The sequence below is a fragment of the Amycolatopsis sp. genome (genome assembly GCF_025464955.1).
GTDB lineage: Bacteria > Actinomycetota > Actinomycetes > Mycobacteriales > Pseudonocardiaceae > Amycolatopsis.
Map to the genome: position 1 here is coordinate 1 of NZ_JAODNM010000057.1, position 57549 is coordinate 57549.

Below are 57549 nucleotides of genomic sequence, written 5' to 3' on the forward strand. Positions count from 1 at the left end.
GGGCGAGGCCGACGAGGATCTTCTCCGCTTGTTCGCGGTCGTGGTCGGACACGGTGGCGGGGATCTTGCCCAGGATCGAGGTGATGGCGTCGATCTGAGCGTTCCCGATCACCCCTTCCCGCGCGGCATCCGCAGTCGCGGGCGCCAGGGGTGGGGTCGAGGTGCCAGTGAAATCACACCCCGGGTGCAGCGCGTCGGACCGTTTGACGCGGGCGAGGGCGTCGGTGGTGGAGACGTGGACGGTGTCGCGGATCAGCGCGGGCAGGGTGCCGTAGCCGGTGGTGTCACGGACTCCGCGGCGCTTGATCTCGGCGAGGATCCGGCCTTGTTCGGCTTCCGCGCGGCGTCGGTTTTCCTCGAGGTTGATGTATTCGGTCACGAGCACGGACCCGTCGACACGCCACCATTCGGTGGGTCTTGTGGAGGTGTCGGTGCTGGTCACGCCTCTATGATACCGCGATTAGAACAAGGGTTCGGGACACTTTGGGGTGGTCTTGGGCTGTCGCGAGACCGCACACTCACTGCGTTTGCGTCACTGTGTGGAACCACGGCAGGGGAATGTGGGTGACGCGCAATGCCTGGAACCTAAGGGTGTCGGTGGTTGGTCGGTTGGCGTGGTGAGTCCAGCTTTACTACAGCAAGGACCCGGGGCGAGTGGTGCACGCGCAAGGGGGTCCGAGGGTCTGTCGCGTCATGTCGGGGTGACTGGCGAGGCTGGTGTCGCGTTGTGACGTGTCGTGAAGGCCACCTTCATGGCGTAAGGCGTACTCAACTAGGCCTTGACGACCTCTCTGCTCTGCCGAGAGTGCCTTCGGGAGTCCCAGCAGTCACATCGCCATCACCGGCGCCATCTGCACGGCGTGACTGGTTTTCAGTTCCGCTACCAGCACCCATTCGCCCCGGTCCTCGCTGCCGTAAACAGGACCTGCCGCACCAGCCGGCCTTCCCAGTTCCAGGAATGTGGGTGGCGCGCGGGCCGGGGTGCTGAGGACGGTCGCGGACGACGGCAAGAGGCCGATCGTGGTGTGGTGCCCGGAGGTGGAGAGCGCAGCGGTTGCCACACGTAGTACGGAACTCTGGTGGCCTTGAGATGGCATGCGCGCCCCGTGCCCGGAACGGCGGAAGGTTCTGCGAGAATCTGCGTTGTGCGTCACACTGGGTGCGTGACCAGCACAGTTTGGCGCCGGACGTTCTCCCTTATGAGTGAATGGGCAAAGGATCTGCCCGTTCACTCACGCCTGGCGATTTATGCTGGGAGACAACGTGATCGAGCATGCGAAACTGGTTGTTGACCACGTGGTAACGTGCTGCGGGGTACTTAGTTAACGAAACTACCCTTCGGGGCTAGGGCTTCAGGGAAAGTAGTGCTCAGGCATGGCGGAGAGGTTCGATTTCTCGCTGGGTACTGTCGAGGCAAGTGTCGTCGGCCGGGCACTTGGCGTCGACATCCGGCAGTTCCCGTTGCGCATTGGCAACGTCACGGTCGACCCGGTGCGGTTCGCCCACGTCGCCGCCAAGGTGTTCGAGGCGCTGGAACTGCAAAGACTGTCCATCGCGGGTGAGCTGCACCCGTCCGTGAGGATGGCGTTCGAGCTGCTGCGGGAGCGCCGGGTTTCGGTTTCGATCAACGGCATCGACGGTCTCGGCGGCGACATAGCGGTCCTCGTGGTCACCGACGGTGCCCAGGCTCTCGGAATCACCCAGGCCCATCGCGAAGACGTACTGCAGTTCGCGCTGTTCGCCGACGAAGACCTGGTCGACGTCCTCTCCGGAGTGTTGCCCGCCGCGGAAGCGGCCACGACGGGCGCGCACACGGTCGAGGACAGGCCGCGGGCCGCCACCGTCTCGGCAATGACAGCGCGGCGGCAGGCCGAGGCCGAGCTGGACGACGAGGAGACCGACGCGTTCGGCAACATCGAACTGCGCGCGGTGGTCCAGGCCAGGCCCCCGTCCGAGCGGTCGAGGTCCGCCCGGGTCCGTGCGGCGAGGCCGCAGTCGGAGGACAGCGCGGAGGTGCTGGAGCGGGTCCTGTCCGGCAGGCGCATGGGCGGCGGCCACGTCATCGCCACCGGCTACGGGCGGCGTGGCGAGATCCTCACCGCGAACCCGCTGAGCTGGCTGGACACCGAGTACGGCCGGTACCTGGTGTGGACCGACACCGACGACTCGGGCACCGTGTCCGCGCGCTACGAGCCGGCCGGCCGGCTCGACGTCGGGCGCGCGATCCTCAACTCTATTTCGAGCATCTACTGAACCAGACAGGCTGAGGCGCGTCTTCCTCAGCGGCGGACCGGCCGAGCAGACCCAGGAGGAACCCCATGAGTGACGAGGCCAAGGCTGCGGCCACACGGGTGGCCGCAAATACGGCGATCGCGGAGGCTCGCGTCGGGTTGAGCGGGGTCAGGCTGAAAGAGATGGCGGTCTCGGGGAGCTTCGCCGTCGACGACTCCACCGGCAATCGCATGATCCAGTCGCTCGAAGGCGTCATAGACAGCCTCACCGCCCGCTGGGCCACGCTCGCGAAGGTCGGGCAGACACCGCCGATGAGCACGACCAGCACCGCGCAGTGGGTGTCCGGGCACATGGTCAACACCGCGACCGACGACCGAGGCCTGCTGACCCAGCTGCAGCAGGCCCGCGACGAGTTCCCGACCTACATCGAAGCGATCAAGCTGGCGAAACAGAACTACCGGGACACCGAGGACACCTCGGAACAGCGGCTCAGGACCATTCACCCGGAAACCTGACCCGCCCCGCCGACTGCCAAGGAGACAGCTCGTGGCCCCCACTCCCGACCCCCATGACCAGTCGCGGGCGGTTTCCGATCCGAGCTCCCCGGACTACGACCCGCACAGCCCGTTCTACGACGTCACCACTGATTCTTCGTCGGCGTACTACGTCGGTCCGCTGACGACTGGCGCGCAGTCCGGTGACCAGATCCGCGCCGAGGCAGCGGCCGAGGTCGAGCAGCAGCTCGCCGGCAAGACCTGGGCGTCGGACGCGGTCCGCCAGTCCACCGAAAACAGCATGACCCAGCAGTTGTACGAGCAGAAGATCGCCGAGGCGCGCAACGGGCTGGACAGCGGTGTCGAACTCCGCTCGCCCGGCACCCCGCCGACGACGGACTGGTCCGGCGCGTCGCATGAGCAGATGGCGGCGGCGATCAGCCAGAACGCGAATTCGGCGACGGTGGCCGAGTCGTCGGAGGAGTGGGTGTCGGTCGGTAACGAGCTGACGCAGCACCAGTCGAACCTCGCCGACGCGATCTCGTCGAGCACGGCGAACTGGCAGGGCGCCGGTGGGGACGCGGCGCGGCAGCACCTGGCGAATGTCGGCAAGTGGCTGGGGCAGACCGCGCAGGGCGCGACGCTCACCGGACGTCAGCAGGAGATCCACTCGCAGACGTTGAACGAGACGCAGGTGTGGATGCAGGCCAACCCGCCGGTGAAGTTCTCCGTGCAGGACGCGAACGCGCAGCTGCAGACGATCAAGGATCCGGTCCAGTACGCGGCGCAGGCCGGAGCGGATCAGCAGGTCTACAAGAACCAGCAGGCCGTTCGCGCGCAGGCCGCCCAGGTGATGACCGGCTTCGACCGTACCGTGGGCTCGGCGATCGCGACCCCCGCGTTCACCGCTCCGCCGAAGCTGCCCGGCTCCGGTGGCAGCAGCCCCACCGGGACACTTTCGCCCCGGCTCAAGGGCACTCCGATGTCACCCGCCGGCACCCTCAAGCCGTTCAGCGTGGGGACGCCCACCGGGACTGGCGGCCCGAACGGCGGGCCGGGTGGCGTTCCCGGCAGCCCGAACGGAACCACCGGGGGCCCTGGTGGCACCGGCGGTCCCGGTGGGATCGACCCCTCCGGCGGTCCGGGCGGCTCGCCCTTCGGCGGTCCGGGTGGCGGCGGTCCGGGTGGCAGTGGCCCGGGTGGTGGCGGTCCGAGTGGCCCCGGGAACATCCCTCCGCTCGACACTGGCCCTGGGTCTTCCGGCAGCCCGTTCGGCGGCCCCGGTGGCACCGGCGGACCTGGCGACGGGACAAAGATCTCCGGCTTCAACCCGCCGACGATCCCCACCGGTACGGGTCCGGGAACGTCTGGCGGGCCGTTCACCATGCCGCCGATCCCCGGCGGCGGTCCGAACACCGGTTCGCCGTATACCGGCAATCCGGGCTTCAACCCGCCGCCGATCCCCAACAGCTTTCCTCCGGGTGGCTCACCTTTCGGCGGCCCTGGCGGAACAGGCACAGGCGGAACAGGCCCCGGTAGCACCGGCAAGATCCCGACCATCGGCAGCACGGGCGGGATCAACGGTTCGAGCATCGGCAGCCGGCTCGGCGGTGGCGGTGGCGGTGCTGGCGGCGGCGGTCTAGGTGGTGGTGGCTCCACCGGCGGCTCTGGCTCAGGTTCCAACCTGAGTGGCGGGAACGCGTCCGGCGCGGCCGCGGCGGAAGGCGAAGGGGCAGGCCGTGGGATGGGCGGTGCCGCGGGTGCCGCTGGTGCGGCCGGCAAGAGCTCTGGCCCCATGGGCGGCGCCGGAGCCGGCGGCAAGGGCGGCAAGGGTGAAGAGGACAAGGAATACAAGTTGGCGGATTACCTCGAGCCGGAGGACGACTCGATCTTCGCGGCCGATGAGGTCGTCGCCCCGCCGGTGATCGGTGACTGGAAGAACAAGGACTGGAAATGACGAGTGGCGGCTCTTTCGAGGTTGTTCCCGAGGACCTGCTCGCGCATGCGAGTCATCTGGCGGGGCTGGTCGACCGGCTGAACACCGCTTCGGCAGCCAGTGTGTCGGCGATGTCCGATTCCGCGTACGGCTTGTTGTGTTCGTTCCTGCCGCCGATCATCAACCCGACCGGCGAGCAGGCAGCCGCCACGGTGAAGGCGGCCGGGGAAGCCCTCAGTACCAGCGCGGACAACGTCCGCAAGGCGGCGACCTCGTACCAGGACAACGAAGACAGCAGCGCGCAACCGTTCTTGCACAGTAGTTCGCAGATGGACGACACCGCCACCGCCACGACGCCGTACAAGCGCAGTGACTCGCCGTCCATGCCACAGCCGAAAAATTTCCGTATCGGTACCACGGTTCAGGAGAAATGACTTATGACGACACCGAGCGGGCTCAGTAGCTTCGCCCGTGACCCGGACGAAGCGCAGCGGCAGATGGACCAGTGGGCACAGGGGTTCGCGGCCAAGGCGGAGCGTTACCAGGCCGCGCAGGCCCAGACCGAGCAGTTGCGGCTGACTGCCACCAGTACCGGCGGCGCGGTCAAGGTCACCGTCGGCGCCGATGGCGGCGTGACGAACCTGGAGTTCACCAACAAGGCCAGGTCGATCCCGCTGGAAGAGCTGTCGTCTCAGATCCTTTCGACCATGCGGCGTGCCCAAGCGGGTATCGCGACGCAGGTCAGCGAAGTGATGACTGAGCAGCTCGGTGACGAGGACCAGGAGACCAGGTCGCTGCTGCTGGACAACCTGCGCACCCGGTTCCCCGAGCAGGACGACGAGGGCACGCCCACCGACGACGCGCCGTTCGCGGCTCCGGAAGCCGGCCCACCGTCGACGCCTCCTCCGCCTCCTGCCGCCCCGCCGACGCCGCCGCCCGCCGCGCGACCTCCGCAGGCACCGCCGCGGCCCCCGAGCCGTCCTGGCGGTCCGGATGAGGACGACGAGAACTCGCCTTGGTGACGTTCTAGTTCGGTTCGGAATTCGGCTCAACCTTTCGGCGGACATGTGGATACTGCCCTGTTTCCTTGAGGACGGCTTATTTTGAGTAATCCGTTGGTTGCGCCGGTGAAGGATTCGACGAAGGCGTACTCCGGTATTTCGTTGGCTGAGTCGGCGGCGAGTCTGGCGCAGGGTATCGAGAGTGGTGACTGGGCGTCGATCGCGATGGGTGCGGTCGGTACTGCGTTGGATGCGTTGACTATTGCGATGGACCCGTTCGGTGCCATTTTGGCTGCTGGTGTCGGGTGGTTGTTGGAGCATGTTGGGCCGTTGAAGGAGGCGCTGAACGCGCTGACGGGTGATGCTGATCAGATTGCGGCGAATTCCGAGACGTGGAAGAACATCGCGACGGAGTTGGGCAGTGTCGGTGATGATTTGAAGTCGATGGTGGCTGCGGATACGTCGTCGTGGGTGGGCGATGCGGGGGATGCGTATCGTGCGCAGTCGGCGGATGCGGTGGCGTTGTTGCAGGCGGCGGCGAAGGGTTGTGAGGGCGCGTCAAGTGGGGTGAAGACTGCTGGTGAGGTGGTCGGCGCGGTTCGGACGTTGGTGCGGGATACGATCGCGCAGCTGGTGGGGCATTTGATCAGTTGGGCGTTGCAGGTGGTGTTCACGTTGGGGATTGGTTTGGCGTGGGTGGTGCCGGAGGTGATTTCGGCGGTTGCGAAGACGGCGTCGGACATCGCGAATGTCACTGGGCGTTTGGTGAAGGCGATGAAGGCGTTGATGCCGTTGTTGAAGAAGGCGGGGACGTTGTTCGAGGACGCTGGTAGGGCGTTGAAGAAGATTAAGCCGGGTGAGGGTGTTCCGGCGGCGAAGCATGGTGATGTGGGCTCGGGGCCGAAGTCGATGGATCCGCCGTCGGGTAAGAAGGGTGATTCGACGTCACCGTCGGGCGCGGGTGGCACGCCACCGCCGCTGAAGTCCGACCCTGCGGCACCGCCCAAGACGGACGGTTCCACGACGGCGTCGGGTGATCACAGTGGTGGGGCCACTCCGCCACCGTTGAAGGTGGACGGCACCCCGCAACCCAAGTCCGACCGTGGCCTCGGCAACGATTCGACGCACAGTTCCGGTGCCACCGAGCCGGAACCGCTACGCGACAGTGCCGTCCCCGGCGAGAACCGCTTCTGTGCCTCCGACCCGGTGGACGTCGTGACCGGTGAGATGGTGCTCGTCCAGCGGGATCTGGACCTGCCAGGGCCGCTCGCGCTGATCCTCGAGCGCACTCATGTGTCCTCGTACCGGGCCGGGCGCGTCTTCGGTATCTCGTGGGCGTCCACTGTGGACCAGCGGCTCGAGGTCGGCGCGCACGTCTGCTATTACGCCCCGGACGGCATGATCCTGGTCTATCCGCTGCCTTCCGCCGGTAGTCCGGTCATGCCGCTGGAAGGGCCGCGGTGGCCGCTCGGCCTGGATGGCGGCGGTTACGTCATCGACGCGGTCGCTGCCGGGCAGAGCCTTCGGTTCGCCGCCGCGTCCGCGGGAAACCCCCGCCGCTTTCCCTTGTCCAGTATCGAAAAGCCCGAGTCCGGGCGGATCGACATCAGCCGCGATGGGGCCGGGGTCCCGACACTGATGCGGCATTCGAGCGGGGTCAGGGTCGCCTTCTCGAGCGAGTCCGGCCGGGTCACCGGCATCCGGATGGTCGGTCTCGCCGGCGCACCTGACGTCGTCGTCATGCGCTACGGCTACGACGACGCCGGCAGGCTCACCGAGATCGTCAATTCCTCGGGCGTCGCGGCGCGGTTCGACTATGACGACTTCGGCCGGATCACCGGTTGGCAGGACCGCAACGGCACCTGGTACCGCTATATCTACGACCGGGATGGCCGTTGCGTCCGCACGGTGGGCGACCGCGGTTTCTACAACGGTGCGTTCGCCTACGACCGCGAGCGGCTGATCACCACCCACACCGATTCACTCGGCCACACCACGGAGTACCACTACACCGAGACCAACCAGCTGCTGCGGGAGGTCGACCCGCTCGGGAACATCACCGAGTTCGAGTGGGACCGCTATGACAGGCTGCTCTCCCGGACGGACCCGCTGGGGCGGATCACCCGCTACGAGTACGACGTCAACGGCGTGCTGACCAGCGTCTTCCGGCCCGACGGGCACGAAGTCCTGATCTCCCAAGGCGCTGAGCCGGCGCTCGCGGTGGACGATGGTGAGCGTTCCTGGCAGCAGGCCTATGACGGCGTGGACCTGCCCGACCCCGCGCGGGCGCAGGTCGGCGTGGCACGCCCGTTGGGCTACCGCGCACTCCGGGGTGGCGACTCCGTCGACACCGGCACGCCCGAGACCGACTTGTTCGGTCGTACGAACAGGTTGACGGACGCGGCCGGCAGGCAGATCGACCTGGGCTGGACAGTCGAAGGACACCGTGCGCTCCGGGTCGGTCCGCTCGGTGGGCGCGAGCACTGGCGCTATGACCACGAGGGCAACGAGATCGAGCACGTCGACCAGCTCAGTCAGCGGCGTGCGGTCGAGTACGGGCCGTTCGGGCTGCCGTTCGCCACAGTGGACCCGACGGGTGCGCGTACGGCGTACGGCTACGACACCGAACTGCGGCTCACCTCGGTGACCAACCCGCAGGGCCAAGTGTGGAGCTATGTCTACGATCCCGCCGGGCGGCTGGTCGAAGAGACCGACTTCGACGGCCGGACCTTGCGCTTCACCTACGACCGCGCCGGTCAGCTCCGGCGCTCGGTCAACGGCGCGGGCGAGGTCACCGAGTACGAGTACGACGCGGTGGGCCAGGTGATCGAGCGCCGAACGGCATCGGGCACCACCACTTACGCCTACGATCCGCTGGGTCGCCTGGAATCGGCGACCGGGCCGGACGGCACTCTGGTCTGTGAACGCGACGAAGACGGGCGCGTGGTCGCCGAGACCGTCAACGGCCGCACGGTCACCTACGCCTATTCGCCGGACGGCAAGCAGAAACGCCGTCGGACGCCGTCCGGAGTGGACAGTGTCTGGACCTATGACGAAGCGGGTGTACCGGACACTCTGGCCACGGCCGGGCACATCCTGCGGCTGCGGCACCGGGACGGTCGCGAGGTCCGGCGCAGCATCGATGACGCGGTGGTGTTCACGCAGACCTTCGACGCCGAACACCGGCTCGCCTCGCAGGTCGTCGCGACCGAGCAGAACCGGGTCGTGCAGCAGCGCCGCTTCGAATACCGCCCGGACGGCCGCCTCACGGCCACGCACGACGCGGTTTCCGGTTCCGTGCGGCTCGTCCTCGACCAGGCCGGGCGGATCACCGAAGTCTCCGGGGCGGACAGGCGGGAGACCTACCGCTACGACGCGATCGGCAACATCGTCGCCGCCGGGCTCGAAACCCGTCAGTACCAAGGGAACAGGCTCGTCGGCAGCGGCGCGTCGTCCTTCGCCTACGACGCACAAGGCAGGTTGGTGCTGCGTAACCACGGCACGGCTGCCTGGCAGTACACCTGGGACGCACACGATCGGCTGACCGGGCTGCGCGCTCCGGACGGCACGCGGTGGCGCTACCGCTATGACCCCGTCGGCCGCCGGATCGCCAAGCAGCGGCTGGTATCCGCGCCCGGCACGGAACCGGTGGTGGCCGAGCAGATCGAGTTCGTCTGGGACGGTCCGCTGCTCATCGAGCAGGTGCACACCGACGAGGTGGGCCGTCGCACGGTGACCACCTGGGACTACCACCCGCTCGACGACCGCCCGCTCACCCAGTCCGACAGTGAGGGCCGGTTCCACTCGATCGTCACTGATCCGATCGGGACACCCACCGAGCTCGTCGACGCCGACGGGACACTGTCCTGGCATCAGCGGTCCGGTCTCTGGGGCCAGTCCGCGACGCCCTCGGGTACGCCGCTGCGTTTCCCCGGGCAGTACGCGGACGCGGAATCCGGTCTGCACTACAACGTCTACCGCTACTACGACCCGTCCACCGGGCGCTACCTCAGCCCGGACCCGTTCGGTCTCGGCCCGGCGCCCAACCCGGTCGCCTATGTCGGCAACCCCTTGCAGGAAGCCGATCCGCTCGGTCTGATGTGTTCGAAGTCGAAGGACTCCGCCAACCCGCCCGACGCCCCCGGCGCGGGAACCGATCCGGCGGCGGTCAAGAAGACTCCGCCGCCCTTGCCTCCGCGAAGCAGCAAGCCGGCGCCCAAGCCGGCCGCGGAAGCGCCGCCGGCCGCCCAACCGAAGCAGCCGCCGCCCGTGCCCCCGCGGAGCAGCAAGCCGGCGCCCAAGCCGAAGCCGGAGGCCGAACCTCCGGCCCCGAAACCGAAGCCGCCCGTTCCGCCGAAGCCCACGCCCAAGCCGGCCGGACCCCCGGTGCCGGACAAGGCGCCGCTGCGTTCCGGAGCGAAGACCTTCGGGAAGGACACCGCTTCCGGGGAGAAGTACGAACTCAGCGCGGACGGCACCAAGGTCAAGATCTATCGGTTCGGTGACAAGGACAAGAGCTACGACTGGGAGTCCAGGAGCAGGCAGGAGCATCAGGGCGACTTCTCCGAGCCGAGCGACATGAACAGCTGGGCGATCAAGCAGTCCTCGTTCGGCAGCGGTTCGGACAATCCGACCAAGAACCCGTTCATCTCGATCGCCACGGACCACGAAACCCTTTCGCACAGCAGTGACCCCTGGGTGCAGAAGATCGTCAAGGAGTCGCCGGACCTGCGGGTGATGGAGGTGCCACCGGAGGCACTGATCCGGCCGCGGCCGACCAAACCCCTTTCCAAAGCCGAAACCGAGTGGATGTTCTATGACGGTGACGGCGCCATGAACAAGTATCACTCGACCTGGCTCCCCAACCCGTACAAGCACTGATCGGGTCGTGAATGCGAGGATTGGGACACTCGACGTCCCATTTCCCGCATTCACCAAGGAACTTCTGGCGTCGCCGGCGAAATCCGGGCCATGATGGTGGCTCAGCTCCCCGCGACCAGAACAGGCGGACCAGTGTCTTCAACTAGTGTTTTCCCCCAGGCGCTGCTTGATTCCTTCGAACAGAGCCCGGACACGCCCGCGTTCGAGCACGGCTCGCGGGTGGTCACGCGGGGCGAGGCGCTGGAGCTGATCGCGCGGTTCACCAGCGGGCTCCGCGCGGCGGGGCTTCGCGCCGGCCAGGGCGTCGCCATCGCCACCGGAGTCACCCCGGAGGGGTTCGCCGTGCAGACGGCCGCGCAGGTGCTCGGCTGTCGCGTGGTCGGTGTCCGTCCGGGGCTGACGCCGGCGCAGCTGGCCGTGATCGTCGGGCGCGACATCGATGCGCTGCTCGTCGACGAGTCGGCCGAGACGCCTGAGCTGCTGACGGCCGCGGAGTCGGTCAAGGTGCTGCGGGTTGGGCCGGAGTTGTTGGGGGAGAACGAGAAACCCGTCGCGCAGGGGCGGCTGGAGGACATCGCGGTGGTGACGTTCACCAGTGGCAGCACCGGAACGCCGAAGGGGGTCGCCCTCGGCTACCAGGCGCTGACCGAGCACTGGGCGTGGCAGCCCGCGCGGTGGCGTGCCCATACGACCGAGCTGGCGTCGGGGTACCGCCGCTATCTGCTGTTCGGCACGCTGACCAGCCTCGTGATCATGGAGCATCTCGGCCTCTGCCTGCTTTCCGGCGGTACCGCGGTGATCCCGGTCGGGCTGCCGGTGTTCCCCCAGGTGATCGAGGAGCTGAAGATCAGCGCGAGCCTGGTCACCGTGCCGCGGCTCTACCAGGTGCTGGACGTGCTGCGGGAGGAGAGCGTCGACGTCAGCTCGTGGCAGGTGCTGGTGGTCGCCGGGTCTCCGGTGGCGCCTCACCGGCTGGCCGAGGCGTTCGAGCGGATCGGTACCGCGGTCCGCCAGGCGTACGGCCAGACCGAGCTCGGCGTCCTCACCTGGCTCTCGGCCGAAGACGTCAGGCAGTGGCCCGAAACGCTGGGTTCGGTCGGTCGGGCCGGTACCGACGTCGAGATCGAGGTGCGTGACGACGCCGGGCAGCCGGTACCCGCGGGGGCAGTCGGCGAGATCTGGGCGCGTACCCCGTACCAGCTGTCCGGGTACTGGCGTGACGAGAAGCAGACCGCGGAGGTGCTGCGTGACGGCTGGATCCGCACACTCGACCTCGGTCACCTCGATGAGCGCGGTTTCCTCTACCTGACGGGCCGGGCCAGGGAGGTCGTCATCGTCAACGCGATCATCCACTACATCGGGCCCATCGAACGGGTCCTCGCGTCGCATCCCGACGTCGACCAGGCGTATGTGGTCGGTGCGCCGGATGAGCACACCGGGGAAGCCTCACACGCCTTCATCGTCCCGATGGACGGTCGTGAAGTGGAGTTCGACGCTCTTCGCGCGATGGTGGTCGGTGAGCTCGGTGCCGCCGCTGTCCCGGCGACGTTCACCGCCATCACCTCGGTGCCCGTCGCTCCCGGCGGCAAGCCCGACAAGCGCGCCTTGCTCAGCCTCCCGTCAGCGGACTGAGATACAACAGGAGAACTTCCAGCTCAGCCGTAACGTGGATCTCGGAGCGTTCGAGCGCACCTCGATGCGGCCGCGGTACCGATGGAGGTGTAGGCAGGTCTAGTGGGAAGTGCAGGGTCGGCGAATTCACGTCGGCCTCGCGCACCCGGGTGTCAGAATGAAGGATGGCCGTGTGGTTCACCGAGACGTTCGTACAGACGGGTCGTGTCCCGTTGCTGTGCTTCTTCGGCGGGATGGTCGCCGCGTTCGGGTTCATTCGGCTTTCGGTCCGCCTCATCCGCGCCCAGGTGCGCTGGTGGCCGGGCAACATCACGCCCGGTGGCCTGCACATCCACCACGTCGTGTTCGGGGTCGTGTTCATGATGATGGGCGGGGTCGCCGGCCTGTCCACGCCTGATGGCGAGACGACCTGGCGATCGGTGGCGGCCGGGCTGTTCGGTATCGGTTCGGCGCTGGTACTCGACGAGTTTTCGCTGATCCTGCACCTCAAGGACGTGTACTGGTCGGAGAAGGGTCGGCTGTCGGTCGACGCGGTGTTCGTCGCGATCGCACTGACCGCGATGCTGCTGCTCGGCTTCCGGCCGAGCCTGGTCGACGACATTGTCGCGCCAGGGCCGTCGACAGGCGGTCCGTATGTTCCGCTCGTCTTCACCGCGGACTTGGCGCTCGCCGTCGTCACCCTGCTCAAGGGCAAGATCTGGACCGGGCTGATCGGCGTCTTCCTGCCGGTCCTGCTCATCCTGGGCGCGGTCCGCCTCGCGCGTCCGCAGTCACCCTGGTCGCGCTGGCGCTATCTCGAGAGCTCCCGGAAGCTCGCGAAGGCCCGCTGGCGTGAGCGGCGGCTGCGTGTCCCGATCATCCGCGGCAAGATCTGGCTCCAGGAACTCATCGCCGGCCGCCACGAGCGTGCTCGTGACTGATTCGTCCCGCGCTCGGCGGGTGGCAGGAAATTAACGACAACCTGCAGAACTGCCACTCGCTTTGCGGACTTCGGAGGTGCACGCTGGGAAGCGACAAAAAGCCCAGCTCTGAAGAAGGGATCACTCGTCATGAACTCCACGAAGCAGCGGTTGCAGGTCTGCTTGGCCCGGCTTCGCGAGTTCCACGAGGTCCACACGGAGCTGGTCGAGCGGCAGGATCTGCTGAACCGGCCGTGGGAAGAGGATTTCCTGCACTGGGTCAGCGACGGCGAGCACTCGTACCTCCACGGCCACCTCGCCCCGCCCGCCGACAACCGCCGCCACAGCGTCACGCGCAACGGCTGGTGCCCGGCGTTGGCCAGGTCATCGCGGCTCGGGCGGTAACCACCCGCACACGCGCGCGAGTTACCCACACCTGTGCACAAACTGCACAGGCTGCCGGAGTGCCCGAACAGACGTGAGTTCGGTGCCCGGAAGGCCCAGGGCCTGGTGCGGGGAACGCAATACTTGTACGGTGCGGCGAAAAGAGTGAACAGCCTGACGCTTATTTCCTGGCATCCGGCCGAAAAACGGCTCTTCTGTGCCTCATTCGGACTAATCCCGTTCCCCTGCCTGATCCAGCCTTGCTGACGAGAGGTAACCCGGCCCCATGTCCAAGATGAGCCTGAAAAGACCATTGCCGAGGGCGGTGGCCGTGCTGTTCGCGGCCGGCCTGCTCCTGACGGGCGGCCCCGCGGTGGCGTCGGCGACGCAGGCTGCCACCGGCACGAACCTGGCGCTCGGCAAGCCCATCGAGGCGTCCTCGGCCAACGGCACTTTCGTGGCGTCGAAGGCCGAGGACGGCGACCCGACGACCTACTGGGAAGGCGGCCCCGACTCCTTCCCGAACACACTGACCGTGTCGCTGGGCGCCAACGCCGACGTCACCTCGGTCGTGCTCCGGCTGAACCCGTCGACAGACTGGGGTACGCGCACCCAGACCATCGAGCTGCTCGGGCGTGAACAGAGCGCGACGTCGTTCGCCGGCCTGTCGCCCGCGACGGTCTACACCTTCGACCCGGCCACCGGGAACACGGTGACGATCCCGGTCACCGCCAAGGTCGCGGACGTCCAGCTCAAGGTCACCACCAACTCCGGCTCGACCGGTGCCCAGATCTCCGAGTTCGGCGTTTTCGGCACGCCCGCGCCGAACCCCGATCTGACCGTCACCGGCATCGCGACGTCGCCTCCGGCTCCCATCGAGACCGACGACGTCCAGGCGTCGGCGACCGTGACAAACGCCGGGAACCTGGCTTCGGACGCGACCACCAACGTCGGCTTCTACCTCGGCACCACCAAGGTCGCGACCACACAGGTCGGTCCGCTGGCGGCCGGGGCGTCGGCGACGGTGTCGGCGAAGATCGGCACGCACGATGCCGGTTCGTACTCGCTCACCGCGAAGGTCGACGAAGCCGGCAAGGTCTTCGAACAGGACGAGACGAACAACAGCTACACCAGCCCGACACCGCTGGTCGTCAAGCCGGTCGCCAGCGCGGACGTGGTGGCCGCGCCGGCGTCCTGGACCCCGGACACACCGTCCGCCGGTGACCAGGTGAAGTTGTCGGTGGCCCTCAAGAACCAGGGCACTCGACCCACGAGCAGCTTCGTCCACGTGATCACGCAGACGATCACGGACACGCACACCGGCGCACTGCAGACCGTGCTGGCCGGTGTCCAGATCGGCCGGATCGCCCCCGGCGCCACCGCCGCCCCGGTCAGCCTCGGCACCTGGCGAGCCGCCGCCAACGGCGAGTTCACGGTGAAGACGGAGATCTCCACCGACGCTGCCGAAGTCCCGATCAAGCGGACGAACAACGTCAGCACGCAGTCGCTGTTCGTCGGTCGCGGTTCGGCGATGCCCTACGACATGTACGAGGCCGAGAACGGCAAGCTCGCCGGCGGCGCGGCCGTCGTCGGTCCGAACAGGACGATCGGCGACCTGGCCGGCGAGGCGTCCGGCCGTGAAGCCGTCACGCTGAACACCACCGGCAGCTCGGTCGAGTTCACCACGAAGAAGGCCACCAACACCCTGGTCACCCGGTTCTCGATCCCGGACGCCCCGGCCGGCGGTGGGCTGAACGCCACGTTGGACGTCTACGTCAACGGCAAGTACCTCAAGCCGATCGACCTGACTTCGCAGTACGCGTGGCTCTACGGCGCCGAAACCGGACCAGGGAACGATCCGAGCGTCGGCTCTCCGCGGCACATCTACGACGAGGCCAACCTGCTGCTGGGCACGACCGTCCCCGCGGGCAGCCGGATCAAGCTGCAGAAGGACGCCGCGAACACCTCGACGTACGCGATCGACTTCGTCAACACCGAGCAGGTCGCGCCGGTCGCCAACCCGGACCCGGCGAAGTACACCGTGCCGGCCGGCTACACCCAGGCCGACGTCCAAGCCGCACTGGACAAGGTGCACACCGACATCACCGGCACCCTGGTCGGTGTCTACTTGCCACCCGGCGACTACCAGGTCAGCGGCAAGATCTCGGTGAGTGGCACGGTCAAGGTGCTGGGCGCGGGACCGTGGTTCACCCGCTTCCGCGAACCGTCCGATCAGGACAACACCGACGGCGGGTTCTCACTCGCGCCGGCCGCCAGCGGGTCGACGTTCGGCGGGTTCGCCTTCTTGGGCAACTACAAGACGCGAATCGACGGCCCCGGCAAGGTGTTCGACCTGACGAACGTGTCGGACCTGACGTTCGACAACCTGTGGGTCGAGCACACCGTCGTCGGGATCTGGGGCACGAACGTCCACGGCATCACGGTTGAGAACTCGCGGTTCCGCGACACCTTCGCGGACGGCGTGAACCTGACCAACGGCAGCACCGGCAACCACGTCATCAACAACGAAGCCCGCTCCACCGGTGACGACAGCTTCGCCTTGTTCGCGGCCACCGATCTCGGCGGCGGCGACCAGCGAGACAACCTGTTCGAGCACCTGACGGCGCTGGTTCCGTGGCGTGCGGCGGGGATCGCGCTGTACGGCGGGCAGGCCAACACGTTCCGGGACATCTACGTAGCGGACACGCTGGCCGGTTCGGGTGCCACGATCAGCTCGCTGAGCTTCGGCGTGACGATGCGTGACTTCGGTCCCGAACCGACGAACGTCCAGAACGTGTCGCTGGTGCGGGCCGGCGGGCACTTCTTCGGCGCGCAGACGTTCCCGGCGATGTGGTTGTTCTCCGCGACCGAGCTGTTCCGCGGTATCCGCGTGACCACTGTGGACATCACGGATCCGACCTACAGCGGCATCATGTTCCAGACGAACTACGTCAACGGGCAGCCGGTGAACTCCATTCAGGACACGACGTTCACCGGGATCTCCATCTCCGGGGCGAAGCACAGCGGTGACGCGTTCGATGCCAAGTCCGGTTTCGGTGTCTGGGCGAACGAACTGCCCGAGCCCGGACAGGGCCCGGCTGTCGGCTCGGCGACGTTCACCGGCCTGAAGCTGAAGAACAACGACGTCGACATCAAGAACACGACGTCGACCTTCACCATCGCCGTCAAGTAGCCGTACTCGTGAGTGTTCCCGCCGGTTCTTACCTTGGTTCTTACCGGCGGGAACACTCACGAGTACTGTGCGGTAGATGACACGCTGGCATGAGCTGGAAAGCGCTGACGAGGGATTTTTCGCGTCCGCGCCTTTCATCCATTGTTATCCCATGGACCTGCCGGTTTCGCCCGAGCAGGTTTGGGCGGGTCTGGTCGGCGACAACACGTTGAGCTGGTGTCGCGCGCTGGCCGACGTCAGCTACACCTCGGAGCCGCCACACCACGTCGGCACCACTCGCACGGCCAAGACCACCGGCGGCGTGTTGGTGTTCCAGGAACGCTTCTTCCGTTGGGAAGAGGGGAAACGCCAATCGTTCTCCGTCGAGCAGGCGAACCTGCCGATGTTCCGGCGGTTCGCGGAGGACTACCTCGTCGAGCCGACGGACAAGGGCTGCCGGTTCACCTGGACGTTCGCCTACGAGCCCGTGCCGGCGTGGAAGCTGTTCTTCACCGCGTCCAAGCCCGTTTCGGCAGGCATCTTCGGGAGTTTCGCCCGCGACACCCGACGCCACTTCGGTGTGCAGCGCCGCTAGCGGACGGTGCTGTCGAGCTCGTCGTTGCTGAGGGCGGGTACAGGCAGCTCGGTCGCGTGCGTGCGTGAGGCCAGGAGGCCGTCCAGGATGAAACCGAGGGTGCGGCGGTAGAGCTCGGGGTGGGCCTGGCCACCGAAGCCGATCGTGGCCTGCACTGACAGCGACAGGACCATCATGTCGCTGGCTTCGAAGTCCGCGCGCAGCCGACCGGTTTCCTTGGTCCGCCGCACGAGTTCGGCGAGGTGGTGGCCCATGGCTTCGCGGGTGCGCGCGATGAGACCGACGAGCCGATCCGGGGGAGTACCCCGAGACCAGCCCAGCGACTCGGTGTACCCGCCCATGACGAACTCGCGGAGTCCCTTGTCGGACACCAGTTCCTGGGTCGAAATCTCGAAGAACCGGACGAACCCGGCCCAGGCGTCCGGTGTCTCGCTGGTCTCGATGACCAGCTGTTCCGCGGCTTTGAAGCGGGACTGGATCACCTCGTAGATCAGGTCGTCCTTGCTGGCGAAGCGGCGGTACACCGTGCCGACGCCGACACCCGCATGCCGGGCGACATCGGCGAGCGTCGCACTGAGTCCTTGCGACGCGAAGACTTCGGTAGCGGCGGTGATCACGCGTTCGAGATTGTCCCGCGCGTCACGCCGCAGGGACACGTCCGGGGCGGTTTCTGGCTCACTGGACGGCACCTCGTCACGATACTCCCCCATGTCGCGGGCATGATCGTGGACTTCCGCCTGGCCGGTCTGCGAGGCTGGCCGCGAAACGGAAGGGGTTTTGCCGATGCGCGTCGCGCGAGCGTTGCTGGTCCTGCTGGGTGCGGTTGTCCCGCTGGCACTGCCGGGAGTCGCTTCGGCGGCGCCTTGCCCGGGTCCGAGTTGGAGTGTCACGCCGACGGGTTCCACCGCCCGGCTGCGCGGACTCGACGCCGTCAGTCCGAACGTGGCCTGGGCCAGCGGCACCGGGGGCACGGTCCTGCGCACCACCGACCGCGGCCGGACCTGGAAGCAGGTCGGGCCGCCCGGCACGTCGGCGCTGGAGTTCCGGGACATCGAGGCCTTCGACGCCGATCACGCCGTCGCGTTGTCCATCGGTCCCGGTGACAGCTCCCGGATCTACCGGACGAACGACGCGGGCGCGCACTGGCAGCTCTCGTTCACCAATACCGACCTGAACGCCTTCTACGACTGTGTCGCGTTCTTCGACGAGCACCGCGGACTCGCGATGAGCGACCCGGTGAACGGCGTCTTCCGTGTTCTGTCCACAAAGGATGGCGGGCGGAGCTGGCAGGCCGTGCCGTCGTCCGGTTTCCCGCCCGCGCTACCGGGTGAGGCCGGGTTCGCCGCGAGTGGCCAGTGCATCACGACATCCGGTCCGCGCGACGCCTGGATCGCCACCGGTGGCGGCGCCCATGCCCGCGTCCTGCACTCCAGTGACGGTGGTTTCCATTGGCAGGCCTCGGAAACGCCGTTGCCGAGCAGCGCGTCCGCCGGGGTGTTCTCCGTCGAGTTCCGCGATCCGCGACACGGTGTCGCCATCGGCGGCGATTACGCGGCCCCGGATGCGCCCGGCCCCGCGGTGGCGGTGAGCGACGATGGCGGCCGGACCTGGCGGACCCCGTCGCAGGCGCCGAAGGGCTACCGGTCCGGGCTGGCCTGGTCGGGCGACTCGGTCATCGCCGTCGGCCCCGGCGGGAGCGACTTGAGCGTTGACGCGGGTCGGCACTGGAAGTCCTTCGACAGCGGGACTTTCGACACCGTCAGCTGCGCCCGCGGTGCCTGCTGGGCCGCCGGAGACCAAGGCCGCGTCGCCACCCTCGTCCACTAGATCGCAACTCGCCGTCGACTTGCGATCGTTGCGGACGCTAACTACCGCAACTCGACGGCGAGTTGCGATGGTCGGAGTGCCCTCAGAGATCCTTGTGGTAGATCAGGAAGTTGCAGGGGGTGGCGAGTAGCGGGGCGAGCGCGGGGTTCGCCTCGTCGAGGGTCCCCGTGCGGACGACGCGATAGCCGATGCGGCCGTACCAGACGGCGAGGGCGTCCTTCGACGGATGAGACCACGTTCGCGGCACCAGCAGTTCGAGCTGCATGACCGTCGCGCCGTCGTCCCGGCACTTCCCTTCGGCGAAGCGGACCAGGTCGCGCCCGATGCCGATGCCTCGGTTTGCGGGATCGGCGGCGAGCATGCCGAACTCGCCGCTCCCGTCTTCGAGGCGTTGCACCCGGACGCAGCCGACGATCTGTTCGCCCAATGTCGCGACGGCGATCTCCCCGGCACGCGTCAGTTCGGCGACTTCCCGCGTAGTCGTGCGGGCGGCGCCGTCGGTCCACAGTCCCTTTTCGGAGGTTTCGTAGACCTCGTTGATCAGGGCGGTGATTCGCTCGATCGTGGCCACATCGGTGGCGGCTGTTGCGGGCAGCAAACGGATCTGGATGGTCACTGTCACTCCGGGCGGGTGAGGGCTTGGAACGGGTTGAGCAGCGCCATGGGCGCTTGGCGGCGGAGCAGCAGAAGCGCGACGGCGACGGCCGCGATGCCGCCCAGGTAACCGAACGCGGCGATGTCGATCTTGCCGGCGAAGCTGCTGCCACTGGGGAAGACCACCAGCGAGAGGACACCACCGGCGGCGATCGCGGCGACCCAGCCGCGGGAAACACCGGTGGCCGCGGCGAGCGGGACCACCGCCCACAGCAGGTACCACGGCTGGAGCGCGACATGCAGGACCATGACGGCGCCGAGCGACAGCGCGAGCCCGACCATCGGGTTGCGGCGGCCGCGCAGGCTGAGGACGAGGAGCCGGACCGTGATCACGGCCGCGACGGCGTAGCCCGCCAGGCCGAAACCCTTCACCAGGCCCGTGGTGTGGTCGCCGAAGCCCAGCGCCTTGACCACCAACCCGGTGACCTGCGCGAGTTCGGACGTCGGCGAGATCCAGCTGCGCACCAGTCCTGGGGTGCCGATCGCACCGCCGATCCACCCGAACCCGAGTCCGGAACCCAAGCTGACGCCGACCAGCACGACCGCGAACGCTGTCACCATCGGCGCGGCCACGCGCAGCAGATCCCGCCAGCGGCCGCCCCACCGCCTGGCGACCATCACGGCCAGGAACGGCAGCGCCAGCACGGCGTTGATCTTGACGGCGACGCCGAGGGTGATCACCACCGCACCGAGCGCGGCGTACAGGTATTCGCCCCGGACGCGCGGGCCGTCCGCCGGCAGCTTGCTGACACCCAGTGCGAGCCCGGCCATCATCAGCCCGATGGCGAGCGAGTCGTTGTGTGCGCCCGCGATCAGGTGGAAGAGCACGAGCGGGTTGGCCGCGCCCAGCCACAACGCCGTCGACGGCTCGACGCCGAAGAAGCGGGCAAGCCGGGGGAGCGACCAGACGATGAGCGCGAACCCGGCGAACGCGACGACGCGATGCAGCAGGATCCCGGCGACGACGTTCTCACCGGTCAGGCCGTTGATCCAGTCGCCGAGCCGCAGCGCCAGCGGGCCGTAGGGCGCGGGGGTGTCGCGCCAGAACGCCGACACGTCCGCGGTCATCAGATGGTCCCGGCCCAGCGCGGCCGCCGGACCGACGGTGTACGGGTCGAGACCCTTGTGGGTGATCGCGCCTTGGGCGAGGTAGCTGTAGACATCGCGGGAGAACAGCGGCGGGATGGCGGCCAGCGGCGCGACCCACAGCACCAGCGTGGTCCGCAGGTCTGTCCGGCCCGCGGTGCGCGTCCGGCCGGGCGTGACGAACCGGCCCATCAGCAGCCAGCCGACGATCAACATGCCCAGCCCGGCCACCGCCAGTCCGAGTGAGAGGGCGGGCAGGCGGACGAGTCCGCGCAGGACGGGGAGGTTGAGCGCCGGGTCGACCACGGGTGCCGCGCCGGCGCCGACCGAGCCGACGGCGAGCAGCACCGCGCCCACCGCGCCGAAGACCCGCAGCGCGCGGACGGTTTGGTGCTCGGTGTCGTCCAGCGGAGGTGCGGGCAGGAATTCGAGCGTGGTCAAGCGGCCCACCTCAGGGATTCGTCGTTGGCGGCTTCGGCTTCGCTGCTTCGGAACGTCAAGGCCGCACCGAGCAGCACCAGCGGATACACGAGATAACCGAACCGGGTCGCCGGTGTCAGCAGCGCGAACGCGGCGAGCCCGATGGCGAGCCGCAACGCCGTATCGGACCCGGTCAGCGGCGGCTTGCGGAACAGCCAAACCGCGATCGCCACGGCTGCCGCCCCGAGCAGCAGGAACGAGATCGCCTGGCCCACCGTGCCGGTGGCGGCGATGAGATGACCGGGCAGCGGGCTCGCGGCCGGCGAGGTCACCGCGCCGAGGCCGGCCGGGAACAGCAGGACGTGCTCGACGAACGACCTCGGGTCGACCAGCGCGACGGGCACGTTCACCACCACGGTCACCCCGATGATCCAGAGCACGAACCGGCCCAGCGCGCCCCTGCCGAGGCGCGCGGCGATCAGGAACGCGACCACCGGGACGGCGAGCATGGCGTTGAGCTTGGCGTTGGCCGCGGCAGCCAGTACCACCGCCGCGAGTGCGGGATGGTCGCGCGCGGCGAGGGCACAGCCCAGCACGAGCAGGGCGACGATCGCGAGATCCGGTCCGGAAGTGGCGAAGGACAACGTGGTGAGCGGGAAGACGACAGCGAGCTGCGCGGCGCGCAGAGGCACCTTCGGGAAGTTCATCAGTTTCAGCGTCGCGACCACGCACAGGACCGCGACCAGCGCGAAGTACCACCGCGCGTCCGTGAGCGCGTTCGCCAGCGCGTTGCCGCCGAACACCGCGCGCGGCATCCCGAACAGCGTCATCACCGGGCCGTACGGCGTGTAGTCGTTGACCACCGGCGGCCTGCCGAGAGTGAAGACGTTCACGTACGGCGTGCCGGTGTGCAGCAGCAGTGACGCGGATCGTTCGATGACCCACACCTCGGGCTGCGCGCTCCAGGAACCGGGGGTGATGAGCCAGTCGACGCCGGTCAGCCGCCGCAGCACGAGCACGGCGAGCGGGATGACCATCGCGAGTGCGCCGATGAAGCCGATCCCGACCCAGCGGGACTGCGCCCGCTCCGGTCCGTCCAGCTGAGTGTCGCCGGGACGGGAGCGGAGCCGGGCCAGCAGCCAACCGGTGTGGAGGGAGGCGAGGGCGTAACCGGCGATGGCGAAATTGCCCCAGACTCGGAACCCGTAGAACTCCGAGGTCAGCGCCTGCGAGCCGGCGTAGGCGCAGCACAGGGCGTAAAAGGCGACGTCGACCAGCAACGCAGTCTTGAGGGTGCCTTCCCCCAGGCCGCGCAGCGAACGCACGCCGCCTCCGTCTCCGATTTCCACCGAAATCACCCCGGGAGGAGGCTATCGTGCGTGCCTTTCGACCGGTCAGCCGAGCACGTCGGACCCAAGCTCTACACTTGTAGACATGGAGATCCCGCTGAAGCGCCGACGCAACGCGGCGGCGACCAGGGAGGCGATCCTGCAGTCGGCCGTGGTCGCGTTCACCCGATCCGGCTACGACGGCGTGGGCGTGCGCGAGATCGCCGAGGCGGCGGGCGTCACGGCCATGTTGGTCAACCGCTATTTCGGCTCCAAGGAACAACTTTTCGCCGAAGTCGTCGACGTCTCCTTCGCGCCGCGGACCGTCGTCGGCAGCGACGTCGCGACGCTCGCCCACGACGTCGCCGCGGCTCTGGTTGGCAAGACAGCGTCCGAAGCCGCGCACCTCGACCCATTCCTGCTGATGCTGCGCTCGGCGTCGAACCCGCGGGCCGCGGAGATCACCCGGGCCGGGATCGAACGGCACGTCGGGCGGCATTTGACTGATCTGCTGCCCGGTGAAGAAGCGGGTGAGCGCGCCGAGCTGTTCCTGGCGCTCATCTCTGGGTTCTGGCTCATGCGCAAGGTCCTGGGCACCACCGCGCTGTCGGCCGCGGACGCTGCCTCCCTGGCCCAGCGGCTCGAGGCCGTTTTCGAGCTTCTAGTGGACTGAGCGGATCGTGCCGCCGTCGACGCGGATGGTCGCGCCGCTCACGTAGTCGGCCAGCGAACTCGACAGATACGCGACGGCCGCGGCGATCTCCTCGGGCCGGCCGAGGCGTCCGACGTCGTTGGGCACCATGTCCCGAGCCGCGTTGGCCTCGATCTCTTCGCGGGTTTCGCCCCAGCCTCGGAGAGGAGCCGACTCGGTCAGCAGCTTCTTCACCGCGTCCACCAATATCATTCCGGGCGACACGATGTTCGACGTCACGCCTGAGCCCTTCAGCTCGCGGGCGAGCGACACGGCGAGGTTGTGCCGCGCGGCCAATGTCGCGTTGTAGTGCGGCAGCACGCTTTCCGGCTGCAAACCGAGCCCGCCGCCGATCTGGATCACCCGGCCCCAACCGCGCTCGCGCATGCCCGGCACCAGCCGCTGGATCATCCGGACGCCGGAGATCACGTTGGTTTCGTAGGTCTCGGCCCAGATCCGCGGCGTCGCGTCGGTCCAGGACGAATGCGCGTAGGTCCCAGCGTTGTTGACCAGGATGTCGACCGCTCCGGCGGCTTCGGCCACCGCGTCCGCGCCAGTGTCGGTCGCGAGATCGCCGATGGCGACGTCCGCGTGCCCGCCGTCCTCGCGGATCGCCTCGGCGACGGCGTTCGCGCGGCCCTCGTCGCGTCCGTGCACCACCACGTCGGCGCCCTCCGCAGCGAGCATCCTGGCCGTCGCCTCGCCGAGTCCGGCACTCGACCCGGTGACCAGGGCCAGCTTGCCTGTCAGGTGGAGATCCATCGGTGCCTCCGGTCTTATCTACGATTGTAGACTTTAGTCTACGACCGTAGACATAGGCCGTCAACGCTACCTGAACCTGGACCCTGACCAGGCGTTTCAGCTAACGAGACCCCCTCGCGACAGGCACCCGTGAGCCGTGCTAATCTTTTCCAAGTCGCCGAGGGAAACCAACGCAGCAAGTACGCGCCATTAGCTCAATTGGCAGAGCAGCTGGCTCTTAACCAGCGGGTTCGGGGTTCGAGTCCCTGATGGCGCACAGCTCTGAATCGAAGCCCACCTGAAGTTTCCTTGATCCCGAGGATCTTGCCGGTGGGCTTCGGTCGTTGGTGGGACCGGTGGGAGACCGAATGGGGCCGGTCTGACGGGGCACCTGGTCCACTTAGGACCCAAATACGCGCCGCCGCTGCGGTAGCTTCCGATCTGGAGATGTCGTGCGGGGGATCTCGCTGCCTCAACGCCGCCGGTGTCGTTCGTAGTGCCGAAAGTCAGGCGAATAGCGACTGCCTGTTCGCTATTGCAAATCTGGGGTGCGAGTGATCAGCGAGCTGAGTTCGGACTGACGTCGACGGCCCACTGCGACTGGCTTCGGTTAGCTGGCCTTTCGTTCCGCCTTGACGATTGGGCTTCGTCGACGATCTTCTTGAGGTCTTCGGAGCAGCTGGCGCGCGGCGGCCGTTCTACGCTGGGATTTGGTGAGGTGTCTTTCGCTTCGTTCCGGGCCGGCGGTTCTTCTTCGTTCCGTAGTGGCGTGTGACCTTGCGACCCTGACCTCGGATCTTCTTCGCGGTGTGCCTGGCGGCGTTCATGACGAGTTCGGCGGTGGCTTCGGCTGCGTGGTGTGCCAGGCAGGGCAGCACGCTGGTGTAGGTGTCGGCGGTGAGCACGATGCTGGAGTGTCCCAGCATCGCCTGCACCACCTTGAGGTCGTTGCCTGCGGCCAGCGACAGGCTCGCTGCGCCGTGGTGGAGGTCGTGCAGCCGGATCGGCGGCAGGTCCGCGTCGGTGGTTAGCCTGCGGAAGGCATGGGTGACGTAGCCGGGACTCATCCGGTTTCCGTACCGGTTGACGAACAAGAACCCGGTCAACGCCACGCCGACCGGTAGTCGACGTCGCTGCTCGGTGCGCAAGGTACGCAGTGCGGATATCGAGACGTGGTCGAGGGCGAGTGCGCGGATACTGTTCTCGGTTTTCGGTGGGCAGATGACGGTCTGGCCGTTGCGGTCTTGGACCTGGTGGGACACCTGCAGCACGCGGGCGTCGAGGTTGATGTCGCACCACCGCAACCCCGTCGCCTCACCGCGACGTAGGCCGAGCAGCGCGACGAGCAAACACAGCACGTGCAAGGGGTGGTCGTAGCTGCTCTCCAGGAACGCCGCGGTCTGCGTCGGAGTCCAGACGGCTCCGGCGGGTCGTTCACCGGTCTGGCGCCAGTGAGCTTCGCGGCCTTCGGTCCAGACGACGGCTCGTGGTCGGCGTCCGGAGGGGAGTTCGATCCAGTGTGCTGGGTTCCGGTCGAGCAGTCCCCGGCGGATCGCGCCGTTGAGCGCGGTGTGGAGGACGCCTCGGATGCGTTGCAGCGTCGCGTAGGACAGCGGGTGGCTGCGGGTGGGGTTGCAGCGGATCAGGGCGGTGAACATCGCCTGTACCCGCGCGACCGTCAGTGATCGCAGCGGCACGTTCCCGAGATAGGGCTTGAGGTAGTCGTGGACGTGCTGGGTGTAGAGCCGCCGTGTCGAGAAGCTCAGGTTCTGGCGCATCTCCAACCAGATATCCAGCCACTGGCCCACGGTGACGACTCCTCTGCCTGGGTCGATATCGTCGCCAAGCAGGTACCCGCGCGCTTGTTCTGCGGCAACACGCGAAGGGAAACCACCCCGCCGCACACGATGCCGCCGACCGTCGCGGCCCGACGGCAGCTCCAGGGAGAAGTACCACGAGCCGTGGCCACGTTCGCCCAGCTGTGGACAGCGGGCACCGAGCCGGCGCTTGTCATCAGGGTTTGTGCAACTGCAACGCTTGTGGACACCATTCCACCGAGACATTGCAACCTCGTTCACGACCCCCATGAGGCCATAGTCCGCTTGGTGTCTCGATCCCCATAGCCGGTTACGTCGTTCGACCCTGCGTGCTCGCCGCCCTTGTGTCAGCTCCGCGGCTGCGTGACGACCAGGCCGACACAGTTTCAGCTGCTGAGCCGGCTGCCGGGCGAGCGGCGAAGGCTCATGCTCGGTGAGTTCTCCTGGCGGTGGGATCGCGAGATCCGGTCGTCCGGCCTGTCAACTGAGCAGATCACCGCCAGGCTGGCAGAGTTCAAGCCAGGTATCCGAGTGCAATCGTACGGCGCGGTTCGGCAAACAAGTGGGAGATCTGGCCTCCGAAGCTCACGAAATCCAGCGTGTAACTCTCGGGACAGTCGATAGGGGATCCAGGCACGCTGAACGGCGGCCGCACGACATCCTCAACTTCATTTGTGACTCTGGCAACTTCTATCTATTTTAACGACGACCGCTACGGCGGTCCGATTGGGGCGGCAAACTCGGGCCGTGAAGTCCACAGTGGCGGGATCAGTGCCGAGGCCGCTGAGAGCTGATCCGCTCACAGCAGAGAAGTTGGCGAACGGTAGAGGGGCGGCGGCATTGTCGGAGCATGACGAACGACGAGGAGCAGCCGCTGTTCGACTACCGGCTCCGAGAACGGTTCTTCAGTCAGCGGATACTGGTCCTCGACGGCGCGCTCGATGACGACAACGGGACAGTGCTCGCCACCCAACTGCTGTCCCTCGCGAGCGAGGATCCCAGCAGGGACATCGCATTGTGGATCCACTCAACGGGCGGCTCGGTCCCGGCGATGCTCGCCATCCGCGACGTGATGCGGCTCGTGCCGTGCGACGTTGCCACGCTCGCGCTGGGACTGGCGTGCAGCGCGGGACAGTTCCTGCTGTCCGCGGGCACACTGGGCAAACGCTTCGCGCTTCCGCACGCCCGCATCCTGATGCACCAGGGCTCGGCGGGAATCGGCGGTCGAGGTGGAGGTGGAGGTGGAGGCGGACGACCTGCGGCACACCCGGGACACAGTGCTCGCGATCATCGCGGACGACACCAGCCAGCCGATCGACCGGATCTTCGCCGACTCAGTGCACGACCGCTGGTTCACCACCGAGCAAGCATGTGAGTACGGCCGACTTCTGGAACCCGACAGGCTGTTCGAGTAGCTCTGAAGCCGCCTCGAACTCACCGCCCCGGGGGATCCCGCCGTGCTCGGCGTGCTGCGGCAGGTTGATGGTGGCATCAGCTCTGTTCGTGGTCTTGTGAAGCAAGAAAGGTTGACACGGCGTCCGCAATGGACAGTTGGGTGCCACGCTCGAACGCGTAGGTGAAGGCGGAGGTGCCGAGGAGGGACCGGGTGGAGTTGGTGATGCGGTCGACGTCGTGACGTTCGGCGGCTGGGAGTGGGGCGCCCACGCTGCGGCGGGCGGCATCTGCGGTGCCGAGCAGGAAGGCGGCGCACTCGGCGGAGTTTGGGTGTAGGGCGGCGGCCCCGGCCAGTCCTTCGAGGGAGAGGGCAAGGGCGCGAGGCTCTGCGAGGGAACGAGCGATATCGAGGCCGTGTAGGTGATGGGCGGCCGATTGGGCGGCGTCGCGGCGGAGTTCGGCGATGAAGCCGAGTTCGACGACGAGCAGGTGGTCGCCGGCCTGCGAGGAAAGGGCGGCGTAGCCCTCGCGAATATGCCGAAGGTGGTCCTCGGCGGAGTCGAGATCGCCCGAGCGGCGAGCACCGAGGGCAAGACCCATCTCGGAGTGGATCTGGCCATAGGTATAGCCGTGTTCCACGGCGATGCGGTGCGCCTGCTGGTGCAGGTCGCGCGCCCGGTCCCAGTCACGCTCTAGCAGGGCGAGCCTGCCGAGGCCGGAGAGGCGGGCGGACACTTCTGCCTGTAGGCCAAGCTCCCGAGCGATGACGAGTCCCTCGTGCTGGCAGCGCACCGCTTCCTGGTAATCGCCCTTGATCTCGGCGAGCGCGGCAAGCGGCGGGATGGTCTGCATCTCGCCCCAACGGTCACCGAGCTGCCGGAAGAGGGTGGCGCTGCGCAGGCCGTCACGACCGAGCCCGGCGAGGTTGCCGCTAACCAGGGCAAGCGTGGCCCGTAGGCCGAGCGACGCGGCGATGCCCCACTGGTCGTCCTCAGCGGTGAACAGGTCGAGGGCACGAGTGTTCATGTCACTGCTGGCGGCGGCATCGCCGGCGCTGAACAGGCCGTAGGCGCACAGCCACAAAGCGAGGGCACGCCGCGTGGGTGCCGGAATGTCGTTGGTTCCGGCGACGACCTGTGCGGCGGGATCACCGGTGAGCAGGGCGAACGCGCCGTGCAGCGCGCTGAGTTCCGGGGCGCTCCCAGTGGAGACGGTGGCGAGCACGGTCGACAGCGCACGCCGTCCCTCAGTGAGGCGACCTCGCAGCAGCCACCACCAGGACAGGGCGGTGACCAGTCGGACGGCCTCGTCGGCCGTCCCAGCACGAGCGCGGCGGACCGCTTCGTCCAGCGCCACGCGCATGTTGCCTGCCTCAGCGTCAAGGCGGGCGAGCCAGGCCCGCTGAGAGTCACAGCGCAGCAAGGGTTCCGCGTGCTCGGCGACGGTCAGGTAGTGCCGCAGGTGACGGTCGCGTACGGCGGCGAGGTCGGCCATTTCGTGCAGCCGCTCCATGGCGTAGGTGGCGACAGACTCCAGCAGCCGGTAGCGTGGCCCTTCCGTCATCACCATGAGGGAACGATCGACCAGTCGGGTGATGAGGTCGAGCACTTCGGCCCGCGTGACGCCATCGCCGGCGCACACCACCTCGGCGGCGTCCAGGTCGCAGCCGTCGCTGTGCACGGAGAGGCGGCGGAGCACGATCCGTTCCGGCGCGCTCAGCAACTCCCAACTCCAGTCGATCATCGCTCGCAGGGTCTGCTGGCGAGCGGGTGCGCCGCGCTGCCCGAGGGTCAGGATGGCGAAGCGGTCGTTGAGCCGCGCCGACAACTCCCGCACACCGAGGGCGCGCACACGGGTGGCGGCGAGTTCCAGCGCGAGCGGGATGCCGTCGAGGCGTCGGCAGATCTCGGTTATGGCATCAAGGTCGGCGGGCTCGCAGTCGTCCGGGCGCCGTGGGAAGCCGGGAGCCGAGTCGGCGGTACGCGCCATGAACAGCCTGATGGCGTCCGTGGTCGGCAGGGGTTCCACGGCGAACACCCCTTCACCCGCCAGGCCAAGGGGTTCCTGGCTGGTGGCCAGAACACGCAGGCCGCGGGCGGTGCGCAGCAACAGTTCGGTCAGCTCGGCGGCGGCGTCGATCACGTGCTCGCAGTTGTCCAACACGAGCAGAGTGCGGCGGTCACGCACGGCGGTGGCGAGTCGTTGCGCCGGTGTGGCGGTACCCGTGCCGGTGCCGGGCAACGTCGAGGGGGAGTCGTCCCGGATACCGAGCACGTCGGCGACGACCTGGGCAAGGTCGGCCACCGTGCCTGCACGGACTCCGGCGAACTCGACCAGCCAGACGCCGTCCGGGAACTCGCTGGGCCGCGTGTCGGCCTCGTACGCCGCGGCGGCCACCGCCAGCCGCGACTTGCCGACGCCGCCAGGCCCGGTGAGGGTGACCAGCCTTGCCGGGCCGTGGAGTTCGGTCAGGTGGGCGAGCGCTGTCTCCCGGCCGATGAGCGGCGTAAGAGCGTTGGGAAGGTTCGAGTGCGGCGGCTCCGACTTCGAGTTCAACCGTGGGTCCTGACGGAGCATCGCCTCGTGCAGGTCACGCAGCTCAGGGCTTGGATCAGCCCCTAGCTCCTCTGCCAGGCGGCTGCGTAGATCGGCATATGAGGCGAGTGCTTCGCTCTGCCGTCCGGTCAGGTAGAGGGCACGCATCTGCACTGCGCGCAAACCCTCCCGCAACGGGTGCTGCGCCACTACAGTCGTGAGCTCTCCGGCGGCGAGCGCGTGCTCCCCGGCCTCCAGACGAGCCTTCGCCTGCTCCTCGATGACGGACAGCCGCAGCTCGGTCAGGCGGTCTGCGGCCGACCGCGCGAACTCCTCATCGGCGAAGTCCGCGTACGCGGCTGCCCGCCACAGCTCCAGAGCTTCGGTGAACAGCACCGCCCGCGTGCGCGGGTCGGCCGTCGCACGTGCTCGCGCCACCAGGTCACGGAACTGTGCGGCGTCCAACTCTCCGGCGCTGTCCAGCCGCAGTCGGTAGCCGGCCGGCTGTCGCTCGATCCGGTCGCGGCCAAGAATCCGGCGTAGTTGGGAGACCTTGGCCTGCAGCGCGCCGGCGGGCTTGCCCGGCGGGTTGTCGCCCCATAGGTCGTGCACGAGGCGATCCGTGGCGACCGGTCCGCCGCCGTGCGCGAGCAGCGACGCGAGTAGGGCGCGCACTTTGACCTCAGGCACGGTGACCGGGTCACCCTCCTCGTCCCACACTGCCAGTGGGCCGAGCACCCCGAACCGCATTGATCGCTCCCGTCGTAAGGCCGCCGTCAGTTGATCGTAAGCAAACCCGAAGCGTCGCCGCGCACAGTTGGCCGGTCTGAAGGGAGCGACACGCATGACCAAGTACGCGAGAACAAGGGCCGCGGTGATCGGGGAAGCCGACGACATCAGCCTCGCCATCGCCAAACGCCTGGTAGAGGGCGGCGCGAAGGTCCTGCTGACGGCTGATACCGCGGACAAACGCGCGTATGCGGCCGCTGAACTGGGATCCGCGGCACACGTTTTCCCACCCGCTGAGATTCCTGCTCGCCTCGGCGACGACGGCCTCGACCTCGTGTTCGCCGACGCCGTCGCCGACGCGAGGCCGCTGTTGCCACGGCTGCGCGACGGCGGCGCGATTGTGTTCACCACCCCCGCTTCCGCCGCCGGTGTCGAGGCGCTTGCCGCAGAGCTGGCCGACCGTAGCATCCGCGTCAATGCGGTGGCGCCGGGCTGTATCGCGCCGGGCGGCGCCACCACGCAGCTACCGCCGCTCGGACGGCTCGGTTCCGCCGAGGAGGTGGCCCGCGTCGCACTTTTTCTGGCCACGGAGGCGACGTTCACCACTGGCGCCCGCATCCCCGTCGACGGTGGCCTCGGCCGCCCGGTAACCCACAACCCAACTTCCGCAGGAGAAACCGGAGCATGAGCACCACACCAGAAATCACCGCGCCGGTGGCGCCGGGCGACAGCGCGCCGGCGCAGCGCTTGCCGCTGTTCGCCTTGTTGTCGCTGGCCACCGCCGTGTTCATCACCAGCCTCACCGAGACCCTGCCTGCGGGCCTGCTGCCTGCGATGGGTAACTCACTCGGCGTGAGCGAGTCCGCGACCGGGCAGACCGTCACCATCTACGCGCTGGGCACCGTGCTCACCGCGATCCCGGTTTACTCGGCCACTGCGGGCTGGCGGCGCAAGCGATTGCTGCTGACCACCATGGTCGGCTTCGCCGTGGCCAACACCTTGACGGCCGTGTCGTCCATGTACGGCCTGACGATGGTGGCGAGGTTCGTCGCCGGTATCGCCGCCGGGCTGGCCTGGGCGCTGCTGGCCGGCTACGCCCGGCGCCTGGTCGCCACCCACTTGCAGGGCAGGGCGATCGCCATCGCCATGTCGGGCATTCCCGTCGCGCTATGCCTCGGCGTGCCCGCCGGGACCTTCCTAGGCCAGGCCGCAGGCTGGCGGACGGCGTTCCTCGCGATGACGGCGCTGACCGTGCTGTTGTTGGGGTGGATCGTCGCGGCCGTGCCGGACTACCCAGGACAGGGGCGCGGCGAGCGGACCAGGATGCTGCCAACGCTGCGCGTGCCAGGCGTGATCCCGGTGCTGTTCGTCACGCTTGTATTTGTGCTGGCGCACACGATTCTGTACGCCTACATCGCCACCTTCCTTGCCGGCGTAGGCATGGGTGGCGACACCGGTCTGGTGCTGCTCACGTTCGGCATCGCGTCCATTGTGAGCATCTGGATCGTCGGCGCGCAGATCCACCGCAGGCTGCGCGTGCTCACTGTTGTCAGTGCGCTGCTGGTTGCCATGGCCGCGATTGTGCTGGCCACGCTTGCACATGACATGGCACTGGTCTATGTTGCCGCCGCGCTCTGGGGTCTCGGCTGGGGCGGCGTGCCCACCCTGCTTCAGGTCGCCGCCGGCGATGCCGGCGGCGACTCGGCCGACGCAGCGCAGACGATGCTCGTCACGTTATGGAACGTCGCGATGGCGGGCGGTGGTGTTGTCGGCGGCATCCTGCTCGACCTGATCGGCAGCGACTCGTTCCCCTGGAGCGTGCTGCTGCTCATGCTGCCGGTGATCGCGGTCGTCGTCCTCGCCCGCAGGCACGGGTTCCCCGCCCACCGTGTCTCGGCGTAGTCCCTACAACCACGGTTGGATCATGGAAACCATGACTGAGAAGACCCTTCATCACGTCGAATTCGGCTCCGGGACCCCGGTGCTGCTGTTGCACGGCTACACCATCGACCACCGGCTCATGCTGCCGCTGGAGGGCGCCTTCGCCGCGCGGGAGGGCTGGCGCCGCCTGTACGTCGACCTGCCGGGTTCCGGGCAGTCGACGCGACTGGCTGGGCCGGTCACCGCGGACGCCATGGGCGAGGCTGTTTTGCGGTTCGTGGACACCACCATCGGCGACGAGCCTTTCGTCGTCGTGGGCATCTCCTACGGCGGAATGCTCGCCCGACACGTCGTGGCCGAACGTGGCGCGCAGGTGCTGGGCACGGCGCTGATCGCACCCCTGGTCAAACCGAGCGGTGCGCGCTCCGTTCCTGACCGGCAGGTGCTCACCGTTGACGACGCGCTGCTGGCCTCCCTGGACCCAGCCGACCGGGACACCTTTGCCGCCATCGCCGTGCACCAGGACGCGGTGGGCTGGCAGGCGTTCCGCGACCATGTGCTGCCCGGTATTCGCGCCCATCACCGCGAGGACGCCGCCGAGCTGCTCAAGGCGTACATGCTTAGCAAGACTCCGGAGACGGTTTTCGGCACCCACCAAGGGCGGCACCTGCTGGTCACTGGCCGCCAGGATCACCTGGTCGGCTGGCGCGACCAGGTCGAGCTACTGGAGCACTACCCGCACATGACCTATGCCGCCGTCGACGGCGCGGGTCACAACGTGCATCTCGACCAGCCAGCCGTTGTGCACGGTCTGCTGGGTAGCTGGCTTGACGCGATCACCGGCCGCGATTGATCCCTCGCTGCAACGGCCGCCTAAAACCGTGCATTCGCACGGTTTTAGGCGGCCGTCCGCGTGTCGGGGGCACCAGGCACCTCAATTTTGGTCATTCGGCCACGATGAGTCTCGATTCGACCTGTGACGGCCGGGAAAATGGCATGATTTCCGCCACGCGCCGCGCTCGATGTCCGCCCTCACGGACCTGAGCAGGTGTCATCAAGCGGATTAACGGAGTTGCGCCCACCATGTGACATAGCATTTGCGCTGGTCAGACCAGGAAGTGGCAAAGTGGGCAACAGATGCATGATTTGCCGTGGTGCGTGCCGGTACGTTGAACCGTACTAGACGCGCTCGAACCGAATGGTGGGCGGCGACGAGTTTTGGGGGCTACGTCAAATGTCGGTAAGCCAGTTATGCACAACCGCGATAGACGACGGTGTCCGGGTGCGAACATTCGTAGAGGACGTATTCACGTCCCTCCATCGGGTGGAACAACATCGTTGGGCCCGCGCCTATCTGAACGGCCTGGTCCGCGGCAGCGCCCGGAAGGCACCGCTCGAACAAGCCTACGCAGCGCGGCTGCCGCAGGCGACGGCAAACGGGCTGCACCATTTCATCAACGCCAGCCCATGGGACTGGCAGCCTGTGCGCCGCAGGCTCGCACTGCGGATCGCCGCGAACACCACGCCGTACGCGTGGACCGTCGCCGAACTGATCACTCCCAAGCGCGGCGAGCACTCCGTCGGCGTGCACCGCAGGCTGGACGCAGCCACCACGCGCACCATCAACTGTCAGCGCTCACTGGGCTTCTTCCTGGCCACGGACGCGGGTTGCTTCCCGGTGGACTGGAGCCTCGTGCTCAAGGACACCTGGGACTGGGATGGTGAGCTCCGCAGCCGCGCCCGCATCCCGGACTCGGAGGCCAGCCGCCCCGTCGGCGCCTACGTGCTCGACTACGCGGACAACGCAGCTGCGGAGCCGGGGCTGCCGAATGTGCCGTGGATGTTGGATCTCACGCGGTGCGACGACGCCGCCGGGGTACTCGCGGGTCTGGTCCGGCGGCATCTGGACTTCGCCTGTGAGGTCGACCCCGGCCAGCTGGTGGTCACCGGGCGTCCCAGCGTGATTACGGTGGGCGCTCTGATGGAAACGCGGCGGGGTCAACAGTCGCACATGATGACGCGGCAGGCGGCAGACGGCCGCTCTAACCCGGTGGAGATCTACGCGGCGTCGGTGCGGCTGCCGCTGCACGACACCTTCACCGATGGCAAGTCCCGCATGGTTCGTGTGCTTGAGTGGCCCGACCCGAATCGGCAGCGACCCTCCCGGTACTGGATCACCGGCTTCACCAACCGGCGCGTCGGCGAGGTGCTCTCGCTGGTGCGGGCCCGGGTTGCCGCGCTGGCGACGGTCGCCGAGCTGGATGAGCATTTCGGCGCGTCGGACTTCGAGGGCCGTTCCTTTCCAGGCTGGCACCACCACATGACGATGACCTCGGCGGCCTACGCCTTTCAGAACCTGCGCGGTGCGGACGACGTCCTCCCGGCGATGTCGGCAACGCAGCCCACGAAACTGGCCAGAACCGCACACTGACGGGGGCCGAAGAAAATGAAGAACATACTTGTAGTTGAGTGCGACGCCTGCGCGGCTGAATCGGTGGTGTTTGCACTACGTCGGCAGGGATACGCCGTCCGAAGCGTTAACACCGGAAAACATGCCCTGGCGGCATATCGCGAGGCTAATCTGGTGTTGCTCTCTCTTGACCTGCCCGATATCGACGGGCTTGAGGTGTGCCGGTCTATGCGGAACGGCAGTGATATTCCGCTGATCGCCCGCACTCATCGTGACGACGAGTTGGAGCGCGTACTCGCCCTGCGGGAAGGTGCGGACGACTGCGTGGCGAAAACTTCGGGAATACGCGAGGTCGGGGCGCGGATCGAGGCTGTGTTGCGTCGGGCCCGCGGTCAATCGCCCGCGCGGGAGACCATTTCCATCGAGCCGCTGCACATCGACCAGCGGACCCGTGAGGTCCGCGTACACGACCAGCGCGTCGATGTCACATCGAAGGAATTCGAGCTGCTGTGCACGCTGGCCGCGAAACCGGATTCCGTGGTGTCCCGCAAGGAACTGATGGCCAGCGTGTGGGGGACGAACTGGGCAACCACCAGCCGTACCATCGACACTCACGTGAGTAGCCTGCGGTCCAAGCTGGGGTCGAGCAGGTGGATCATCACGGTCCGCGGCGTCGGCTACCGGATGGGGCACGGATATGGCACGCCTGCGAAGTCCGCGGGCTGATCATCACGGTGGTAGGGGCCCGGGGAGTTGTTCCCCGGGCCGCTGTCGTTTTTACGCGGGCTGGCGGTCCAGCCTGCGCAGCAGCGGGTGCGCCGAGTCGGTGCCCGCGTGCACCGTACGCGCCGCCCACCAGGCCGAGGCCAGGTTCGAGGTCAGCAGGGTGCGATCCTCGTCGTCGTTGGCGAGCTGCGACACAGCTGCGAGTGTGCCCATTCCGGTGCCGGTGAACAACAACGCGGTCCCGTCGCCGAAACTGCGATTTCGCAGTCGCCCCATGATGGCCTCGGTGGTCACCTCGTACGGGTCGAAGTGGTCGTCCCCCGCGGCAGGCACGAGCACAACGTCATCGACGGTGAGGCCGGCTCGCTCCCAGAATTCGCGTGACATTGTGGTAAGCCAGGGCTGATACGGGGACACCAGCGTCAGTCGGGTCACGCCGCGCGCCTCGCACGCCGCGAGGATCGCCTGTGTCGACGATTGCACGGGGAAGCCGGCGCCCGAGGACAGGTCGTCGCAGAAGGCCCGGTCGCCGTCGGGGCCCAGCAGGTAGTGAGAGGCGCTGCAGGCTACTACGGCGGCCTGCAGGCGCATGCCACCGAAACCGGCGAGGGTGTCCGGCAGCACGTCGTTGTACGTTTCGAGCATCTCTCTCAGCCCGATTCCGGGAGTGGTCGGGAAACGGGTGGCGTACACATTTACGGCGGCGCCGAGCAGGTAATTGAATTCCGGCTCTGCGGTGGGGTTCTCCGGCGGGACGACAACTCCCAATCTGGGCAGTGAGAAAAGGTCCATGCCGACACGGTAAGGCCCACATCGTCGTGACCTCCGACGGCTGCGGCAGATTTGACGGCTTGCTCACGTTCCTTTCCTGGATTGACACTGCCTGACATTCCCTGACCTGGATCTGACCCGCGGAGCCTTGATTTTCCCCATCGGATGAAGGAGAGTTGATCTCGTACTCGCCGAACCTCTTAAGTCCGATTCCACGACCTATCTGGAAGGAGTCGATGGCGATGTCGGCAATAATACTTCCCCGCATTTCCGATGCCACTTTGCGGGATTCCGCCCACATGGCGGGCGTCGAGTTCAGCCCCACCGACGCCGCGGTTATCGCGGACCTGTTGGTGAAGACCGGCGTCGAGCTGGTCGAGGTGGGCATGGTGGCAGGCCCGAACTCGAAGGACGCGGACCTCGTCGAGGCCGTGCACGCGGCCGTCGGCCCCGAGCACAGCATGACGCTGGTTGTCGTGCGGGATCGCCAGCAGGTCACCACGGCGCTGGACGAGGCGGAGCGCCTCGGGGTCCGCCACATCATGTACTCCATTCCCACCTCGGCGCAGCACGCCGAGCTGAAGCTGGGCTCGCCCAGTCTGAAGTTTTTGCAGAGCCTGGCCCGCTCGGCGATCTCCCAGGCCAAGGACCGCGGTTTCCACGTCACCTTCAGCGGCGAGGACGGCGCCCGCACGCCGAAGGAGCGGCTGGTGCCTTACGTGGCCAGCGGCTTCGAGGCTGGTGCTGACCGCTTCCGGCTCGCGGAGACGGTCGCCTACCTGTCGCCGTGGCAGATGGAAGACGTGATCGGCGGCATCACCGAGATCGACGACTCGGAAATCGAGATTCACTCGCACAACATGCTGGGCATGGCCGTCGCCAACTCGCTGGCCGCCGTCCGCGCCGGCGCGAAGTGGATCTCAGCGACGGTCGGCGGCATCGGCGAGCGCGGCGGCAACGCGCCACTGGCCGAGCTGCTCACCTCGCTGCGAGTCATCCACGGCGACACCCGCTTCGACCTGACCCACCTAACTGAGCTGTCCAGGGTTGCGCTCAACGGATCGGGACTCGGTGACGCGTTCCAGTCGGGACCGACCACGCCGCACGCCTTCGCCTACGAGCTGCCTGGTCAGCTCAGCCACCCGGAAGCCTACGAGACGCTGCCTGCCGAACTCGTTGGCAACGCGCGCGAGCTGAGGGTCCGCACCCGGCTCACGCCGGCCCTGGTCAGGTGGGCGCTCGCAGACTCAGGTGTGGAGGTCGACGTTGAGGCCTTCACTCCGTGGCTCGTCGCACGGCAAGAGCGCGACCGCCGTCCCCTGCTGGACCGCGACGCGATCCGCAAGGCCGTCATCGACTTCCAGGTTGCCTGAACCAAATTCCATTCCACCGCGGCACAAACAGGAGTTGATCATGACCGCTTCCACTCTCGCCGGCAGCTGCCCCGAGTGCGAGACCGACCTGACGGTGCCACCGATTGTCGAGGGCGAGACCCTGTCCTGCCCCGAGTGTCTGCTGACGCTGCGGGTCGAGGACATCCAGGACGGCAGGCTGGACCTGCGCATGATCGAGGTCCAGCTGCGCGACTGGGGCCAGTGATGGGCAACAAGATCGCCATCGTCGCGGACCGGATCGGCTGGGAAGAACGCAGGCTCATCGACGTCGGCCCTGATTTCGGCTTGCACGTCGACTGGGTCAACGACGAGTCACTGTGCCTCGGCGACCCAGCAGCGCCGGCCCTGCGGGACTACGACGTTGCACTGGTCCGCAGCCGTAGTTACACGCGTGGCGGCCTGATCGCCACCCAGGCCGAGGCGGCTGGGGTGCGAACACTCAACACGGCCAAGGCGATCCACACCTGTGAGAACAAGGCGACCCTGCGCGCCATGCTGGGCGCTAAGGACATTCCGGTGCCGGAGTTTCGACTTGTGTTGTCTCGCAAGGACTTCGAGCAGGCACTCGACGAACTGCCGTTGCCGCTGGTATTGAAGCCCGTCTTCGGCGGCATGGGCAAGCGGGTCACGCTGCTCCGTCACGCCGACGTCGCCCAGTCGGTCTATGACTACGTCGAGGACCTCGGGCACGCGTTCGAGCAGGCCTGCCTGCTGGAGCCCTACATCGGCGACGGCACCTCGGTGCGCTGCTTGGTGGTCGGGCGCGAGCTGGTCGCCGCCGCGGAGTTCAGCAGCGGCGGCGTCGACTGGCGGAACAACGTGGCGCTCGGCAACAACTACCGCGCTGTCGAGCACGATCCCGACGTGCTGAAGCTCATCGACGGCGTTACGGCCGAGCTCGGCGCAGGCATCTATGGTGTGGACCTTTTCCGCACCGCTGACGGCTATGTCGTCAACGAGGTCAACCATGCGCCCGGCTTCAGGGGCGTTGCCTCGACGACAGGCGCCGACATCCCGTCGGCCGTCGGCCGGTACCTCAAGGAGTTAGTGCAGTGATCCGTGCCGGAGTTGTCGGCGCCTCCGGACTTGCCGGTGGCGAGCTCATCAGACTGATCACCCAGCACCCCGAGCTGGAGCTGACCTTTCTCGGCGGCTCAACCAGCATCGGTAAGCGGCCCGCCGAGTTGCACCCTGGCCTGCGCCTTGACCTCGGCGTGACGGTGCAGCCAGTCACCGAGGAGATCGCCGACCGAGTCGACGTGGTGTTCCTGGCCACCCCGGCGCCAGTCTCAGCGGAGCTGGCCGCACTGCTGGCCGACCGCGTGCCTGCGGTGGTCGACCTGAGTGGGGCGTTCCGCATCCGCACGCCCGAGCTGCACGACCGCTGGTATCCGAAGGTCAAGCGACGCGCGGATCTGGTGGACCGCTTCGTGTATGGCGTGCCTGAGCTGATCGGCGACCGGCTCGTTGACGCACCGTTGATCTCGCTGCCCGGTTGTTACGCCACCGCTATCACGCTAAGCCTCGCGCCGCTCACCCTTGGCCTCGGCCTGAACCTGAAGACCGTTGTGGTGGACGGAAAGAGCGGCTCAAGCGGCGGTGGTGCGCAGCTGCGCACCGGGGAACTGCATCCGTACCGCAACGGTGCCATCACGCCGTACGCGCCGACAGGGCATCGGCATGCCGGCGAGGTCCGCGACTTCCTCGAGCAGGCCAGGCCCGGCAAGATCGGCTCGCTGAGCATGTCCGCGTACGGCGTCTCACACGTGCGCGGCCTGCTCACCAGCTCGTATGTGTTCGCAGGGCAGGAGTTCGATCCGCGCGAACTCCAGCGAGCGTACCTGCGGTTCTACAAGGGACATCCATTCGTGCGGGTGCGGCGGCACACCGAGACGCTGATCCCGGTGCCCGACCCGCACGTCGTCCTCGGGTCCAACTTCTGCGACGTGACGGTTATGCACGACGAGGACGACGGCCGCATTGTCGTGCTTGCTGCACTGGACAACCTCGTCAAGGGCGCCGCGGGTCAGGCCGTGCAGGCCGTGAACAAGCGGTTTGGACTGCCAGAGGAGATGGGCCTGACCATGCAGCCGGTGATGCCGGCATGAGCACACCTCGGTATCTGCCGCCGACCGTGGTGAAGCTCGGCGGCAGCTGTCTCGACGACCTGGCAGGCGCCTGGTGGGACGACCTGGCCGGGCATGGTCAGTCGAACCCGCTGGTGTTGGTGCACGGCTGGTCCAAGCCGTTGAAGCGGCTCAACCCCCGCTACCGTGAGCCGTCGGCGATCTTGCGCGACCGCTACGGCAACCAGAGCCGGTGGACCACGCCGGAGGTCATCGCGGACATCAGAGCGGTCAGCGCAGGCATCGGCAAGGACGTCATCAGCCGGTTGGAACGGCGCGGCATCACTGCTGAGCGGTTGCTCGGCAGTGACGGCCTGGTCAGCGTGGGTGAGGGCGAACGCTGGTGGTGGCTGGACAAGCAACTCGTCGAACTGGACAACCTGGTTGGCCCGATCACAGGAGTTGACCCCGCCGCGTTGAAGAACCTCCAGCCAGGCCACGCCTACCTCGTCACGCCGCTTGCCCGCAACACCGTTGGCCAGGAGGTGAACACCGACGCCGATCGGGCAGCCGCGGCCATCGCCGCCGGTGTCGGTGCCACCGACCTTGTCCTGGTCACCGATGTCGCGCACCTGCTCATCGACGGTGAGCCGGTGCGGCGGATCTCGGCTGGTGCGGCGGCCGAGTTCCGCGACAAGGGCGCGACCGGCGGCATGCGCAAGAAGCTGCGGGCCGCGGGCGAGGCCATCGACCAGGGGGTGGCTCGCGTTGTCATCGGCAGCGCACCGGTCACCGACTTGCTCGCCGACCACACCGGAACCGTCATCACGCGAATGTGAGGAGCAGGCACGTGGCGCGATCTCGTGTGTTAGTCGTCAACAACAGAACGCTGTCCCTGAAGCAACTGCGCGGCCGATTCGAGGAGCTGGGCTCGGATACGGAGACTGTCGAATCGACCGAGGTGCCATCCGGGGTGAACGGTCGTTACCAGGCGATCGTCCTGAGCGGCACCAAGGTTCGGGCCTACGACACCGATTACTACCGGCCGCTCATCGACCTGGTCATGGGCACGGACGTTCCGGTTTTCGGGATCTGCGGCGGCATGCAGATCCTCGCGGTCGCGGCAGGCGGGCAGCTGGCCGACGGGCCCCAGCGCATCGGCGGATACCAGGTGCAGGTGGACAACCAGGAGTCGCTCTTCACACACGTGAAGCCGACGGTGACTGTCTTCCACCGGCACACGCTCTACCTCAAGCAGGCCCCCGAAGGCTTCCGTGCCATCGGCCACTCCGAGCACGCGCCGGTGGAGTTCCTGCGCTCAGAGGACGGCCGCATATTCGGCTCACAAGCGCACCTGGAGTTCCGCAGCGATGGCTTGGAGATCCTCCGCGGCTTCGCGGAGCTCTACCAGTGACCCGCTTACTCCATTTAGAGAAGGACTTGGTTATGAACGTTCTGCAAGACCAACAGGCGCCCGCGTGCACCGTTCACCTGAACGGCAGCGGGGGCGCCATCAAGGGCTGGGTGGTTGTCGACAGCCTCGTCGACGGCCTCGCGATGGGTGGGACCCGGATGACCACCGGGGTGACCGAGCAGGAAGTGGCGGGTCTCGCCCGCGACATGACCGACAAGTTCACCCTCGCCGGGCTGCGCATCGGCGGCGCGAAGGCCGGTATCGTCGCCGACGGCGGCGACCGCGAGCGGACCTTCCGCACCTTCGGCCGCACCGTGAAACCGTTGCTGCACGGCGGCATCCACCTCGGTATCGACATGGGCGTGACACCGTCGGACCGGGGCGTCTTCTTCGCTGAGGCCGGCTACGACCCGCGCCATCGGGCGGGAGCCAAGGACTTGCCGTTCGACTGGGAGACGTACTACAACCCCCTGATCGACATCACCGGCCACGGCGTTGGGGTTGCCGCGGTCACGGCGCTGGATGCAGGCGGCGGTACCGGCCCGGCCAGTGTGGTGATCCAGGGCTTCGGCGCGGTTGGTCGCGCGGTCGCGCGTTTCCTTGAGGAACGCGGGCATGTCATTGTCGGTGTCGCCGACGTGCTGGGCACGATCAGCGCAGACCGGCTGCCGGTCGCCGATCTCACCGCCATCACCGACGAGTTCGGCTGCATCGACCGGTCCCGGCTGCCGCAGGACGTCACCGTCACCACCGAGCAGGACGCCTGGCTGGGCGTTGACGCGGACATCCTGGTCCTCGCGGCGCAGAAGCACGCGCTCAACGCCGAGAACGCCGACCGGCTGCGGGCAGGCCTGGTGGTCGAGGGCGCGAACATCGCCTCATGCGCTACGGCGAAGGAGAAGGTCGCCGCGTCCGGCGCGGTCCTGGTGCCCGGCGTGATCGCCAACATCGGCGGGGCAGGGTCTGCCGCACTGGCCGTCACCAGGGTCGTGCCGTTCGACCTGGCCGCGCAAGCGCGCAAGGCATGGGTGTTCGACTGGATCAGCGACTGCGTGCGGCGCAACACCAGGGATCTACTCGAAATCGCTGCCGCACAGGCAGGCGACCCGCTGCCGGAGCTGCTCGCCGCCCGCAGGCAGGTGCTCAGGTGACCGCGTCGGCCGATGCGGCCGTGCCCGCACACGTCATGTCCTCGAACCTCGCAGCCGAGTACCGCAGGCTGGGCTGGTGGCGGGACGAGATCTTTCTCGACGACCTGCGCCGACAGGCGCGGGAGCGCCCACACAAGCTCGCCATCGCGGGCCGCCGCATCGCCGAGTCCCGCACCGACACCCTCGACTACGCCGAACTGGCCCGGTTGACCGACCGGTTCGCGGGCGCGCTGCTCGAACTTGGCGTCCGGCGCGGCGACGTGGTCGCAGCCCAGCTCCCCAACCGGTGGGAGATGGCGCCGCTGATGTACGCCTGCATGGCCGTCGGCGCCGTCATCTGCCCGATCTCGCCGATCTGTCAGGAAGACGAACTTCGGCGCCGCCTTGAGCTCACCGAGGCGCGGGTGTTCATCACCATGCCGGCGTGGGCGGACAACCCGCTGGCCGTGATCGGCGCGCGGCTCGGCGCCGAACTGTCCACATTGGAGCACGTGTTCGTGGTGGATGGCGTGCCGTCCTTCCACGAGCACTTCGTCGCGACCGACTGGGAAAACCGGTCCGCCATCGACGGTCTGGCGCTTACCTCAGACGAACCCTTCGTCGTGCTGTTCACCTCTGGCACCACCGGCGAGTCTAAGGGCGTGCTGCACAGCCAGAACACCGTCCACTCGGCGGTGCGCGGCTACGCCGACGCCTTCGGGCTCGACGACAGCTGGGTCGCCGCGGTGTCCACGCCGCTCGTGCACTACTCGGGCTTCGCCCAAGGCCTGCTCGCCGGCGTGCTACTGGGCGGCACTGTCGCCTTCCAGGACATGCGGCGCAACGAGGACCTGCTCGACCTCGTGGAACGCTACGGAGCCACGCTGCTCTACGGGCCGCCCGCCACCCTCGCTGACGTGGTCGCGGCGCAGCGGACGGACAAGCGGGCCACGCCCACCCTGCGGCACGTGGTGATCGGCTCCGCGCCGGTACTCCGGGAACTTGTCGACGACATCACCGAGAACCTCGGTGCGCGCACGTACTCGCTGTGGGGCATGTCCGAGAACGGCCCAGTGACCATGACCCGGCCCTCGGATCCCGAAGTCTGGGCGGCACACAGCAACGGCGCAGCCATCGACGCCATGCAGATCCGCATCGACCCGCCCGGCACCGACGGCGAGTCCGGCCTCGTCGGCCGCCTCAAGGTGCGCGGCGCGTCGCTCGCGCTCGGCTACTACCGACGCGCGGAGGTGTTCGCGGCGCAGTTCGACGCGGACGGCTGGTTCGACGTGGGCGATCTCGCCAGGGACGACGGCCACGGCGGCATCCGCATCATCGGCCGGGCTCGCGACGCGATCGTGCGGGACGGCCTGACCGCCCCCATGACCGAGTTGGAGGCGGTCATCGGCAGCTATCCCAAGGCCACCGAGGCCGCGCTGGTCGGGCTCCCCGTCGACGGCGGGGAGACGGTGATCTGCGCGGTGGTGGTCCCGCGTGGCGACCAGGGTCCGTCGCTCGACGAGGTCCGCGCGCACGTGCTGCGGTCGGGGCATGACTCCCGGTTCCTTCCGGACCGGGTGGAACTGCTTGCGGCGTTGCCGAAAACCCTGACCGGCAAGGTCCGCAAAGCGGAGCTGCGCGAGCGGTACGCCTGACCCTCCCATCATTTGGAGCCCCCGATGCCCGAACCAACCCCGATCCCGATGTCGGCGACGCTCGCCGCCGACGAGGTACTGGCCCGCAGACGGCAAGCGGGCGAGCGGGTCCTGTCGATGGCCAGCGGCGAGATCGGCCTTCCCGTGCACCCGGCGCTGGCCGAGCGGCTCGCCGCCGCAGCGCACGAGAACGACTACGGCCCGGTGGTAGGCAGCCCCGAGTTGCGCTGCGCTGCCGCCGGATACTGGGGGAGACGCGGTCTCGTGAGCGACTCGGACCTGGTGGTGGCCGGTCCGGGCAGCAAACCCCTGCTGTTCGCGTTGCTGCTGGCGATCGGCGGCGATGTGGTCGTGCCCGTGCCGAGTTGGGTGAGCTACCCCGTCCATGCCCGGCTCATCGGAGTGCGCCCCATCCCCGTGCCGATCCGTCCTGGCGAAGGCGGAGTGCCCGACCCGGAGCGGCTTCGGGAGGCGGTCATTGCGGCGCGTGCCGCAGGACATGACCCGCGATCGGTGGTGGTGACGGTGCCGGACAACCCGACCGGCACCGTCGCATCGCAGGTGACGGTGCGACAGTTGACCACGGTGGCCAGGGAACTGGACCTCGTGATCGTGTCCGACGAGATCTACTGCGACCTCGTGTACGACTCGGCCGCGCCCGCTCTGTCGCCGGCCAAGTCCGCGCCCGAGCGCACCGTCGTCACCACGGGACTGACTAAGAACCTGGCGGTCGGCGGCTGGCGGACGGGAGTGGCCCGGCTACCCGACAGCGATGCCGGGCGGGCGCTGCACAGCAGGCTCGTCTCCGTCGCCAGCCAGATCTGGTCGAGCCCACCCGCGCCGATCCAGGCTGCGGCCGCGTACGCGTTCGGCGAGCCGCCGGAGATCGCCGAACGCATCGCGGCGAGTCGCCGGCTGCACGAGACTGTGGCGCGCACGGTTGCCGGCCATTTCACCAAGGCCGGTGCGGTTCTCGCGCCGGTGCAAGCTACCTGTTACCTCTACCCGGACTTCGAGCCGCTGCGCAACCATCTCTCCCGGGCTCACGACGTGCACGGCGGCGACGACCTGGCCCGGTTGCTCAGCCAACGCCACGGAGTCGGGCTGCTCCCGGCATCGGCGTTCGGCGAAGCCCCGGACGCTCTGCGGATCCGGGCCGCGACGAGCCGCCTCTACGGCGATACCGACGAGCAGCGGATGGCTGCGCTTGAAGCCGTGGACCCGCTCCAACTGCCGTGGGTGCGCGAGGCCGTCGACCGGATCGACGAAGTTCTGTCCGACCTTTTCCGCTGACCGGAGGTTCCACTCATGTCCATTCCGACTCTCTTCGAGGCCACGTATAAGGGAAACCGGTACGTCGGCTTCGGCCGGGCCCGGTCTCAGACCCAGACCCTGTACTGCGTGGACGATGGCAGGCTCGCGGCGGCCGTCGTGGCCGCCAAGGGCTCACCTGCCACGCTCGAGGCCGCGATCACGGCCAGCACCGAGGCCGTCACCGTCGCCCTCGACGACCCGGAGCTGAGCCTGGTGTCGCCGCTGCTGTCGACGACCGGTGGAAACTCCTTGCTGAGCGGTTTCATGGGCACGCACCGGAAGAAGTGGGGCGGCAAGACCGCACCCGATGGCGAGTTCACCCCGCCGAAGTGGTTCTTCAAGGGCTTCGGCGACTGGGCGCGGATGCCCGGCGAGCCGCTGACCGTGCCCGCTAACCCGGTTGCCCTGATCGAGGAGCCTGAGGTCGTCCTCGTCTACGTCAACGACGAGCAGGGCTATCCGCACTACGCCGGCTACACCTTCGGCAACGACCTGTGCGACATCGGCCTGCACCGCAAGGACCCCGGCTACAACCCGTACTGCAAGCTTTGCGACACGGCGGTTGCGCCCTTGCTCTTCCTGGCCGCCCCGCCGCGCACCGTCAGCGGCCGGACCACCATTGTGCGGGACGGCGCGCCTGCCTGGGAGGGCGACTTCGAGTGCGGCGGTGACGCCCTGTACTTCCGCGTGCAGGACATGGTGGACCACTTGTTCTCGTTCCCGGCGGTGCGCAGGCCGGGGCTGGTCAACTACGTGCTGCTTGGGGCCGACGAAGCCAGCTTCCACGACGGTTTCCGGATCGCTGACGGCGACCGCGTTGTCATCGAGGTGAACAGCCACGACGTGACGCTGGACAACGAGGTCCGCCACCTCGCGCCGGTTCCGCTCAGTTCGTGACCACCCCGTCCGAAGGAGAAAGCACCGTGCCCGCCCTCGGCAAGAAACGAGTACACCTCGCGGCGCAACTTCCCGGCATCCACAACGTGACCGTGTGGTCGGATCCCCGGTCGGCGAGCCAGATCGCCATCGACTCGTTCATCCGGCTCGCGCAAACCGCCGAGCGCGGCAAGTTCGACTTCTTCTTCCTCTCAGAGGGCCTGCGGCTGCGCGAGCATAAGGGCCGGGTGTACGAGCTGGACGTGGTGGGCCGTCCGGACAACCTGACGGTGCTCGCCGCGCTCTCTGCCACCACCACCCGGCTCGGGCTCGCCGCCACCGTCAACGCCACCTTCAACGAGCCATACGAGGTGGCCCGCAGGCTGGCGAGCCTGGACCACCTCAGCGGCGGGCGTGCCGCATGGAACATCGTCACCTCCTACGACGCGTTCACCGGCGAGAACTTCCGTCGCGGCGGCTTTCTCTCCGAGACTGACCGTTACACCAGGGCCGCCGAGTTCCTCCGCACCACCCGTGAGCTCTGGGATAGCTGGTCCGACGGCGACGTGCGCGTCGACGCGGCGGCGGGCGAGTTCGTCCGCGCAGGCGCGGGGGAGTTCGTCCATCATGGGCGGCATTTCGACATCTCGGGCCGGTTCACCACGCCGCGCGGCCCGCAGGGGCACCCGGTGATTATCCAGGCAGGCGAGTCCGATGAAGGCCGGGATTTCGCCGCGTCTGACGCCGACGTCATCTTCAGCAAGTACGACAACCTCGACGAGGCCCGCATCTTCTACCGGGACGTCAAGGGGCGGCTAGCCAGGCACGGCCGCGCACGGGACGAGCTGAAGATCATCCCCACCGCGACGGTGGTCATCGCGGACACCGACGAGGAGGCCGTCGCGTACTCGGCGGAGATCTCCCAAGGCCAGATCAGCCCGCAGACGGCGATCGCGCACCTGGAGGCTGTCTGGGGCCGCGACCTGTCCGGGTACGACCCGGACGGGCCGCTGCCCGACATCGATCCTGAGCCTGATTCCCTTATCCTGAAGGGACATTCGACGTTCCGCAAGAGCAGAGGCGAGACGGCCCTCCGGTGGCGGCGGCTCGCGACGGAGCGAGGGCTGAGCATCCGTGAGCTGGTCATCGAGGTGCACGGCGGCCACACCTTCGTCGGTGCCCCGCACACCGTCGCCGACGCCATCGATCACTTCGTGCAGACCGATGGCGCCGACGGGTTCGTCCTCGTGCCGCACCTGACGCCCGGCGGCCTGGACGACGTTGTGGACCGCGTGGTGCCGCTGCTGCAGGAGAAAGGCGTGTTTCGCGAGGAGTACTCGGGAACGACGCTGCGTGACCACCTCGGCCTGAAGGAGGCATTGTGAACCCGATGCACCTCGCGGTTGCCTTTGACGGCGCCGGCTGGCATCCCGCCGCCTGGCGGGCCACCGGCGCGCGGCCCGGCGAGCTCGTCACCGCAGCGTACTGGGCGGACCTGGTGCTGGAGGCCGAGCGGGGTCTGCTCGACTTCGTTACCTTCGAGGACGCGCTCGGCTTGCAGTCCGCCGCGTTCCACCGCCCCGACGACCGAACCGACCAGGTCAGGGGCAGCCTGGACGCGGTGATCCTGGCAGCGAGCCTCGCCCCGCTCACCACGCGCATCGGCTTGGTGCCGACCACAAACGTGACGCACACCGAGCCGTTCCCCCTTGCCACCGCCATCGCGACCCTTGACTATGCCAGCAAGGGCCGTGCGGGATGGCGCCCCCAGATCTCAACACGTGCTTCCGACGCCAACCACTTCGGCCGTCGCACGACGCCCCAACTCACCGACGAGGACCTGCGCGACTCGGAGTTGATCGCCCGACGGCTGCGGCCGTTGTTCGCGGAGGCCGCCGACGTCGTCGAGGTGGCCCGGCGGCTCTGGGACAGTTGGGACGAGGACGCCGAGATCCGGGATGTGGCCACGGGTCGCTTCATCGACGCAGACAAGGTGCGTCACATCGACTTCGTCGGACCTCATTTCAGCGTGAAGGGCCCCTCGATCACGCCACGCCCGCCGCAGGGACAGCCGGTGGTGACGAGCCTCGCGCACGCCTCGACGCCGTACGAGTTCGCGGCGCGCGGCTCCGACGTCGTGTACATCACGCCGCATGATCGCTCCGGCGTGAGCGCCATTCTCGCTCAGGTCGACGACGCTGTGGCGCGGGTCGGCAGGGACGGCCCCTTGCGGAAATTCGCCGACCTCGTCGTCTTTCTCGACGACGAGCCGGGTTTCGCTGGCCAACGCAAGGCTCAGCTAGATTCCTTGGCAGGAAAGGAACTTACGTCCGACGCCGAGATATTTGTTGGCACACCTGGCGCCCTCGCAGACTTGTTGCTCGACTGGCTTGCCGCCGGGCTCGATGGTTTCCGGCTGCGGCCCGGTGTTCTGCCGCACGACCTCATGGCCATCACCCGCAGCCTGGTGCCGGAACTGCAACGGCGGGGTGCATTCCGCACCTCGTACGACGCCGTGACGCTGCGCGGTCACCTGCGGCTACCGCTGTCCGGCAGATGCCGCCTGAACTGACACGGTCTCAGTCCAGCACTACAAACGGCGGTCTCCCATGGTTTCCATTGTCAAATCGAATAGAACAGAAGCGACCAGTAGCGTCGCCCGCCCGTCCCAGCAGCTCACCTACATCGCTGCAGCCCGGCTCCTGCCATCCTTTTTCATCCTGGCCTCGCATCTTTCCTTCCAACGGGTCTTCAGTGATCCGACGGCGCAGGCTGTGTACTACAGGATCTTCAACCCAGCCGGCTTCAACGCCGTGTCGTTCTTCATCGTGCTCAGCGGCTTCATTCTGGCCTGGGTCTGCGACAGACGACCGCCAGGGCGGGATTTCGGGCCGAAGCGGCTGCTGCGCATCCTGCCAGTGCACTTCCTGTCCTGGGCGCTTGTGGTGTGCCTGTTCGGCGTCATGTTTTCACCCCCGGGTCTGTTGACCACCCTCACCCTGCTCGCGGGGTGGATACCTGACCACAACGTCTACTGGGCCGCAAACGCTCCGTCGTGGACCTTGTCCACCGAACTCTTGCTGTACCTGGTTTTCCCAGCCGTATACCGCTTCGTCGCGCGCAGGAGCGACCGATTCCTACGTGCCGCGCTGATCGGCATGGTCGCAGTCGTCGTACTGCTTCCCATCGCGCTGATAGCTCTTCCCGACGGCGCTGTCTTCGCCAACGCCGCCTTCACCGAGCGCGGCCAGCTCGTCAGCGTGTCGGAGTGGAAGTACTGGCTCGTCTACGTCTTCCCGCTCACTCGCCTATTCGAAGCGTTGTGTGGCATGCTGATCTGCCTCATGGTGCTGCGCGGTCGATGGATGCGGAGCGTCCTGCTGCCCACCGGCCTGCTTGTGCTCGCCATCGTGGTGGAGGAGCTGTGGGCTCCAGTTCTGCTCACCCTGTCCGCGCTCACCATCGTGCCCATCGTGCTGCTCATCGGCGCCCTGGCCGCCAAGGAGATCGCCAAGTGGGACCGCGGCATGGGCACTGGACGCTCGCTGATCGGCCGCGTCTCCGCCTATGGCAAGTACACCTTCGGTATCTACATGTACCAGTGGCTGTTCATCCTGGTGTGCCAGCAATATCTGCGGCCGTGGAACAACGGCACTGTCACCGGCGTCCTACTGGTCCTCGCCTTCTACGCCACGTGCGTCGCCGTCGCCATGCTTTCGTACCGCTTCTTCGAGACCCCCATCAACAACTTCATCAAGCCCTCGATTGCCACCTACGCGAAGAAGCAAGGCTGATTTTCAACAGCTTCCCCTCCATGGACCGTACGATCTGTCACAGGCTGACTACTATGTGTACCTGGCGCTGCCGCAGCGCGGAAGCCGCCATCCGTGGGCTGTCATGGTTGAACTTGTGGCGCCCCGTCGATGACACGCTCGCTTTATCGACGGTTAGCCACTGCGACTTGACTGCCGCTTGTCTATCGTGAACATCGCAGCAGAATCCGGCACGTACGAGCCCGAGGGGAGCCCGAGAGGTCTCGGACAGGGCGACACTCGACGGCATTTGTCGACATCGAGAGGCCTACTAAAGCGGCTCCGAGCAGACGAAAAGGTCTTGTTCGGCATCACTTGACACCGTCCGACACCTCAGGGTTTCGACTCTTAACCAGCGGGTTCGGGGTTCGAGTCCCTGATGGCGCACCCTCAAAGGCCAGGTCACTTAAAACGGTGACCTGGCCTTTTGTGTTTTCTGGAGTCATTTCTTCCGCTTCCTGACTGTCCATTGTGGTCGAATCCGCGCCCGAGACGAGCCCGAGCTGTCGCGTTGCTGTTCGCGGGATGATCTTGGCGGTGGCTTCGGCCGCCGCGAGGGCGACCTCGGGCAGCACGGTGGTGTAGGTGTCCATGGTCACGGTGATCGAGGAGTGCCGGAGCATGCTCTGCACGACCTTCATGTCGGCACCAGCCGCCAAAGCAAGGGTCGCGGCGCCATGGCGTAGGTCGTGTAGTCGGATCGGTGGCAGTCCAGCCTGCCGGGTCAGCTCGACGAACCGGTCGGTGACGTCGGCTGGGCGAAGCGGGGCTCCCGTCGGGCTGTGTGAACAGCAGGCCGCTGTCGACCCAGTCGCTGCCGAGGCGAGCCCTGTCGGCGTCCTGGCCGGCGAGGTGGTGACGCAAGACGAGGACGGTATCGGCGTCGAGCGCGACCAGGCCTTCGGAGGAGGTGGTCTTCGGCTTCGATTGGGCGGTCTCCCAGCCGTATTGCACGATCTGGTTCGCCACCTCCAGTGATGCGGCGTCGAGGTAGGTGTCGGTCCGGCGCTGGCCGCACGCCTCACCACGGCGCAGGCCCACGTGAGCGATCAAGTGGAACAACGGGTAGAGGCGGTCGTTGACGGTGTAGTCGAGGAAGTGGCCCGTGTGCTGTGGTGTCCACACCATCACCGGCGACGGGATCTCTCCTGTCATCTGCCACCGCAGGACCCGCTCCGCGGTCCACAACTTCGGCTTCGGCCGGTTGGCCGGGGGCAGTTCGACCAACGAGGCCACGTTCACTGTCAGCAGCCCTTCTTTCACTGCGGGGTTCAGTACCGCGCGTAAGGTCTCGCGGATCCGCCGGATTGAGGTCGGACCGACCGGTCGTTGCCACTTCACAGCCGCAACCTTCTTCGGATCACCACTGCTGCGGTACTCGCCGATGACCTCGTTGTGCTCGTCGATCGCGTCGAACATCCCGGCTAGGTGAGCTACGCGGAGCTTGTCTCGGCGGATGTGCGCGAGATGTGGCCGTAGATACAGCCGTACATGGGATTCGTACGAGCGATACGTATTGCGGCTGACGGACTTTTTCTTGGTCGCCAGGAAGGCAGTGAAAACGTCGTCCATCAGCGGGTGTTCCAGAACGTCCGCGCCGGCACGCACCAGGCGTCGGACGTGGTCGACCTCCGGCAACTTCTGCTTCTCGGAGATCGCGGTCGCGATCACATCCCCGATCTTGCACAGAATGTCGATGTCGTCTTCGTCAGCGATCGCGAGCAGGTCCCTGGCTTGGTCGAGCTCCTCTTGCGCCTTCGTTGCTGTCTCGAATCCACTGCGCCTGCGTGGGCGCCGGTTTCCGCCACGATCGGCGGGCAGTTCGATGCGGTAGCACCACTGTCCGTGCTTGCTCTGTTCCAGTCTCGGGCACTTGTTGCCCAGGTTGCGGTTGCTGCTGTCCTTGCAGGAGCACCGCTTGAACGCCGATCCCAAAGACGTCGTCTGCACCGTACTGGAGGTGGACGCCGGCGAAGTGACCGACACCAGCCTGTTCATGGAGGACCACGACGCCGACTCGATGCGGCTGATCGAGATCCTCTCCGCGCTGGAGCTGGCCCTGAACGTGACCATCGACCAGTCCCAGATGTCGCGGATGGTCAACCTCGACGGTACCTGCGCGGTCGTCGCCGAATCTCGGACCTGACCACCGGCACCGCCGACCGGCGGTGAAGACGGGAGTAGCCAGACATGAATGACGCCACACTCGACATCGTCGGCTGGTCGGCGATCTCCCCGTTCGGGATCGGTCGCGCCGTGTTCGCCGACGGCGTGCGCGACGGACGGGCCACCAGCGCCCCGATCGACCCGGACCGGTGGCGGGCGCCCGTCGACCGCGCCTGCCTGGTGCCGGACTTCGACGTGCGCACGACACTGGGTACCAGGGGTACCCGGGTGATGAACCGGGTCACCGGGCTCGCGGTCGGCACTGTCGGCGATCTGCTGAGGCAGGCCGGCGGGAGCACGCCGGCCGAGGAGATCGGGCTCGTGCTGGGCACCGCCCTGGGGAGCGCCCAGAGCTCGATCGACTTCACCCGCGGTTCGCTCACGGCCGCGGAGCCGTTCGGGGTGGAGTCGGGACTGATCCCGTACGCGGTGATGAACGGAGCCGCCGGGCAGTGCGCGATCTGGCACGATCTCAAGGGGCCGAACGCCCCCCTGGCGGCCGGTCGCGCGGCGGGCCTGCTCGCGCTGAACTACGCCCGGCGGCTGCTTCTGACCGGCCGAGCACGCACGGTCCTCGCGGGCTCCGCCGAGGAGTACTCGGAGGCTCGCGCGTGGCTAGCGCAGGCCAATGGTCATCCGGTGTCGGCGCTGGGGGAGGGTTGCGCGATGTTCGCACTGACCACGCAGCGAACCGCGGCGCCGATCGCCACCCTTGTCGGGATCAAGGCGATGTGCTGTTCAACCGGTGACTGGGCCGGCGTGATCCGCGCGTGTGTCGCCAAGGTGCTGGCGGCCGGCGGGATCGAGCCCGAGCAGATCTGGGCGGCCGCGCCGTCCGGCGCGGCCGGCGAAGCGGGTGCGGCGGAGCACGCCGTGCTGGCGGACCTGCTGCCGAACAAGGCGTTGCTGGCACCGGTGACCGAGCTCGTCGGCGAGGCGGATGCCGCGTCGGGGTCGTTCCAGCTCGCGGCGGTGCTCAGCCTCGCGGAATCGGATCCCGCGGCGGCGGGCCGGTTCGCCCTGATCACCTCGGTCGACGACGGCGGCTCGGTGGTCGCCGCGTTGGTGCGGCTACCACGGTGAGCACCAGGGGCTGGCTGATCGGGGCAGGCCCCGGCCTCGCCGTTCTCGTCGGGGATCGGCCTCCGGGAGGCGGCTTGCGTACACCGTACCAAGATGGCTAGACTGACGGTGTCGTACGGTGTACGAAGTGAAAACAGGGGAGACTGGCTGCCGAGACAGTCATTGAGGAAGGTGAAGGATGTCCGAGCAGCCGATCAAACTGGCCGTCATCATCGGCAGCGTCCGCGGCGGCCGATTCGGGCCGGTCGTGGCGAAGTGGTTCGCCCGTCAGGCCGAGGAGCACGACGCGGTGGAGGTCGACGTCATCGATCTGCTCGACTTCCCGCTGCCGCTGCACATGCCGGCCTATGGCCAGCAGCCCGACGAGCAGACCCTTGAGGTCCGCAACGCGTTGTCCGCCCGGCTGTCCGCCGCGGACGCGTTTGTCGTCGTGACACCGGAGTACAACCACACGGTGCCCGCCGGGCTGAAGAACACGATCGACTGGTTCATGCAGGAGTGGATGGCCAAGCCGATCGGCCTGGTCTCCTACGGCGGCATGGGCGGTGGCCTGCGGGCGGCCGAGCACCTGCGGCAGGTCTTCGCCGAGGTGCACGCGGTCACCGTGCGCGACATGATCAGCTTCCACAACGCGTGGGGCGACTTCGGCGGACCCGGCCAGCCGGCCAGCCCCGAGGGCGCGGACGCCGCGGCCAAGAAGCTGATCGACCAGATCGTCTGGTGGGCGCACGCGTTGCGGGACGCGCGAGAGAAGCGGCCGTACACGGCCTAAGAGCTACTAACACACTAACTGCTCGGCTCGCGGCGTCCAGGCACGCGATCTGCGGCGTTGTCGTCGTCCCCGGTACAACAGAGCTACCGGGAACTCCTTCGCCTTGCATCTCACGCACCTGGACGCTGCTCCCTGAGCGAGCGCCATCGTGTTAGAAACTCTTAAGCGGCTATTTCCAAGGCCAGGGGCGCGCGGACTTGTTCCTCGCGCCCCTGGCCTTTCTGTGTCCCCGTCTTCCTGTGTCCACCGATCCCAGGAGCAGCCGAGGTGCTTGTCCGGGCAGCATCCCTACCATTCGCGGGAGTCCGAGAATGATCACACTGGAGGCCGTCGAGTCGTTCTTCCCGCCGCGCGTGGTGACGGTGGAGGAGCGGGCGGCGCAGCTGGAGCTGAACCCGGCGCAGACCCACGCGTTCCGGCGCATCCACGAGCTGGAGCGGATGCACTACGATCCGGAGCTCGACCTCTACGACCTGGTGCTGCCACCCGCGCAGAAGACGCTGGCGCAGACCGATCCTCGCTCGGTGCGCTACGTGCTCTACGCGCACGCGATCCACGGCGCGAACGGCGCGGCGCCCGACACCGCCCAGCAGATCAAGGAGCGGCTGGGGCTCGACCACGCGACGGCGTTCTCGCTTACCCAGCAGAACTACGCGATCCCGCTGTCGGCCATCGACGTCGCCGGCGCGCTGCTGGCCGCCGACGGCGATCCGGACGCGCGGGTCCTGCTGGTGACGGGGGAGAAGCCCGATCCGCGGATCGCCAAGCAGATCAACACCGTGATGCTCGCGGACGGCGCGGCGTCGTGTCTGGTCGCCCTGGACGGCGAGGGCGCCCAGGTGCGGTCGTTCGCGACGCGGACCAGGGGCGCGTACTACGACGGCCTGCGTGGCACACCGGAGCAGTTTCGCGAGGCCGCGCAGATGCGGCCGAAAGTGCTGCGGGAAATCATGGACGAGGCCGTCGAGTCGGCCGGCTGCACGCTGGCGGACATCCAGTTCATCATCCCGCCCAACCAGGGCCGTCCCTTCTGGAACGGCACGCTGGACGGCGAAGACCTGCTCGCGAAGTGCTTCTTCGACAACAACGCGCGCTACAGCCATTGTCTCGCGCCCGACGTGTTGATCAACTACGTCACGATCCGCGAGGAGGGCAGGTTCGAGCCTGGCCGGCCGAGCATGTTCTTGGCCACCGGCCTCGGCTGGACGTTCTCAGCGATGGTGTTCGTGCCGCCCTCGGTTACCGGAGGTTCCAGGAGATGGCTCTAAGACTGGGTTTCGCCACGTCCGTGGCGCGAGCGGGCGCCGATCCCGACCTCGGCCATATCGGGTTGGTGGACCGGCTGCTCGACCAGCAGCCGGTCGCGGGCGCCGATCTCGTCGTGCTCGCCTACGCGAACGCGGACCGCAACGGCCACCAGACCGTCGCGTCCTATCTGAACATGCGAACCGGTGACGAGGCGCACAGCTTCGCCTTGAGCGGGCAGGGGGATCGGCACGCCGTTCAGCGCTTTGCGGGTCATCGACGCCTACGCGCGCACCGGCCGCGCCCGCCGGCCGGTGATCGGGATCGTCGAGTGCTCGCAGCCGGGTTCGCCCGGTGATTCGGCTGTACTGCTGGGTTTCCGGGCGGGCGACGGGTTCGGACTCGCCGAACCCGTCCAGGAGACCGGCGACGCCGATGAACTGGCCGCGCGGCTGGCCTCGTTGGCGGCGGCGCACGGTCGTCTGCTCGTCGTCCTAGGCAGCACCGTTGACCCGGCCGTGGCGGCCATCGCGGGGGTCGACGTGCTGGTCGCCGATCCTGGCGGCGCTTGCACGGGTGTGTGGCTCGAACTCGCGCGACACTGGCAGGAGTGGTCGGATTCCTATCCGGCAGTCGCGCTGGCCGACCACGATGCCCTGACGCGTAGGGGATATCTCGCCGTGCTGCGGACCACTCCGGCATCGCGGTGAACGCCGTCTGGGTGTTCTCCGGGCACGGCTGCCAGACGGCTGAGATGGCCCGGGAGCTGATCGCGCTGCCGCCGTTCGCCGAAGTGCTCGACGAACTGGAGCCGGTGTTCGCCGAGGAGATCGACTTCTCGCCGCGGCGGTCGCTCGCGCTGGGCAGGCTCGGTGGCTCCGACCGGGTTCATGCGCTGATCTTCGTGGTGCAGCTGGGCCTGGCCGCGCTGCTGCGGTCGCACGGGATGCGGCCGGCCGCCGTCATCGGGCACTCGGTGGGGGAGGTGGCGGCGGCGGTCACCGCCGGCGAGCTCTCGCCCGCCGACGGCGCCAGGCTGATCTGCCGGCGATCACTGCTGCTGCGCAGGGTCGGCGGCCGGGGTGCGATGGCACTGGCCACGCTGGGGTTCGATGAGGTCGAGCGGCGGTTGGCCGGTCGGGAGGACGTGGTCGCCGCCGTCGCGTCGGGGCCGAGGGCATCGGTGATCGCCGGTGACGGGCTCGCCGTGGCCGAGGTGGCGGCCGCGTGGCGGGCCGAGCGGATCGGTGTGCTTCCGGTGCCCGGCGACATCGGCTTCCACAGTCCGCAGATGGACCCGTTGCTCGACGAACTGGTGGCGGCGGTGTCCGAGCTGCCGCATCGGCCGGGGCGGCTGCGCCGGTACTCGACGGTGCGCACCAGCGCGACGGCGGCCGCGTACTGGGCGGCCAACCTGCGCGGAACGGTCCGCCTGGACCTGGCCGTCGCGGCCGCCGCCGCGGACGGTCACCGTGCGTTCGTCGAGATCGCGCCGCACCCGGTGCTGGCCCACGCGATCACCGACACGCTTCGCGCCTCGGGCGTGCCTGACGGCAGCGTCACCGCGGTGCAGCGCCGCGGTCGCCCGCAGCGGCAGACACTGCTCGCCGCGCTCGGCACCCTGCACTCCCTGGGCGCCGTCGCGGGCTGATCGGCCGGTCACCGATTGGTCAGGCTCGCCTGCATGCTGTCCAGCACGAGGTCCAGCCCGTACTGGAAGCGCTCGTCCGGCTTCATGTGCGGGCTGTCCGTCTCCAGCAGCATCCTGGCGAACATCGGGTACTCGCCGGAGGTCACGATCGCGCGGGCGTGCGGGCCCGACTGCCGTATCCATTCCTGCATATCGACCTTGGTACGCCTGGACTCCTCGGCCCAGCCGACCTCGGTGCGCACGAAGCTCTCCACGTAGCCGTTGACCAGGCCGGTGAAACTGACCAGCTGCTCCATCGGCAGTCCGAAGCCGTCCAGCGAGGAGAACAGGAACTCCTGGTGGCGCAGTGAGTTGGGACCCCAGACGGGATGGCCGGCCAGCCTGGTGGCCAGCCATGGGTGCCGCAGCCACAGCGCGCGCTTCTCGCGCGCGAACAGGGTGATCCGTTCGCGCCAGTCCATGTCCGGCGTGACGGCGGTGGTCATCTCGCCGGCCACCGCGTCGACCATGAGCTCGAGCAGGTCGTCGCGGTTGCCGACATAGTGGTACAGCGACATCACGCCGGCCTTGATCCGCGCGGCGATCCGGCGCATCGACGTCGCCTCCAGCCCGTCGCTGTCGGCGATCTCGATCGCGGCCGCCGTGATCTGGCTGCGGCTGTAGGTCCGCTGCGGTCCGGGCACTGTCCCGGCCGGTCGCTCCGGTCGCATCCAGATGGTGCCGAGCTCCTCGGT

Annotated in this window: 51 protein-coding genes, 1 tRNA gene and 1 pseudogene (1 of these 53 only partly in view); 40 read left to right on the forward strand and 13 right to left on the reverse strand. The window is 67.7% G+C overall.

Annotation, left to right across the window (positions count from 1 at the left end):
* Together JWQ81_RS12675 and JWQ81_RS12680 are read right to left on the reverse strand one after the other, a co-directional pair.
* The coding region (locus JWQ81_RS12675) for a DUF222 domain-containing protein (RefSeq protein ID WP_297540933.1) at positions 1-442 on the reverse strand (442 nt) is incomplete at its 3' end.
* 385 nt (positions 443-827) lie between these two features.
* Positions 828-1061: a hypothetical protein gene (locus tag JWQ81_RS12680; RefSeq protein WP_297540935.1), complete on the reverse strand. Its 234-nt coding sequence runs from the start codon at positions 1059-1061 to the stop codon at positions 828-830.
* Positions 1062-1374: 313 nt separating this feature from the next.
* Here JWQ81_RS12680 and JWQ81_RS12685 point away from each other — a divergent pair, with 313 nt between their 5' ends.
* From JWQ81_RS12685 to JWQ81_RS12705, 5 genes are all read left to right on the forward strand, one after another.
* Positions 1375-2253, forward strand: coding sequence for an ESX secretion-associated protein EspG (locus JWQ81_RS12685; protein WP_297540937.1), 879 nt, complete (start codon positions 1375-1377; stop codon positions 2251-2253).
* Positions 2254-2318: 65 nt separating this feature from the next.
* Positions 2319-2747 (forward strand): hypothetical protein, encoded by a 429-nt coding sequence (locus JWQ81_RS12690; protein ID WP_297540939.1) that lies wholly within the window; start codon positions 2319-2321, stop codon positions 2745-2747.
* A gap of 31 nt (positions 2748-2778) precedes the next feature.
* Positions 2779-4683: a hypothetical protein gene (locus tag JWQ81_RS12695; protein WP_297540941.1), complete on the forward strand. Its 1905-nt coding sequence runs from the start codon at positions 2779-2781 to the stop codon at positions 4681-4683.
* On the forward strand, positions 4680-5096 hold the full coding sequence (locus tag JWQ81_RS12700; RefSeq protein WP_297540942.1) for a type VII secretion target: 417 nt from the start codon (positions 4680-4682) through the stop codon (positions 5094-5096). The genes JWQ81_RS12695 and JWQ81_RS12700 overlap by 4 nt, the downstream gene beginning before the upstream one ends.
* Before the next feature lie 3 nt (positions 5097-5099).
* Positions 5100-5684 carry a YbaB/EbfC family nucleoid-associated protein gene (locus JWQ81_RS12705; RefSeq protein ID WP_297540944.1) on the forward strand — a complete coding sequence of 195 codons (585 nt, stop codon included), beginning with the start codon at positions 5100-5102 and terminating at the stop codon, positions 5682-5684.
* Positions 5685-6031: 347 nt separating this feature from the next.
* Here JWQ81_RS12705 and JWQ81_RS12710 read toward each other — a convergent pair whose 3' ends face one another.
* The gene (locus JWQ81_RS12710) at positions 6032-6685 is read right to left on the reverse strand and encodes a hypothetical protein (RefSeq protein WP_297540946.1); all 654 of its coding nucleotides are present in this window, start codon (positions 6683-6685) and stop codon (positions 6032-6034) included.
* Positions 6686-6734: 49 nt separating this feature from the next.
* On the opposite strand from JWQ81_RS12710, the gene JWQ81_RS12715 reads away from it, so the two are divergent.
* The 6 genes from JWQ81_RS12715 (at position 6735) to JWQ81_RS12740 (ending at position 17226) form a co-directional block, all read left to right on the forward strand.
* Complete coding sequence (locus JWQ81_RS12715; RefSeq protein ID WP_297541052.1) at positions 6735-10544, forward strand: RHS repeat-associated core domain-containing protein; 3810 nt, start codon at positions 6735-6737, stop codon at positions 10542-10544.
* A gap of 132 nt (positions 10545-10676) precedes the next feature.
* Complete coding sequence (locus JWQ81_RS12720) at positions 10677-12176, forward strand: AMP-binding protein (protein ID WP_297540948.1); 1500 nt, start codon at positions 10677-10679, stop codon at positions 12174-12176.
* Between the two features lie 164 nt (positions 12177-12340).
* Positions 12341-13096 carry a hypothetical protein gene (locus JWQ81_RS12725; RefSeq protein WP_297540951.1) on the forward strand — a complete coding sequence of 252 codons (756 nt, stop codon included), beginning with the start codon at positions 12341-12343 and terminating at the stop codon, positions 13094-13096.
* A gap of 129 nt (positions 13097-13225) precedes the next feature.
* Positions 13226-13480 (forward strand): hypothetical protein, encoded by a 255-nt coding sequence (locus JWQ81_RS12730; protein WP_297540953.1) that lies wholly within the window; start codon positions 13226-13228, stop codon positions 13478-13480.
* A gap of 265 nt (positions 13481-13745) precedes the next feature.
* Positions 13746-16652 carry a CARDB domain-containing protein gene (locus JWQ81_RS12735; RefSeq protein WP_297540955.1) on the forward strand — a complete coding sequence of 969 codons (2907 nt, stop codon included), beginning with the start codon at positions 13746-13748 and terminating at the stop codon, positions 16650-16652.
* Between the two features lie 76 nt (positions 16653-16728).
* Positions 16729-17226 carry an SRPBCC family protein gene (locus JWQ81_RS12740; protein ID WP_297540957.1) on the forward strand — a complete coding sequence of 166 codons (498 nt, stop codon included), beginning with the start codon at positions 16729-16731 and terminating at the stop codon, positions 17224-17226.
* On the opposite strand, the gene JWQ81_RS12745 is transcribed toward JWQ81_RS12740, so the two are convergent.
* Positions 17223-17936, reverse strand: a complete 714-nt coding sequence (locus JWQ81_RS12745; RefSeq protein WP_297540959.1) for a TetR/AcrR family transcriptional regulator — start codon at positions 17934-17936, stop codon at positions 17223-17225. The two genes, JWQ81_RS12740 and JWQ81_RS12745, sit on opposite strands and share 4 nt — an antisense overlap.
* 73 nt (positions 17937-18009) lie before the next feature.
* On the opposite strand from JWQ81_RS12745, the gene JWQ81_RS12750 reads away from it, so the two are divergent.
* The gene (locus JWQ81_RS12750; RefSeq protein WP_297540961.1) at positions 18010-19053 is read left to right on the forward strand and encodes an oxidoreductase; all 1044 of its coding nucleotides are present in this window, start codon (positions 18010-18012) and stop codon (positions 19051-19053) included.
* A gap of 82 nt (positions 19054-19135) precedes the next feature.
* On the opposite strand, the gene JWQ81_RS12755 is transcribed toward JWQ81_RS12750, so the two are convergent.
* Genes JWQ81_RS12755 through JWQ81_RS12765 form a run of 3 tightly spaced genes read right to left on the reverse strand, consistent with a single transcriptional unit; the run spans position 19136 to position 22490 of the window.
* The gene (locus tag JWQ81_RS12755; protein ID WP_297540963.1) at positions 19136-19669 is read right to left on the reverse strand and encodes a GNAT family N-acetyltransferase; all 534 of its coding nucleotides are present in this window, start codon (positions 19667-19669) and stop codon (positions 19136-19138) included.
* Between the two features lie 2 nt (positions 19670-19671).
* Positions 19672-21234 carry a polyprenol phosphomannose-dependent alpha 1,6 mannosyltransferase MptB gene (mptB, locus tag JWQ81_RS12760; protein WP_297540965.1) on the reverse strand — a complete coding sequence of 521 codons (1563 nt, stop codon included), beginning with the start codon at positions 21232-21234 and terminating at the stop codon, positions 19672-19674.
* Positions 21231-22490 (reverse strand): glycosyltransferase 87 family protein, encoded by a 1260-nt coding sequence (locus tag JWQ81_RS12765; protein WP_297541053.1) that lies wholly within the window; start codon positions 22488-22490, stop codon positions 21231-21233. Before JWQ81_RS12765 ends, mptB begins: the two co-directional genes overlap by 4 nt.
* A 157-nt stretch (positions 22491-22647) precedes the next feature.
* On the opposite strand from JWQ81_RS12765, the gene JWQ81_RS12770 reads away from it, so the two are divergent.
* Complete coding sequence (locus tag JWQ81_RS12770; protein WP_297540967.1) at positions 22648-23214, forward strand: TetR/AcrR family transcriptional regulator; 567 nt, start codon at positions 22648-22650, stop codon at positions 23212-23214.
* Here JWQ81_RS12770 and JWQ81_RS12775 read toward each other — a convergent pair.
* Positions 23203-23994, reverse strand: a complete 792-nt coding sequence (locus tag JWQ81_RS12775; RefSeq protein WP_297540969.1) for an SDR family NAD(P)-dependent oxidoreductase — start codon at positions 23992-23994, stop codon at positions 23203-23205. The two genes, JWQ81_RS12770 and JWQ81_RS12775, sit on opposite strands and share 12 nt — an antisense overlap.
* Before the next feature lie 183 nt (positions 23995-24177).
* On the opposite strand from JWQ81_RS12775, the gene JWQ81_RS12780 reads away from it, so the two are divergent.
* Positions 24178-24250: transfer RNA gene (locus JWQ81_RS12780), tRNA-Lys, on the forward strand.
* A gap of 421 nt (positions 24251-24671) precedes the next feature.
* On the opposite strand, the gene JWQ81_RS12785 is transcribed toward JWQ81_RS12780, so the two are convergent.
* On the reverse strand, positions 24672-25781 hold the full coding sequence (locus JWQ81_RS12785) for a site-specific integrase (RefSeq protein WP_297540971.1): 1110 nt from the start codon (positions 25779-25781) through the stop codon (positions 24672-24674).
* An 859-nt stretch (positions 25782-26640) separates the two neighbouring features.
* On the opposite strand from JWQ81_RS12785, the pseudogene JWQ81_RS12790 reads away from it, so the two are divergent.
* Positions 26641-27172, forward strand: a pseudogene (locus JWQ81_RS12790) (ATP-dependent Clp protease proteolytic subunit); the annotation flags it as partial.
* A gap of 109 nt (positions 27173-27281) precedes the next feature.
* On the opposite strand, the gene JWQ81_RS12795 reads toward JWQ81_RS12790, so the two are convergent.
* On the reverse strand, positions 27282-30470 hold the full coding sequence (locus tag JWQ81_RS12795; protein ID WP_297540973.1) for a BTAD domain-containing putative transcriptional regulator: 3189 nt from the start codon (positions 30468-30470) through the stop codon (positions 27282-27284).
* A gap of 94 nt (positions 30471-30564) precedes the next feature.
* Between JWQ81_RS12795 and JWQ81_RS12800 the strand changes: the two genes are divergently transcribed.
* The 5 genes from JWQ81_RS12800 to JWQ81_RS12820 all read left to right on the forward strand — a co-directional run bounded on the left by JWQ81_RS12800 (position 30565) and on the right by JWQ81_RS12820 (position 35466).
* Positions 30565-31137 (forward strand): SDR family oxidoreductase, encoded by a 573-nt coding sequence (locus tag JWQ81_RS12800; protein ID WP_297540974.1) that lies wholly within the window; start codon positions 30565-30567, stop codon positions 31135-31137.
* Positions 31134-32351 carry an MFS transporter gene (locus JWQ81_RS12805; protein ID WP_297540976.1) on the forward strand — a complete coding sequence of 406 codons (1218 nt, stop codon included), beginning with the start codon at positions 31134-31136 and terminating at the stop codon, positions 32349-32351. Before JWQ81_RS12800 ends, JWQ81_RS12805 begins: the two co-directional genes overlap by 4 nt.
* A gap of 31 nt (positions 32352-32382) precedes the next feature.
* On the forward strand, positions 32383-33183 hold the full coding sequence (locus tag JWQ81_RS12810; protein ID WP_297540978.1) for an alpha/beta hydrolase: 801 nt from the start codon (positions 32383-32385) through the stop codon (positions 33181-33183).
* 381 nt (positions 33184-33564) lie between these two features.
* Positions 33565-34761 (forward strand): transposase, encoded by a 1197-nt coding sequence (locus JWQ81_RS12815; RefSeq protein WP_297540980.1) that lies wholly within the window; start codon positions 33565-33567, stop codon positions 34759-34761.
* Positions 34762-34776: 15 nt separating this feature from the next.
* Complete coding sequence (locus tag JWQ81_RS12820; protein ID WP_297540982.1) at positions 34777-35466, forward strand: response regulator transcription factor; 690 nt, start codon at positions 34777-34779, stop codon at positions 35464-35466.
* 51 nt (positions 35467-35517) lie between these two features.
* On the opposite strand, the gene JWQ81_RS12825 is transcribed toward JWQ81_RS12820, so the two are convergent.
* The gene (locus tag JWQ81_RS12825) at positions 35518-36258 is read right to left on the reverse strand and encodes a hypothetical protein (protein ID WP_297540984.1); all 741 of its coding nucleotides are present in this window, start codon (positions 36256-36258) and stop codon (positions 35518-35520) included.
* Positions 36259-36479: 221 nt separating this feature from the next.
* Between JWQ81_RS12825 and JWQ81_RS12830 the strand changes: the two genes are divergently transcribed.
* The 13 genes from JWQ81_RS12830 to JWQ81_RS12890 are packed head-to-tail and all read left to right on the forward strand — an operon-like array spanning position 36480 to position 49880.
* Entirely contained in the window at positions 36480-37610 is a 1131-nt protein-coding gene (locus tag JWQ81_RS12830; RefSeq protein ID WP_297540986.1) for a hypothetical protein, read from the forward strand.
* A 40-nt stretch (positions 37611-37650) separates the two neighbouring features.
* Positions 37651-37836 (forward strand): hypothetical protein, encoded by a 186-nt coding sequence (locus JWQ81_RS12835; RefSeq protein WP_297540988.1) that lies wholly within the window; start codon positions 37651-37653, stop codon positions 37834-37836.
* On the forward strand, positions 37836-38687 hold the full coding sequence (locus JWQ81_RS12840) for a RimK family alpha-L-glutamate ligase (protein WP_297540990.1): 852 nt from the start codon (positions 37836-37838) through the stop codon (positions 38685-38687). Before JWQ81_RS12835 ends, JWQ81_RS12840 begins: the two co-directional genes overlap by 1 nt.
* On the forward strand, positions 38684-39739 hold the full coding sequence (gene argC / locus JWQ81_RS12845; protein ID WP_297540992.1) for an N-acetyl-gamma-glutamyl-phosphate reductase: 1056 nt from the start codon (positions 38684-38686) through the stop codon (positions 39737-39739). The genes JWQ81_RS12840 and argC overlap by 4 nt, the downstream gene beginning before the upstream one ends.
* The gene (locus tag JWQ81_RS12850; protein ID WP_297540994.1) at positions 39736-40536 is read left to right on the forward strand and encodes a hypothetical protein; all 801 of its coding nucleotides are present in this window, start codon (positions 39736-39738) and stop codon (positions 40534-40536) included. The genes argC and JWQ81_RS12850 overlap by 4 nt, the downstream gene beginning before the upstream one ends.
* 11 nt (positions 40537-40547) lie before the next feature.
* Positions 40548-41111: a type 1 glutamine amidotransferase gene (locus JWQ81_RS12855; protein ID WP_297540996.1), complete on the forward strand. Its 564-nt coding sequence runs from the start codon at positions 40548-40550 to the stop codon at positions 41109-41111.
* Between the two features lie 32 nt (positions 41112-41143).
* Entirely contained in the window at positions 41144-42262 is a 1119-nt protein-coding gene (locus tag JWQ81_RS12860; protein WP_297540998.1) for a Glu/Leu/Phe/Val dehydrogenase dimerization domain-containing protein, read from the forward strand.
* Positions 42259-43896: an AMP-binding protein gene (locus JWQ81_RS12865; RefSeq protein WP_297541000.1), complete on the forward strand. Its 1638-nt coding sequence runs from the start codon at positions 42259-42261 to the stop codon at positions 43894-43896. Before JWQ81_RS12860 ends, JWQ81_RS12865 begins: the two co-directional genes overlap by 4 nt.
* A gap of 24 nt (positions 43897-43920) precedes the next feature.
* Complete coding sequence (locus tag JWQ81_RS12870) at positions 43921-45189, forward strand: pyridoxal phosphate-dependent aminotransferase (RefSeq protein WP_297541002.1); 1269 nt, start codon at positions 43921-43923, stop codon at positions 45187-45189.
* Positions 45190-45204: 15 nt separating this feature from the next.
* Positions 45205-46107 (forward strand): hypothetical protein, encoded by a 903-nt coding sequence (locus JWQ81_RS12875; RefSeq protein WP_297541004.1) that lies wholly within the window; start codon positions 45205-45207, stop codon positions 46105-46107.
* Entirely contained in the window at positions 46104-47471 is a 1368-nt protein-coding gene (locus tag JWQ81_RS12880; RefSeq protein WP_297541006.1) for an NtaA/DmoA family FMN-dependent monooxygenase, read from the forward strand. Before JWQ81_RS12875 ends, JWQ81_RS12880 begins: the two co-directional genes overlap by 4 nt.
* 5 nt (positions 47472-47476) lie before the next feature.
* Positions 47477-48658: an LLM class flavin-dependent oxidoreductase gene (locus tag JWQ81_RS12885; protein ID WP_297541055.1), complete on the forward strand. Its 1182-nt coding sequence runs from the start codon at positions 47477-47479 to the stop codon at positions 48656-48658.
* A 37-nt stretch (positions 48659-48695) separates the two neighbouring features.
* Positions 48696-49880, forward strand: coding sequence for an acyltransferase (locus JWQ81_RS12890; RefSeq protein ID WP_297541008.1), 1185 nt, complete (start codon positions 48696-48698; stop codon positions 49878-49880).
* A gap of 329 nt (positions 49881-50209) precedes the next feature.
* On the opposite strand, the gene JWQ81_RS44890 is transcribed toward JWQ81_RS12890, so the two are convergent.
* Positions 50210-50926, reverse strand: coding sequence for a tyrosine-type recombinase/integrase (locus JWQ81_RS44890; RefSeq protein WP_366942285.1), 717 nt, complete (start codon positions 50924-50926; stop codon positions 50210-50212).
* Positions 50927-51816: 890 nt separating this feature from the next.
* Between JWQ81_RS44890 and JWQ81_RS12900 the strand changes: the two genes are divergently transcribed.
* The 7 genes from JWQ81_RS12900 (at position 51817) to JWQ81_RS12930 (ending at position 56815) form a co-directional block, all read left to right on the forward strand.
* Entirely contained in the window at positions 51817-52044 is a 228-nt protein-coding gene (locus JWQ81_RS12900) for an acyl carrier protein (protein WP_297541012.1), read from the forward strand.
* A 44-nt stretch (positions 52045-52088) separates the two neighbouring features.
* Positions 52089-53147 carry a beta-ketoacyl synthase N-terminal-like domain-containing protein gene (locus JWQ81_RS12905; RefSeq protein WP_297541014.1) on the forward strand — a complete coding sequence of 353 codons (1059 nt, stop codon included), beginning with the start codon at positions 52089-52091 and terminating at the stop codon, positions 53145-53147.
* A 178-nt stretch (positions 53148-53325) separates the two neighbouring features.
* Positions 53326-53919 (forward strand): NAD(P)H-dependent oxidoreductase, encoded by a 594-nt coding sequence (locus JWQ81_RS12910; protein ID WP_297541016.1) that lies wholly within the window; start codon positions 53326-53328, stop codon positions 53917-53919.
* Positions 53920-54230: 311 nt separating this feature from the next.
* On the forward strand, positions 54231-55187 hold the full coding sequence (locus tag JWQ81_RS12915) for a 3-oxoacyl-[acyl-carrier-protein] synthase III C-terminal domain-containing protein (protein ID WP_297541018.1): 957 nt from the start codon (positions 54231-54233) through the stop codon (positions 55185-55187).
* Positions 55178-55522: a hypothetical protein gene (locus tag JWQ81_RS12920; protein WP_297541020.1), complete on the forward strand. Its 345-nt coding sequence runs from the start codon at positions 55178-55180 to the stop codon at positions 55520-55522. Before JWQ81_RS12915 ends, JWQ81_RS12920 begins: the two co-directional genes overlap by 10 nt.
* The gene (locus JWQ81_RS12925; protein WP_297541022.1) at positions 55431-55874 is read left to right on the forward strand and encodes a hypothetical protein; all 444 of its coding nucleotides are present in this window, start codon (positions 55431-55433) and stop codon (positions 55872-55874) included. The genes JWQ81_RS12920 and JWQ81_RS12925 overlap by 92 nt, the downstream gene beginning before the upstream one ends.
* On the forward strand, positions 55871-56815 hold the full coding sequence (locus JWQ81_RS12930; RefSeq protein ID WP_297541024.1) for an acyltransferase domain-containing protein: 945 nt from the start codon (positions 55871-55873) through the stop codon (positions 56813-56815). Before JWQ81_RS12925 ends, JWQ81_RS12930 begins: the two co-directional genes overlap by 4 nt.
* Before the next feature lie 8 nt (positions 56816-56823).
* Here the strand turns inward: JWQ81_RS12930 and JWQ81_RS12935 are convergent, their stop codons facing one another.
* Positions 56824-57549: the 3' portion of a TetR/AcrR family transcriptional regulator gene (locus JWQ81_RS12935; RefSeq protein ID WP_297541026.1), read on the reverse strand. Its footprint extends 3 nt past the window's final position; the window shows 726 of its 729 coding nt (coding positions 4-729); its start codon lies beyond the right edge, outside the window; the stop codon is at positions 56824-56826.

What these genes read in the sequence shown, in the direction of transcription:
- JWQ81_RS12910 (WP_297541016.1), top strand. Translation starts at nt 53,326, where the DNA reads ATGTCCGAGCAGCCGATCAAACTGGCCGTCATCATCGGCAGCGTCCGC.
- JWQ81_RS12740 (WP_297540957.1), top strand. Translation starts at nt 16,729, where the DNA reads ATGACACGCTGGCATGAGCTGGAAAGCGCTGACGAGGGATTTTTCGCG.
- JWQ81_RS12795 (WP_297540973.1), bottom strand. Translation starts at nt 30,470, where the DNA reads ATGCGGTTCGGGGTGCTCGGCCCACTGGCAGTGTGGGACGAGGAGGGT.
- JWQ81_RS12700 (WP_297540942.1), top strand. Translation starts at nt 4,680, where the DNA reads ATGACGAGTGGCGGCTCTTTCGAGGTTGTTCCCGAGGACCTGCTCGCG.
- JWQ81_RS12890 (WP_297541008.1), top strand. Translation starts at nt 48,696, where the DNA reads ATGGTTTCCATTGTCAAATCGAATAGAACAGAAGCGACCAGTAGCGTC.
- JWQ81_RS12875 (WP_297541004.1), top strand. Translation starts at nt 45,205, where the DNA reads ATGTCCATTCCGACTCTCTTCGAGGCCACGTATAAGGGAAACCGGTAC.
- JWQ81_RS12705 (WP_297540944.1), top strand. Translation starts at nt 5,100, where the DNA reads ATGACGACACCGAGCGGGCTCAGTAGCTTCGCCCGTGACCCGGACGAA.
- JWQ81_RS12870 (WP_297541002.1), top strand. Translation starts at nt 43,921, where the DNA reads ATGCCCGAACCAACCCCGATCCCGATGTCGGCGACGCTCGCCGCCGAC.
- JWQ81_RS12745 (WP_297540959.1), bottom strand. Translation starts at nt 17,936, where the DNA reads ATGGGGGAGTATCGTGACGAGGTGCCGTCCAGTGAGCCAGAAACCGCC.
- JWQ81_RS12770 (WP_297540967.1), top strand. Translation starts at nt 22,648, where the DNA reads ATGGAGATCCCGCTGAAGCGCCGACGCAACGCGGCGGCGACCAGGGAG.
- JWQ81_RS12775 (WP_297540969.1), bottom strand. Translation starts at nt 23,994, where the DNA reads ATGGATCTCCACCTGACAGGCAAGCTGGCCCTGGTCACCGGGTCGAGT.
- JWQ81_RS12820 (WP_297540982.1), top strand. Translation starts at nt 34,777, where the DNA reads ATGAAGAACATACTTGTAGTTGAGTGCGACGCCTGCGCGGCTGAATCG.
- JWQ81_RS12920 (WP_297541020.1), top strand. Translation starts at nt 55,178, where the DNA reads ATGGCTCTAAGACTGGGTTTCGCCACGTCCGTGGCGCGAGCGGGCGCC.
- JWQ81_RS12750 (WP_297540961.1), top strand. Translation starts at nt 18,010, where the DNA reads ATGCGCGTCGCGCGAGCGTTGCTGGTCCTGCTGGGTGCGGTTGTCCCG.
- JWQ81_RS12725 (WP_297540951.1), top strand. Translation starts at nt 12,341, where the DNA reads ATGGCCGTGTGGTTCACCGAGACGTTCGTACAGACGGGTCGTGTCCCG.
- JWQ81_RS12830 (WP_297540986.1), top strand. Translation starts at nt 36,480, where the DNA reads ATGTCGGCAATAATACTTCCCCGCATTTCCGATGCCACTTTGCGGGAT.
- JWQ81_RS12690 (WP_297540939.1), top strand. Translation starts at nt 2,319, where the DNA reads ATGAGTGACGAGGCCAAGGCTGCGGCCACACGGGTGGCCGCAAATACG.
- JWQ81_RS12840 (WP_297540990.1), top strand. Translation starts at nt 37,836, where the DNA reads ATGGGCAACAAGATCGCCATCGTCGCGGACCGGATCGGCTGGGAAGAA.
- JWQ81_RS12835 (WP_297540988.1), top strand. Translation starts at nt 37,651, where the DNA reads ATGACCGCTTCCACTCTCGCCGGCAGCTGCCCCGAGTGCGAGACCGAC.
- JWQ81_RS12805 (WP_297540976.1), top strand. Translation starts at nt 31,134, where the DNA reads ATGAGCACCACACCAGAAATCACCGCGCCGGTGGCGCCGGGCGACAGC.
- JWQ81_RS12860 (WP_297540998.1), top strand. Translation starts at nt 41,144, where the DNA reads ATGAACGTTCTGCAAGACCAACAGGCGCCCGCGTGCACCGTTCACCTG.
- JWQ81_RS12825 (WP_297540984.1), bottom strand. Translation starts at nt 36,258, where the DNA reads ATGGACCTTTTCTCACTGCCCAGATTGGGAGTTGTCGTCCCGCCGGAG.
- JWQ81_RS12915 (WP_297541018.1), top strand. Translation starts at nt 54,231, where the DNA reads ATGATCACACTGGAGGCCGTCGAGTCGTTCTTCCCGCCGCGCGTGGTG.
- JWQ81_RS12905 (WP_297541014.1), top strand. Translation starts at nt 52,089, where the DNA reads ATGAATGACGCCACACTCGACATCGTCGGCTGGTCGGCGATCTCCCCG.
- JWQ81_RS12730 (WP_297540953.1), top strand. Translation starts at nt 13,226, where the DNA reads ATGAACTCCACGAAGCAGCGGTTGCAGGTCTGCTTGGCCCGGCTTCGC.
- JWQ81_RS12815 (WP_297540980.1), top strand. Translation starts at nt 33,565, where the DNA reads ATGTCGGTAAGCCAGTTATGCACAACCGCGATAGACGACGGTGTCCGG.
- JWQ81_RS12685 (WP_297540937.1), top strand. Translation starts at nt 1,375, where the DNA reads ATGGCGGAGAGGTTCGATTTCTCGCTGGGTACTGTCGAGGCAAGTGTC.
- JWQ81_RS12735 (WP_297540955.1), top strand. Translation starts at nt 13,746, where the DNA reads ATGTCCAAGATGAGCCTGAAAAGACCATTGCCGAGGGCGGTGGCCGTG.
- JWQ81_RS12885 (WP_297541055.1), top strand. Translation starts at nt 47,477, where the DNA reads ATGCACCTCGCGGTTGCCTTTGACGGCGCCGGCTGGCATCCCGCCGCC.
- JWQ81_RS12850 (WP_297540994.1), top strand. Translation starts at nt 39,736, where the DNA reads ATGAGCACACCTCGGTATCTGCCGCCGACCGTGGTGAAGCTCGGCGGC.
- JWQ81_RS12800 (WP_297540974.1), top strand. Translation starts at nt 30,565, where the DNA reads ATGACCAAGTACGCGAGAACAAGGGCCGCGGTGATCGGGGAAGCCGAC.
- JWQ81_RS12810 (WP_297540978.1), top strand. Translation starts at nt 32,383, where the DNA reads ATGACTGAGAAGACCCTTCATCACGTCGAATTCGGCTCCGGGACCCCG.